At 63.5% G+C, this 57,671-nt stretch carries 52 protein-coding genes, 1 tRNA gene and 2 riboswitches (2 of these 55 cut by a window edge); of the genes, 35 read left to right on the forward strand and 18 right to left on the reverse strand.

Annotated features, from left to right (window positions below):
- Nucleotides 1-25, forward strand: the 3' end of a protein-coding gene (gene glyA, locus LD110_RS13380; protein ID WP_308012437.1) for a serine hydroxymethyltransferase. The gene continues 1,298 nt to the left of window position 1, outside the view; the window shows 25 of its 1,323 coding nt (coding positions 1,299-1,323); its start codon lies beyond the left edge, outside the window; its stop codon occupies nt 23-25.
- A 165-nt stretch (nt 26-190) separates the two neighbouring features.
- Nucleotides 191-1,645, forward strand: coding sequence for an L-serine ammonia-lyase (locus LD110_RS13385; protein WP_225499324.1), 1,455 nt, complete (start codon nt 191-193; stop codon nt 1,643-1,645).
- Between the two features lie 79 nt (nt 1,646-1,724).
- On the opposite strand, the gene LD110_RS13390 is transcribed toward LD110_RS13385, so the two are convergent.
- Nucleotides 1,725-2,546, reverse strand: coding sequence for a DNA/RNA non-specific endonuclease (locus LD110_RS13390; RefSeq protein WP_225499325.1), 822 nt, complete (start codon nt 2,544-2,546; stop codon nt 1,725-1,727).
- A 156-nt stretch (nt 2,547-2,702) separates the two neighbouring features.
- Here LD110_RS13390 and LD110_RS13395 point away from each other — a divergent pair, with 156 nt between their 5' ends.
- Both LD110_RS13395 and LD110_RS13400 read left to right on the forward strand, forming a co-directional pair.
- On the forward strand, nt 2,703-3,776 hold the full coding sequence (locus tag LD110_RS13395) for a peptidoglycan bridge formation glycyltransferase FemA/FemB family protein (protein WP_225499326.1): 1,074 nt from the start codon (nt 2,703-2,705) through the stop codon (nt 3,774-3,776).
- A gap of 28 nt (nt 3,777-3,804) precedes the next feature.
- Entirely contained in the window at nt 3,805-5,298 is a 1,494-nt protein-coding gene (locus tag LD110_RS13400; RefSeq protein WP_225499327.1) for a threonine/serine exporter ThrE family protein, read from the forward strand.
- A 22-nt stretch (nt 5,299-5,320) separates the two neighbouring features.
- Here LD110_RS13400 and LD110_RS13405 read toward each other — a convergent pair whose 3' ends face one another.
- Both LD110_RS13405 and LD110_RS13410 read right to left on the reverse strand, forming a co-directional pair.
- The gene (locus tag LD110_RS13405; RefSeq protein WP_225499328.1) at nt 5,321-6,160 is read right to left on the reverse strand and encodes a siderophore-interacting protein; all 840 of its coding nucleotides are present in this window, start codon (nt 6,158-6,160) and stop codon (nt 5,321-5,323) included.
- A gap of 14 nt (nt 6,161-6,174) precedes the next feature.
- The gene (locus tag LD110_RS13410; RefSeq protein ID WP_225499329.1) at nt 6,175-6,945 is read right to left on the reverse strand and encodes a uracil-DNA glycosylase; all 771 of its coding nucleotides are present in this window, start codon (nt 6,943-6,945) and stop codon (nt 6,175-6,177) included.
- A gap of 258 nt (nt 6,946-7,203) precedes the next feature.
- On the opposite strand from LD110_RS13410, the gene LD110_RS13415 reads away from it, so the two are divergent.
- The 6 genes from LD110_RS13415 (at nt 7,204) to LD110_RS13440 (ending at nt 13,104) form a co-directional block, all read left to right on the forward strand.
- Nucleotides 7,204-7,491, forward strand: a complete 288-nt coding sequence (locus tag LD110_RS13415; RefSeq protein WP_225499557.1) for a DUF3263 domain-containing protein — start codon at nt 7,204-7,206, stop codon at nt 7,489-7,491.
- A 49-nt stretch (nt 7,492-7,540) separates the two neighbouring features.
- Nucleotides 7,541-8,164, forward strand: a complete 624-nt coding sequence (locus LD110_RS13420; protein WP_225499330.1) for a LytR C-terminal domain-containing protein — start codon at nt 7,541-7,543, stop codon at nt 8,162-8,164.
- Nucleotides 8,165-8,324: 160 nt separating this feature from the next.
- Nucleotides 8,325-8,528: a cold-shock protein gene (locus LD110_RS13425; protein ID WP_225499558.1), complete on the forward strand. Its 204-nt coding sequence runs from the start codon at nt 8,325-8,327 to the stop codon at nt 8,526-8,528.
- A 176-nt stretch (nt 8,529-8,704) separates the two neighbouring features.
- Nucleotides 8,705-9,850, forward strand: a complete 1,146-nt coding sequence (locus LD110_RS13430; RefSeq protein WP_308012438.1) for an ABC transporter substrate-binding protein — start codon at nt 8,705-8,707, stop codon at nt 9,848-9,850.
- A 310-nt stretch (nt 9,851-10,160) separates the two neighbouring features.
- Nucleotides 10,161-11,789, forward strand: coding sequence for a chaperonin GroEL (gene groL, locus LD110_RS13435; RefSeq protein WP_225499332.1), 1,629 nt, complete (start codon nt 10,161-10,163; stop codon nt 11,787-11,789).
- 148 nt (nt 11,790-11,937) lie between these two features.
- Nucleotides 11,938-13,104, forward strand: coding sequence for a ribonuclease HI family protein (locus tag LD110_RS13440; protein ID WP_225499333.1), 1,167 nt, complete (start codon nt 11,938-11,940; stop codon nt 13,102-13,104).
- A 90-nt stretch (nt 13,105-13,194) separates the two neighbouring features.
- Here the strand turns inward: LD110_RS13440 and LD110_RS13445 are convergent, their stop codons facing one another.
- From LD110_RS13445 to LD110_RS13460, 4 genes are all read right to left on the reverse strand, one after another.
- Nucleotides 13,195-13,485: a WXG100 family type VII secretion target gene (locus tag LD110_RS13445; RefSeq protein ID WP_225499334.1), complete on the reverse strand. Its 291-nt coding sequence runs from the start codon at nt 13,483-13,485 to the stop codon at nt 13,195-13,197.
- A 182-nt stretch (nt 13,486-13,667) separates the two neighbouring features.
- On the reverse strand, nt 13,668-15,209 hold the full coding sequence (locus tag LD110_RS13450; RefSeq protein WP_225499335.1) for an ATP-binding protein: 1,542 nt from the start codon (nt 15,207-15,209) through the stop codon (nt 13,668-13,670).
- 2 nt (nt 15,210-15,211) lie between these two features.
- Nucleotides 15,212-15,922, reverse strand: a complete 711-nt coding sequence (locus LD110_RS13455) for a response regulator transcription factor (protein WP_225499336.1) — start codon at nt 15,920-15,922, stop codon at nt 15,212-15,214.
- Nucleotides 15,923-15,989: 67 nt separating this feature from the next.
- Nucleotides 15,990-16,745, reverse strand: coding sequence for a LysE/ArgO family amino acid transporter (locus LD110_RS13460; RefSeq protein ID WP_225499337.1), 756 nt, complete (start codon nt 16,743-16,745; stop codon nt 15,990-15,992).
- A gap of 69 nt (nt 16,746-16,814) precedes the next feature.
- On the opposite strand from LD110_RS13460, the gene LD110_RS13465 reads away from it, so the two are divergent.
- On the forward strand, nt 16,815-17,759 hold the full coding sequence (locus LD110_RS13465; protein ID WP_225499338.1) for a LysR family transcriptional regulator ArgP: 945 nt from the start codon (nt 16,815-16,817) through the stop codon (nt 17,757-17,759).
- Here LD110_RS13465 and LD110_RS13470 read toward each other — a convergent pair.
- The 3 genes from LD110_RS13470 to LD110_RS13480 form a co-directional block, all read right to left on the reverse strand.
- The gene (locus LD110_RS13470; protein ID WP_225499339.1) at nt 17,756-19,399 is read right to left on the reverse strand and encodes a DNA repair helicase XPB; all 1,644 of its coding nucleotides are present in this window, start codon (nt 19,397-19,399) and stop codon (nt 17,756-17,758) included. The two genes, LD110_RS13465 and LD110_RS13470, sit on opposite strands and share 4 nt — an antisense overlap.
- 1 nt (nt 19,400) lies before the next feature.
- Entirely contained in the window at nt 19,401-21,986 is a 2,586-nt protein-coding gene (locus LD110_RS13475) for a helicase-associated domain-containing protein (protein WP_225499340.1), read from the reverse strand.
- 72 nt (nt 21,987-22,058) lie between these two features.
- Nucleotides 22,059-22,274, reverse strand: a complete 216-nt coding sequence (locus LD110_RS13480; RefSeq protein ID WP_225499341.1) for a hypothetical protein — start codon at nt 22,272-22,274, stop codon at nt 22,059-22,061.
- Between the two features lie 263 nt (nt 22,275-22,537).
- Here LD110_RS13480 and LD110_RS13485 point away from each other — a divergent pair, with 263 nt between their 5' ends.
- Nucleotides 22,538-22,921, forward strand: a complete 384-nt coding sequence (locus LD110_RS13485) for a cold-shock protein (protein ID WP_225499342.1) — start codon at nt 22,538-22,540, stop codon at nt 22,919-22,921.
- Between the two features lie 8 nt (nt 22,922-22,929).
- Nucleotides 22,930-23,595: a DUF3027 domain-containing protein gene (locus tag LD110_RS13490; RefSeq protein ID WP_225499343.1), complete on the forward strand. Its 666-nt coding sequence runs from the start codon at nt 22,930-22,932 to the stop codon at nt 23,593-23,595.
- Nucleotides 23,596-23,736: 141 nt separating this feature from the next.
- Here the strand turns inward: LD110_RS13490 and serC are convergent, their stop codons facing one another.
- Nucleotides 23,737-24,867 carry a phosphoserine transaminase gene (gene serC, locus LD110_RS13495; RefSeq protein ID WP_225499344.1) on the reverse strand — a complete coding sequence of 377 codons (1,131 nt, stop codon included), beginning with the start codon at nt 24,865-24,867 and terminating at the stop codon, nt 23,737-23,739.
- 229 nt (nt 24,868-25,096) lie between these two features.
- Here serC and LD110_RS13500 point away from each other — a divergent pair, with 229 nt between their 5' ends.
- The 9 genes from LD110_RS13500 to LD110_RS13540 all read left to right on the forward strand — a co-directional run bounded on the left by LD110_RS13500 (nt 25,097) and on the right by LD110_RS13540 (nt 36,295).
- Nucleotides 25,097-25,792, forward strand: a complete 696-nt coding sequence (locus LD110_RS13500) for a metal-dependent transcriptional regulator (protein WP_225499345.1) — start codon at nt 25,097-25,099, stop codon at nt 25,790-25,792.
- Between the two features lie 108 nt (nt 25,793-25,900).
- A riboswitch (cyclic di-AMP (ydaO/yuaA leader) is annotated at nt 25,901-26,143 on the forward strand.
- Between the two features lie 2 nt (nt 26,144-26,145).
- Nucleotides 26,146-26,973, forward strand: a complete 828-nt coding sequence (locus LD110_RS13505) for a M23 family metallopeptidase (protein WP_225499346.1) — start codon at nt 26,146-26,148, stop codon at nt 26,971-26,973.
- A gap of 147 nt (nt 26,974-27,120) precedes the next feature.
- Nucleotides 27,121-27,283, forward strand: a riboswitch (cyclic di-AMP (ydaO/yuaA leader).
- A gap of 3 nt (nt 27,284-27,286) precedes the next feature.
- Entirely contained in the window at nt 27,287-27,982 is a 696-nt protein-coding gene (locus LD110_RS13510) for a C40 family peptidase (RefSeq protein ID WP_225499347.1), read from the forward strand.
- Between the two features lie 100 nt (nt 27,983-28,082).
- On the forward strand, nt 28,083-28,832 hold the full coding sequence (locus LD110_RS13515; RefSeq protein WP_225499348.1) for an NlpC/P60 family protein: 750 nt from the start codon (nt 28,083-28,085) through the stop codon (nt 28,830-28,832).
- 278 nt (nt 28,833-29,110) lie between these two features.
- Nucleotides 29,111-29,611, forward strand: a complete 501-nt coding sequence (locus LD110_RS13520; protein WP_225499349.1) for an HNH endonuclease — start codon at nt 29,111-29,113, stop codon at nt 29,609-29,611.
- A gap of 51 nt (nt 29,612-29,662) precedes the next feature.
- On the forward strand, nt 29,663-30,586 hold the full coding sequence (locus LD110_RS23910) for an NTP transferase domain-containing protein (protein WP_225499350.1): 924 nt from the start codon (nt 29,663-29,665) through the stop codon (nt 30,584-30,586).
- Nucleotides 30,583-32,085 (forward strand): molybdopterin molybdotransferase MoeA, encoded by a 1,503-nt coding sequence (locus tag LD110_RS13530; RefSeq protein ID WP_225499351.1) that lies wholly within the window; start codon nt 30,583-30,585, stop codon nt 32,083-32,085. Before LD110_RS23910 ends, LD110_RS13530 begins: the two co-directional genes overlap by 4 nt.
- Nucleotides 32,086-32,197: 112 nt before the next feature.
- A complete protein-coding gene (fdhD, locus tag LD110_RS13535; protein WP_225499352.1) occupies nt 32,198-33,085 on the forward strand; it encodes a formate dehydrogenase accessory sulfurtransferase FdhD in 888 nt (295 codons plus the stop codon).
- Nucleotides 33,086-33,268: 183 nt separating this feature from the next.
- Nucleotides 33,269-36,295 (forward strand): glycoside hydrolase family 38 C-terminal domain-containing protein, encoded by a 3,027-nt coding sequence (locus tag LD110_RS13540; protein ID WP_225499353.1) that lies wholly within the window; start codon nt 33,269-33,271, stop codon nt 36,293-36,295.
- A gap of 243 nt (nt 36,296-36,538) precedes the next feature.
- Here LD110_RS13540 and LD110_RS13545 read toward each other — a convergent pair whose 3' ends face one another.
- On the reverse strand, nt 36,539-37,282 hold the full coding sequence (locus tag LD110_RS13545; RefSeq protein WP_225499354.1) for a hypothetical protein: 744 nt from the start codon (nt 37,280-37,282) through the stop codon (nt 36,539-36,541).
- Nucleotides 37,279-38,001 (reverse strand): hypothetical protein, encoded by a 723-nt coding sequence (locus LD110_RS13550; RefSeq protein WP_225499355.1) that lies wholly within the window; start codon nt 37,999-38,001, stop codon nt 37,279-37,281. Before LD110_RS13550 ends, LD110_RS13545 begins: the two co-directional genes overlap by 4 nt.
- Before the next feature lie 200 nt (nt 38,002-38,201).
- On the opposite strand from LD110_RS13550, the gene LD110_RS13555 reads away from it, so the two are divergent.
- Together LD110_RS13555 and LD110_RS13560 are read left to right on the forward strand one after the other, a co-directional pair.
- Entirely contained in the window at nt 38,202-39,845 is a 1,644-nt protein-coding gene (locus tag LD110_RS13555) for an ABC-F family ATP-binding cassette domain-containing protein (RefSeq protein ID WP_225499356.1), read from the forward strand.
- Between the two features lie 34 nt (nt 39,846-39,879).
- Nucleotides 39,880-41,793, forward strand: coding sequence for an ABC transporter ATP-binding protein (locus LD110_RS13560; RefSeq protein ID WP_225499357.1), 1,914 nt, complete (start codon nt 39,880-39,882; stop codon nt 41,791-41,793).
- A 10-nt stretch (nt 41,794-41,803) separates the two neighbouring features.
- On the opposite strand, the gene LD110_RS23915 is transcribed toward LD110_RS13560, so the two are convergent.
- The 4 genes from LD110_RS23915 to LD110_RS13580 form a co-directional block, all read right to left on the reverse strand.
- Entirely contained in the window at nt 41,804-44,041 is a 2,238-nt protein-coding gene (locus LD110_RS23915) for a PKD domain-containing protein (RefSeq protein ID WP_308012439.1), read from the reverse strand.
- A 121-nt stretch (nt 44,042-44,162) separates the two neighbouring features.
- On the reverse strand, nt 44,163-44,573 hold the full coding sequence (locus tag LD110_RS13570) for an NUDIX domain-containing protein (RefSeq protein ID WP_225499358.1): 411 nt from the start codon (nt 44,571-44,573) through the stop codon (nt 44,163-44,165).
- Entirely contained in the window at nt 44,566-45,012 is a 447-nt protein-coding gene (locus LD110_RS13575) for a DUF6314 family protein (RefSeq protein WP_225499359.1), read from the reverse strand. The genes LD110_RS13570 and LD110_RS13575 overlap by 8 nt, the downstream gene beginning before the upstream one ends.
- Before the next feature lies 1 nt (nt 45,013).
- Nucleotides 45,014-45,086, reverse strand: a tRNA-Arg gene (locus LD110_RS13580).
- Nucleotides 45,087-45,211: 125 nt separating this feature from the next.
- Between LD110_RS13580 and LD110_RS13585 the strand changes: the two genes are divergently transcribed.
- Nucleotides 45,212-45,994, forward strand: a complete 783-nt coding sequence (locus LD110_RS13585) for a DUF998 domain-containing protein (protein ID WP_225499360.1) — start codon at nt 45,212-45,214, stop codon at nt 45,992-45,994.
- A gap of 147 nt (nt 45,995-46,141) precedes the next feature.
- On the forward strand, nt 46,142-47,023 hold the full coding sequence (locus LD110_RS13590; RefSeq protein ID WP_225499361.1) for a hypothetical protein: 882 nt from the start codon (nt 46,142-46,144) through the stop codon (nt 47,021-47,023).
- On the opposite strand, the gene LD110_RS13595 is transcribed toward LD110_RS13590, so the two are convergent.
- A complete protein-coding gene (locus LD110_RS13595; RefSeq protein WP_225499362.1) occupies nt 46,932-47,558 on the reverse strand; it encodes a hypothetical protein in 627 nt (208 codons plus the stop codon). The two genes, LD110_RS13590 and LD110_RS13595, sit on opposite strands and share 92 nt — an antisense overlap.
- Before the next feature lie 58 nt (nt 47,559-47,616).
- Here LD110_RS13595 and LD110_RS13600 point away from each other — a divergent pair, with 58 nt between their 5' ends.
- The 9 genes from LD110_RS13600 to iolD all read left to right on the forward strand — a co-directional run.
- Nucleotides 47,617-48,492 carry an inositol monophosphatase gene (locus LD110_RS13600; protein WP_225499363.1) on the forward strand — a complete coding sequence of 292 codons (876 nt, stop codon included), beginning with the start codon at nt 47,617-47,619 and terminating at the stop codon, nt 48,490-48,492.
- Between the two features lie 118 nt (nt 48,493-48,610).
- Nucleotides 48,611-51,115: a DNA helicase PcrA gene (pcrA, locus tag LD110_RS13605; protein WP_225499364.1), complete on the forward strand. Its 2,505-nt coding sequence runs from the start codon at nt 48,611-48,613 to the stop codon at nt 51,113-51,115.
- A 22-nt stretch (nt 51,116-51,137) separates the two neighbouring features.
- The gene (locus LD110_RS13610) at nt 51,138-51,863 is read left to right on the forward strand and encodes a hypothetical protein (protein ID WP_225499365.1); all 726 of its coding nucleotides are present in this window, start codon (nt 51,138-51,140) and stop codon (nt 51,861-51,863) included.
- A gap of 222 nt (nt 51,864-52,085) precedes the next feature.
- Nucleotides 52,086-53,255, forward strand: a complete 1,170-nt coding sequence (sucC, locus tag LD110_RS13615; protein WP_225499366.1) for an ADP-forming succinate--CoA ligase subunit beta — start codon at nt 52,086-52,088, stop codon at nt 53,253-53,255.
- 12 nt (nt 53,256-53,267) lie between these two features.
- Entirely contained in the window at nt 53,268-54,170 is a 903-nt protein-coding gene (sucD, locus tag LD110_RS13620) for a succinate--CoA ligase subunit alpha (RefSeq protein ID WP_225499367.1), read from the forward strand.
- 175 nt (nt 54,171-54,345) lie between these two features.
- A complete protein-coding gene (locus tag LD110_RS13625; RefSeq protein WP_225499368.1) occupies nt 54,346-54,750 on the forward strand; it encodes a tautomerase family protein in 405 nt (134 codons plus the stop codon).
- Nucleotides 54,751-54,927: 177 nt separating this feature from the next.
- The gene (gene iolC, locus LD110_RS13630; protein ID WP_225499560.1) at nt 54,928-55,956 is read left to right on the forward strand and encodes a 5-dehydro-2-deoxygluconokinase; all 1,029 of its coding nucleotides are present in this window, start codon (nt 54,928-54,930) and stop codon (nt 55,954-55,956) included.
- The gene (locus LD110_RS13635; protein ID WP_225499369.1) at nt 55,953-56,903 is read left to right on the forward strand and encodes a deoxyribose-phosphate aldolase; all 951 of its coding nucleotides are present in this window, start codon (nt 55,953-55,955) and stop codon (nt 56,901-56,903) included. Before iolC ends, LD110_RS13635 begins: the two co-directional genes overlap by 4 nt.
- 5 nt (nt 56,904-56,908) lie before the next feature.
- On the forward strand, nt 56,909-57,671 hold the 5' end (the start) of the coding sequence (iolD, locus tag LD110_RS13640) for a 3D-(3,5/4)-trihydroxycyclohexane-1,2-dione acylhydrolase (decyclizing) (RefSeq protein WP_225499370.1). Its footprint extends 1,208 nt past the window's final position; 763 of the gene's 1,971 nt are visible here — the first part of the coding sequence; its start codon is at nt 56,909-56,911; its stop codon lies off the right edge, out of view.

Raw genomic sequence — 57,671 nt, forward strand, 5'->3', positions numbered from 1 at the left:
CCCGCGCGTTGCCGGCCTGGCATAGCTAGGCTGGATTACAACGGCGCGAAAACTACGACGCCGGGCTGGCGCCACCAGCGCCAGCCCGGCGAACGAAGCCAAATCGCATGTGGTCCGCGACCCGCGGACCTTATGCCCACCGGCAGCATCCCTGTCGGCCCCAACAAATGCAGTAGTAAGGAAATCGTCAATGGCTGTTGGCGTTTTTGATCTTTTTTCGATTGGTATAGGTCCGTCGAGTTCACACACCGTGGGTCCGATGCGGGCTGCAGCGGTGTTCGCCAATGAACTCCGTGGTTCCGGCCTGCTCGAGGGCGTGGCGTCGCTGCGGGTGGATTTGTACGGGTCTTTGGCGGCGACAGGTCGGGGGCACGGGACAATGACGGCAGTGCTGCTGGGCCTGGAAGGCTACCACCCGGAGCTGATCCTCCCCGAAGAGGTGGAGGAGCGGCTTGCCGCGATCGCGGACACCGGAGTGCTTCACCTTGCCGGCGCGGTGATGTCCGACGGCGGTGCTATCGCTGGTTCCGAGGGCGGCAAACCGTTGCGGTACGGCGTGGAGGACATGGTCCTGCACCCGTTGACCGTGCTTCCGCGGCACACCAACGGCATGAAGTTCGCCGTGTCCGATGCCGAGGGCGAGGTGCTCCACCACGCCACGTTCTTCTCCGTCGGGGGCGGGTTCATCGTCCGGGAAGGCGAGGAGGATGCGGCGCAGCAGGAGCTGGACGAGTCCAAGAAGGAACTTCCGTTGCCGTTCCGTACCGCGGCGGAGCTGCTGGGACGCTGCGCTTCCAAGGGCCTGGGCATCAGCGACATTATGTTCATCAACGAACGCGCCTCACGATCTGAGGAGGAGATCCGCGATGGACTCCTGCACATCTGGTCAGTGATGGACAACTGCGTCAAGACGTCCCTGAAGCGTGAAGGCTTGCTGCCCGGCGGACTCAAGGTCCGCCGTCGGGCGCCGGACTGGTTCGACAGGCTCAAGAAGGAAAGCCCCAGCCAGGACGAGGACTACTACGACCCGGCGTACTGGCAGGAGTGGGTAAACCTGATCGCCCTGGCCGTGAACGAGGAGAACGCCTCCGGCGGAAGGGTGGTCACTGCCCCCACGAACGGGGCCGCGGGGATCATCCCGGCTGTCCTGTTCTACGCGCTGCACTTCGCGCCGGGCATGGACAAAGCCACCCAACAGGACCGCGACGACATTGTGGTGCGGTTCCTCCTCGCAGCGGCTGCGGTAGGGGTGCTGTACAAAGAGCAGGCTTCGATCTCCGGTGCCGAGGTCGGCTGCCAAGGCGAGGTGGGCTCCGCGTCCTCGATGGCCGCGGCCGGGCTGGCCGAGGTCATGGGCGGCACTCCCGCCCAGGTGGAAAACGCCGCCGAGATCGCGATGGAACACAACCTCGGCCTGACCTGCGACCCGATCGGCGGACTCGTGCAGATCCCCTGTATCGAACGCAACGCCATTGCTGCGGCAAAGGCAATCAACGCCGCGAAAATGGCGCTATGGGGCGACGGCAGCCACAGGGTGTCCCTGGACGAAGTCATCGTCACGATGCGCGAAACGGGCAAGGACATGAGCCACAAATATAAGGAAACAGCTCTGGGCGGCCTCGCCGTGAACGTCGTCGAATGCTAACCACAGCGTAATCGCTGGGTGCGGCCCCGCCTTCGATGGGTGGCGGGGCCGTCCTCATCGCTTCAATACACCGCAATGCCTACAGCCTGATTTGGGTAGCCCTTTCCAGGAGAATGGGGGCGGGTTCCTCTCCTAGCGCTCGCATGCCCCTTGCCAGGCGGTCGGCGTTTACCAGGCCGTTCATTTGGATGCCGGTGAGTTCCTGGAGTTGGCGGATCGGTACCTGGAACGTGCGAAATGGACCCAAGGGCGGTGGTTCGTCGGCTAGCAAGCGTTCCCTTTTGACCTTTTCAAGGTCCACTTTGCCCATGAGCGGCGTCTGGTCCACCAGGAAACCTGCGGCACCCAGGACGGCGTTATTGGTCCAAGCGGCGATTTTCCAGAACTTCAACGGAACCTTTACACCGCGGTATGGAGGATCGTCGTCGGTGAACACCGGGCCGGTGAACACGCTGATCTTGGCATCATGGGCATCAGCATGCTCCAGGACGTGGTTCTCCAACCCGACCCAGAGTTCCTTCCCCTGGTTGAAGTCGTCGATTTGTGGTGCCGCATTGGTGAAAGAGAATGTTTCCTGGTTGGCCTTCTTCGCGGTAGCTGAGTCACCCCACACGGGATCCAGCCTCCGGACCAGATGCCCCCGGTCAAAGGCGTTGTTCTTGTAAACCTCAGGGCCGGCCTGTTGCTCCTTGGGAATGCGCTCGTCGAAGTGCCACGTGCCCTCCCGCGCCAAGGGATCCAACTGGCTCCCGTTGATGTTCACGCCGACAATCGACGCAAGCTTCCGCGACGTGTTGAAGCGCACGGAGAAATGCGTGTAATCCAAAAGAACTGTTGCTTCGAATGGACTGGGCAACTCAAGGTCAGCCCGCAAAAAGTCATTACTGTAACCCCCGCTCATGCGTACAGCATGGCACTACGGTCCGACACTTTACATACCCGGCCGCGGGCCTCGATTCGGAGTCAGACCGTGGTGCGTGGATAAACTTGAGGCTGCACCCGGGCCACACCCGGGCAGTACCGAGCTTAGGCATGCGATCGATTGGACACGGCCCCCTTGCGACAATTCACCGCCCGTTTCGCCACTGTCGAAGAAATTGCCAACTGGGACGCGCACGTCACCGCCAACCCCAATGGCGGGAACCTGCTTCAGTCCGAGGCCTTCGCCGAGGTGAAGCAGCACTTCGGTTGGAAGCCTTTGCACCTCGTTTATGAGACCGCGGACTACTCCAGCTACAACCTCGTCCTGGAAAAGTCGTTTCCGGTCCTCGGCAAGTTCTGGTACCTCATCAAGGGTCCCGACGTCGCGGACGTAGCGGACATCGCGGGCATCGTTAGGGCCAACGCGGACTTTGTGGCGCGTGAAAAACTGGGTGTGTTCGCTATCAAGATCGAACCGGACATTATCCTCACGGAGGAAACAAGGGCGGCCATTGAAGCCACAGGCCTGGTCAAAACCCCCAACCTCCAACCCAACGACTCCACCGCTCTCCTGGATATCACTCCTGACGAAAACCAACTCCTTCGAAACCTCCACTCGCGGGGAAGGAACGCGGTGCGCCGAGCCATTCGTGAGGGCGTGGAGGTGCACAACGTGGACCCCACGGAGGAAAACTTCCGTTCCATGTATGGCCTCATGACCACCACAGTTGAGGCCAAATCGCAGGTACGGGTGCGGGAGTACGGTTACTACGAGCAGTTCTGGACCAACTTCATCAAGCGTGGCCAGGGAAGAATGCTCTTCGTTTATGAGAACGGTGTCCCCTCTGTCGGAGCGTTCGTGATTAACTATGGACGCAAAGGAACATACAAAGACGGCGGATCCCTCCAGAAACGCAGCCAGTACGGCGACTCGCACCTGGTCCAGTGGACCGCTATCAACCAGGTCAAGGAACTTGGGTGCACAGAGTACGATTTCTGCGGCACTCCGCCCAGCGACAAACTCAAGGACACCTCCAATCCGTTCCACGGCCTAGGCCTCTTCAAGACAAGCTTCAGCAAGACCGTGACGGACTTCGTGGGATGTTATGACCAGGTCTTGAGCCCACTCAAATACAAAGTGTGGACGCTGGCAGGCGAGCGTATCGCCCGCCAGCTGTACACTCGCCGGACTGGCCGGCAGTTCTACTGACACCACCACTCCAGGGAGTCTCGACGTCGTGACCGAACGACCCGACGCAGCAGGCGGGCGCCCGCAGACCGACGGGCTGCCCAAGACGCAGCCCCTCCGGCCATCCCAGGTCAGGCACAACGCCAGCGCCAAACGCATGCTTCGGCGGTTGGTACAGGGCGAGAATCCGCCCACTGCGCCCATGACCATCGTGGACAGGCTCGCCGGGAGTCCCTACGCCAATCCCATGATCCAAGTGGGCGGGAGCGTCGACGTTTCCGCACGGAAGACCATGGATTTTGCCCTGCACATGGCAGAAACCATGTTCCGCTACGGAGCCGGCGCCCTGGAGGTCGAGACCAGCATCATTGCCGTCACGGCCGCCCTGGGGCTCAAGCACATCGAGGTGGACATCACCAACCAGTCCGTCGCGATCAATTACGCGCCCAGGGGGGACCAGCCACCCATCACGCTCCTCCGCGTCGTAAGGTCCTGGACCAATAACTACGCGGGCCTGGCGAAGGTCCACCAACTCGTCACGGACATTGTGGCTGGGGGCGTCAGCCGCGCCGACGCGATCGGCCGCCTCGATGGCATCATTCGCAGTTCAAAGCCCTACCCGCGCTGGATGGTCACCTGTGCGTTCGGTGTCTTTGCGGCCGTGTTCGTTGGTGTGCTGGGCGGCGGGTTAATGGCGTCCGGGCTCGCTTTTGCCTCAAACATCCTGGTGAGCCTCTTAGCCCGGCAGATGGGCCGCTGGCGTGCCCCTGACTTCTTCGCGACGGCGTCCTGCGCCTTTATGGTGACATTCATCGCCTTGATGCTCCGCTGGGCTGGCGTCGACATCCCACCTTCAATCGTGGTTGCCGGCGGCATCCTGCTGCTCCTGCCAACCGGACGGCTCGTGTCGTCCGTCCAGGACGCAATCAACGGCTTCCCGGTGACGGCCGCAGGCCGGTTCCTGTCCACTTTCCTTTCCTTCGGCGCAATTGTGGCAGGCATCGGCGTCGCGTTTGTCCTTGGCGATCGGCTCGGCAGCCAGCCGATCGACGTCACGCAAACATTCCCCGACGCGTATCCACTGTGGGGCCAGGCCATCCTTATCGCCATTGCAGTGGTGGCCATTGGTGTCACGGAGCAAACCCATCTCAAACTCCTGATGCCCACCGCGGCCGTGGGGCTCGTTGGGTTCTTTGCCCTGTGGGCGGCCAGTGCGGTGGGTTTGGGAGATCGGCTGTCGCCCGCGGCATCGGCCGTGGTGATCGGCCTACTGGCGCGGGTGGTTGCCCTGAGGCTCGGGGCGCCGCAGTTGGTGGTGGCTGTTCCGGCGGCGCTGATTCTGCTGCCCGGTCTCAAAATATTCCGGTCCATGTATGTTTTGACGGTTGAGGAAACAGACATCCTCCTTGGCGCCGGAGGCATGCTCAACGCGGCCGCAATCGTGCTTGGTGTCGCGGCGGGGATCGTGCTGGGCGACAACCTGGCCCGGCCGCTTACGCGCAACTTGGCGAGCAACGAACGACGGCGGGTCCGCCGCCGCTAGCCGCACCAGATCCCGGACTGGTTTAGATCTGGCCGACCGGAAGCTTCTTCTCTGCCTGGAAGACGTCCTCGACGCGGCCTTGGGCCCAATATCCGGACAGGGATACCTGCGAACGTGCCAGTCCCCTCTCTTTGAAAAGAACGTCGCGGAGGCCTTTCATATACCCGCGCTCGCCGTGGGCAAACACATGGACGGTGCCCTCCGGCCAGTCGGCATCCCGCACGGCAGAGACCAGCAAATCGCTGGAACCAGCGCTTACTCCGCGCCGCATGAGCCACTTGAGTTCGACGCCGGCAGGAGACTTGATGTCCAGGATGTCCGCCTCGGTGTCCACCTCCAGGAATGCCAGCCCCTTGGAGTCCTCAGGCAGCGATTCAATGGCCGCAGCGATGGCCGGCAGGGCGGCGTCGTCTCCGGCGAAAAGGTGCCAGTCGGCGTCGGGGTCCGGGTTGTAGGCGCCGCCCGGTCCCGTGAAGATCAGTTGGTCGCCCGGCTGTGCGGAGGCGGCCCAGGGGCCGGCCAGGCCCTCATCGCCATGGACCACGAAGTCGATAGCCAATTCCCGCGCGGCCTCGTCCACCCAGCGCAGGGTGTAGGTCCGCGTGTAGGGCCACTGCTCGCGGGGCAGGACGTCCCTGACCTGCCAAACATCCAGCGGCTCCGGATAATCGACCCCGGGCTGCGGGAAGACGATCTTGACGTAGCGATCCACAAACTCGTTGTTCCTGAAATCGGCAAAACCCGGTCCGCCCGCCACAATGCGTATCAGGTGCCCTGAAAGCCACTCGCTCCGCAGTACCGTGAGCGTGGTCTGTGGTCGCGACGAGCGCGTGGATGAGGTTTCCGCAGGCAGTGAGGACATGAGGCAAGCCTAAGCTAAGCCACGGCCGGAAGCTCCCACATGACGGGCTCGGCTCCCTGCTCGACGAGCAACTGGTTGACCCTGCTGAAAGGTTTCGAGCCGAAGAACCCGCGGGCTGCGGACAAGGGGCTTGGATGGGCCGAGGTGATGACGGGCGTCCCATCCAAGAGCGGCAGCAATGACTCGGCTTCCTTGCCCCACAGCACGGCCACCAACGGCATCCGCCCGCCGTCGGCTGTCCGGCGCGCGGCTAGTGCCTTCACGGCAGCCGCTGTGACAGCTTCCCAGCCGCGCCCCTTGTGGGATCCAGCAGCTCCGGAACCGACGGTGAGGACCCTGTTCAACAGCAGGACGCCCTGGTCCGCCCACGCGGACAGGTCGCCGTGGACACGGGCTGGAAGTCCGACGTCGGACTCCAGTTCCCGGTAGATGTTAGCGAGGCTGCGCGGCAGTGGCCGCGTCCGTGCCGAGACAGCGAAGGACAGCCCGACGGCGTGTCCCGGCGTCGGATAGGGATCCTGGCCGATGATGAGGACCTTGACCTGGTGCAGGGGCTGCTGGAATGCGCGCAGGATGTTGGCTGGCTCGGGCAGCACCTGCACCCCGGCAAGTGCCTGATGGGACGCGAATTCGAGTGCCCGGCGCAAATCGCCCTCCACGGGGAGGAAGGCCTCGGCCCAGTCGTTCGCCACGAGGTCCGTCAGGGGAGCAGTCGCCATTGTGGCCAACGCCTGGGCATCGTCGCTGGTGGTGCTGATATCGAAAAGCGTTTCTTCCCTATGCACGTTTCCATTGTCCCCGAGTGTGGGGAGGGGAGTGAGGGAAGGACCGTCCAAAACTGGGCGCGGCCAAATGACATAGCTGTTATTCATCCGTAGCATAAAAGGACCGTCGGCTTTGAAGAAGCACAATCAATCGTTGAAGGAGTGCGTGCCGTGCCGCATGCAGCAGCAGACCAAATGGCACAGGATGTGGCCCCAAATAATGTGGCCGTGGATCGGTCTGGCCCCAACAAATCGGCGAATGACGGTGAGGACGGTGCTTTGGCGCTGGACTTGGGCGCCAGTGTTCGGTCCGATTCCCAGCTAGGGGAACGGGACCAGCGCATTTTGGCACTCGAACGGCAGTGGTGGAAATACGCGGGGGCAAAAGAACAGGCTATTCGGGAGCTTTTCGATCTTTCCGCGACGCACTACTACCAGATCCTCAATGCCTTGATCGACACCCCGGAAGCACTGGCGCACGATCCAATGCTTGTGAAGAGATTGCGTAGACTACGTACGTCACGCCAGCGGGCGCGCACCGCGCGACGGCTGGGCGCCGACGCCTGACAGCAGGGCCCTGCGGGCCGCATCACCATAGCAAGGACTTCGCTTCACTATGACCAGATATGCCCGGGATGAATTCGACCGTGTTCCGCAGAACTCGTCGCGCCAGGGCGTTCACCGTGCCCCCACGGATACACCGCGACGGTCGCTGGTTCCGATCCTTGCCACTGGCATCGTTGCGCTTGCGGTTGGGCTGGTGTGTTTCCTAGTGCTCCCGAAGCTCGGATTTACCCCGGTCGGCTCGGGCACGAGCGTCTCCACGCAGAGTGCGCAGAAGCAGGAAGGCGGCGAAGCGCCAGCGGCCACGACCTCTGCAACGCCAACTCCTTCCCAGCAGTCGGCAACCACCGATCCGACCGCAAGCCCCAGCGCAACACCCACGCCAACGCCAAGCTCCGCCGTCGATAAGACCGCCGTGGTTTCCGTCTACAACGGGACCACCACGGGCGGCTTGGCGGCAAAGGTGGCGACCCAGGTCCAGGGCGGGGGATGGCCCTTGGGAATCGTGGGTAACTGGGGCGGAGCGCCGCAGACGGCATCCGTGATTTTCTACCGCGGCACCGCACAGAAGGCCAATGCAGAGGCCCTGTCAAAACTCCTTGGAATTGCCACCCTGGTGGACTCCACGGACTTCCAGCAGCCCCTTGTTGTGCTCGTGGGCCCGGGCTACCGCTGAGCACTGGCCGGGCCTTCAGGGGTCCGGTTACGCCTGAATAACTATTGGCAGATGTTTCAGCGCCGAGCGGCGCCCGTCGGCGGTGAGTGTGGTTACAGTAATTGCATCCGGTCCGGAATAACCCGGGCGCCGGACTATGCAAGCTGAAAGTGTGGGCATTATGGCTTTGGGGACCGTCAAATGGTTCAACGCTGAGAAGGGCTACGGCTTTATCACGGTGGACGGCACGGGTGACGATGTCTTCGTTCACTGGTCGGCCATCCAAATGGACGGTTACCGTGCGCTGGAAGAAGGCCAGCGCGTCGAGTTCGAAATCGGCGAAGGACAAAAGGGCCAGCAGGCAGAAAGCGTCCGGATAGCGTAGTGCGCCTACCGGCCGGAAGGACGCGGGCCCTACCGTGCCGTGGGAAGGATGCGCACCTTCGTGGCACCGTAAACGCAGCGTGCCTTTTTCTTGCGTCAGCCCTTTTGTTATCTGCGTGCTCCGCGCCGTCCGGCAACGTCCGCGTTAACGGGGCGGGCGCCGAAGGGGACGCGACTTTGCGTGTCGGACTCATTCTGGACAACACAGGTTCCGGCACGTTCCTCAACGCCGCGCAAATTGCCGCCGCCCGGCTGGCCATACAGGAGGTCAATGCTGCGGGCGGACACAAGGGCCGGAACGTTGAGCTGCTGCCGTCCACGCTCAGCCAGGACACCGCCGCGCAGGCGAGAGCTCTGGTGGACGCCAAGGCGGACGTTGTGATCGGGCCAACCGACTCCAGCCGGGCGCCTGCCGCCGTCGACGTCCTGGCCCGGGCGAAAATAGCCGTCATTTCGCCCGCCAACACCGCCGCGGGGCTGAGCAGCTATAACAGCGCCGGCTTTTACTTCCGTACAGCAGCTTCTGATGTGGCGCAGGGAGGCGTGCTGGCCGCCCTCGCCGGTTCTTCGGGGGCCAAGCGGATCGCGATCCTCCGCGAGGGAGGAAGTTACGGCAAGGACGTTGGCGGAGCCACAAAGTCCGCGTTGGCCGGAGCCGGGGCTGAGACGGTTGCCGACGTCGAATTCACGCCGGGGAAGGCAACAGCTGCCGTGGACCGGGTCAAGGCCGCCACACCAGATGCCGTGGTGCTGGTGGCACGCCAAGGCGCCCAAGGTGCCCTGGCCGAGCTAAACAACGCAGGGCTGTCCGGCTCAAAGATCCTGCTGAGCGACGGTGCAGTCCGCCAGTACGGTGCCGAGTTGGGCTCCGGGGCGCTTAATGGCGCCCGGGGCGTGATGCCGGGCGTTTTCCCGTCGGCCGACTTCCAGAACCGGCTGGTGGCTATCGACCCGGGCCTCAAGGACATGACGTTCGCGGCGGAAACCTACGACGCCGTGAATCTTGCCGCGATTGCCGCTGCCGCCGCGCAGGACGACGCCGGTTCCTCCATCGCGGCGTGGCTCACCACGATTTCCGGCGGTTCGGTGAACCAAGCCGTAGCAGGCACCAGCCCACAGTCGCCGCGAACCGCGTGCGCCACCTACAAGGAGTGCCTGTCGGTCCTGTCTTCGGGCGGGACTCCTGACTACGAGGGACAATCCGGACCTATCAACTTCGATGATCATGGCGACATCACGTCCGCCAGCTACATGGTGTTTACCTACGCAGGCGACAACAAGGCCTCGCTAACGGGCACTCGATCGGTCGGCAAGAACGGCTAATTTGCCTGATCCCGCTTCGCTGGGAGCGAATCCCCCTGCGGCAGGGAATGGTGCATGAGCTTTCTGCTTGCACTCGACCCTAGTGAGTGCTAATTATTGACTTAGCACTCCCAAGGGTGGACTGCTAATCGACCGCCGGTGCTGCATCGGACTCCGGGCGATGTACAGCACTCCCGGGGGCAAGAACAACCTTGCCAAGGTGAGGTGCGGGGCTGCGGCATACAGAGGCCGTACGCTTCGAACCGTCCGTCGCGGGCACCAAGGCACCAGGAACCTTCTTATCGACTGTCCCGAAAGGACTACCGCCGTTATGGCCAAGATCATTGCATTTGATGAAGAGGCACGCCGCGGCCTCGAGCGGGGCCTGAACACCCTCGCTGACGCCGTCAAGGTCACCCTCGGCCCGCGTGGACGCAACGTCGTCCTCGAGAAGAAGTGGGGCGCCCCGACGATCACCAACGATGGTGTGTCCATCGCCAAGGAGATCGAGCTGGACGATCCTTACGAGAAGATCGGCGCCGAGCTGGTCAAGGAAGTTGCCAAGAAGACCGACGACGTCGCCGGTGACGGTACCACCACGGCAACCGTTCTGGCCCAGGCGCTGGTCAAGGAAGGCCTCCGCAACGTTGCTGCCGGCGCTGACCCGCTGTCCCTGAAGCGCGGCATCGAGAAGGCCGTTGACGCCGTTACCACCGAGCTGCTGGCTTCCGCCAAGGAAATCGAGACCAAGGAAGAGATCGCTGCCACGGCGTCCATCTCTGCCGGTGACACCCAGATCGGTGAACTGATCGCCGAAGCCCTCGACAAGGTGGGCAAGGAAGGCGTCATCACCGTCGAAGAGTCCAACACCTTTGGCCTCGAACTCGAGCTCACTGAAGGTATGCGCTTCGACAAGGGCTACATCTCCGCGTACTTCGTCACCGACGCAGAGCGCCAGGAGACGGTCCTCGAAGACCCGTACATCCTGATTGTCAACTCCAAGATCTCCAACGTGAAGGAACTCGTTGCGGTCCTGGAGAAGGTCATGCAGTCCAACAAGCCGCTGCTGATCATCGCCGAAGACATCGAGGGCGAGGCCCTGGCCACCCTGATCGTCAACAAGATCCGCGGCACGTTCAAGTCCGTCGCCGTCAAGGCTCCGGGCTTCGGTGACCGCCGCAAGGCCCAGCTCGCCGACATCGCCATCCTGACCGGTGGCCAGGTCATCGCCGAGGAAGTTGGCCTCAAGCTGGAAAACGCAACCCTCGAACTGCTGGGCAAGGCCCGCAAGGTTGTTGTGACCAAGGACGAGACCACCATCGTCGAAGGTGCCGGTGACCCGGACCAGATCGCCGGCCGCGTATCCCAGATCCGCGCCGAGATCGAGAACTCCGACTCCGACTACGACCGTGAGAAGCTGCAGGAGCGCCTGGCCAAGCTGGCTGGCGGTGTTGCGGTCATCAAGGCCGGCGCCGCTACCGAGGTTGAGCTCAAGGAGCGCAAGCACCGCATCGAGGACGCTGTCCGCAACGCTAAGGCTGCTGTTGAGGAAGGCATCGTCGCCGGTGGTGGCGTTGCCCTGATCCAGTCCGGTGCCAAGGCATTCGCCAACCTGAACCTGATCGGTGACGAAGCTACCGGTGCCAACATCGTCAAGGTTGCCATCGACGCCCCGCTGAAGCAGATCGCCTTCAACGCTGGCCTCGAGCCCGGCGTTGTTGTGGACAAGGTCCGTGGACTGCCTTCCGGCCACGGACTGAACGCCGCCACCGGTGTTTACGAGGACCTGCTGGCTGCAGGTGTCAACGACCCGGTCAAGGTGACCCGCTCTGCCCTGCAGAACGCCGCTTCCATCGCCGGTCTGTTCCTGACCACCGAGGCTGTTGTGGCTGACAAGCCGGAGAAGGCCGCTCCGGCCGGCCCGGGCGCCGAGGACATGGGCGGCATGGGCGGCTTCTAAGCCCCCCTCGCTGACCAACCAGCCATAAAGTTCGACGGCGGTCCCCGCCTCTTCGTTGAAGGGGCGGGGGCCGCCGTCGGCGTTAACAACGGTCGGACGGGCCATCCGAGCTGGCTTGAGTGTCGGTCGTGTCTGGCAGGATGGAATTATGACGATTGTTGCTGCTGCCGACGGTTCCGCCCTGGGCAATCCTGGTCCTGCGGGCTGGGCTTGGTATGTTGACGACTCCAATTGGCGCGCCGGGGGGTGGCCTCATGGAACCAACAACCAAGGCGAGCTGATGGCGGTGCTGGACCTGCTGCGGCAGACGGCGCATTTACCTCACGAAGACCTGCAGATTCTCTGCGACAGCCAATACGTCATCAACTGCATCACCAAATGGATGCCCGGGTGGAAGCGCAAGGGATGGCGCAAGGCCGACGGGAAGCCTGTGCTGAACGTTGAGCTCCTTAAAGACATTGACCGGGAGCTTGTTGGCCGCCGCTACGCCTTCACCTGGGTTAAGGGCCACGCCGGCCACGACTTGAACGAAGCCGCTGACGAGCGTGCGCGGGCCGTGGCCACGGCCTACCAGCAGGGGACAGCTGCGCCCACAGGGCCCGGCTTTATTGGGTCCACGGCGGCCACCAGGGCGGCAGCATCCTCGGCTGGTGCCGTCGCAGGACAGGAAATCAACCTGGCTGCCGCCAGCCCGGGCGCTAACGCAGGCACCGGCAACGCCGCCCGCGTGGGCCACGCCACGGTTACCGGGCAGGGCGCAGGTTACTCCGAAGGTGCCGGTTCAACCCTTGTAGCTACTACGGACACGCGCCGCTCCGCCAGGGACAATTTCGCCCTTGTGGAGGACGAGATGTCCGAGGTGGACCAGCTCGAGCTCTTTGGGCCGACCGGCACCGAATCCGAGCCACGCAACGACGAAGAGCCTGATCTGTTCAGCGTTCTTGAATCCGAGCAACCCGCCGTGCGCGAACGGCCAGCCGAGGACATTGTGGTCGAACTTGAGCGGGAACTCCTTCGGGCCGACGTCCGCGCCGACCCTGGCCGGACCGGTGTTCTCCTCCATCCGGATTTCACCGAAATCGGTGCGTCCGGACGGCTGTGGACTCGGGACGCCATGATGATGGCCCTCGTGGAGGATCCAGGCGAGACGCGGGACCTGGAACTGCTGGGAGCGGACCGGATAGGTGAGAACGCCATTCTCCTGAACTATCGGAGCTACTCCCGGTCCGGCACCAGCCTTCGAAGCTCCCTGTGGATCCTCGACGGCGGCCATTGGCGCCTGCGCTTCCACCAAGGAACCCCGGAAAAGCTGTAGGCCGTCCAGACCGGCACCGGCCTTGGCCTTTCCGTGGCCTCGGCCTTTCCGTGGCCCCGGCCCGGCCTGAAGCATACCGCTGTTGGTTCCTCAATATGTGAAGCGCTGGGTGTTCCCCTGCTCCGTCTGGAGGTAACTGGTAGCGGCGGAGTCGAGCGCGGCGTTAATCGACGCGAGGGACGCCTCCACCTTGTTCTGAGTTGCTGTCCATTCAGTAATCAGGGCCTGGAAGTTGGTTGCGGCAGAACCCTTCCACGTGGCCTGCAGTTCGTCCAGACCGTGCTTCATGGCCTGGACATCGGCGCCAATGCGCTCCACCGTTGAGCGGATTTGCGTGGATTTGAGCTGGAGCAGTTCTGTGTCGACGGAAATGATGCTCATGGTTTGCCTCTCCTGAGATTTGGCCGCGTTGCGCGGCGGGGCCGCTATGGCCACAGTTCGAGGCTAGGAGGGCACGCGAGGCAGGACACTGCTCCGTGTGCCGTATGTGGAGAAGCCGGACTAAGTGGAAAGCCTAGTGGCCCTTGTGGCTCAGTGGCTTAGTTGCCCTGTTGCTCAGTTGCTCAGTTGCGTCGTGCGGCGTCAGACTGGCGGTATTCAGTGCCTTCCGAAGAACCGGTGCCTCGGTCAGAGCTGTCCGCGGAGCGGCCCACGGAGTCCTCGGCCTCGGGGGCTGGCGGTTCGGGACGATAAGGCAGGCTGACCACCAAAGTCGCGCCGCCGCCGTCGGTGGCTTCAACCCGAACGTGTCCGTGGTGTGAACCGACAATGGCGGCCACAATGGCAAGGCCGAGTCCGCTGCCGCCCGTATCCCGTGTGCGGGAGGTGTCTGCACGGTAGAAACGCTCGAAGATCCGGGGGGCCTCATCAGCCGGGATGCCCTGTCCGTGGTCCCTGATCTCCATAACGGACATCGCGGCCGGCCCGGCACCGCGGACACCAACGGCGATCTCGATCGGCGTCCCTTCAGGCGTGTAGCGCAAGGCGTTGCCCACAAGGTTGCCCAAGACTTGCCTTAGCTTGGCCTCATCGCCGTGGACCGGCGCCGGTGACGCCTTGGGGCCGTCCAAGCCGCACAGCGTGATCCGACGCCCAGATGCCGTTGCCTGCGAGTCCACCACGGCGTCATGGGCAAGCAGTTGCAAGTCGACGGGCTTGAGCTGGAGCGGCCGCTGCTCATCGAGGCGGGCGAGCAACAACAAGTCTTCCACCATGGACCCCATGCGCTTGGCCTCGCTCTCGATCCGTCCCATGGCCGTCGCAACGTCCTCTTCGGTGGGCAGCGCGCCGTGCCGGTAGAGCTCGGAGAATCCCCGGATGGTCACCAGCGGAGTGCGCAATTCGTGCGAGGCGTCGGCGGCAAAGCGACGCATGCGGGCTTCGGAAGCGGCGCGGGCTGCGAAGGAGGCTTCGATATGGGCGAGCATCGCATTGAGCGAACTAGCTAGCCGTCCCACCTCAGTTGCCTCATTCTCGATTTCAACACGGCGGGACAGGTCGCCGGCGGCGATCGCGGCAGCGGTTTTCTCCACCCTGCCCAGCGGCCTAAAGGACCTGGCGACGGTCCAGGTGGCTATGAAGAACGCCAAGATCAGCGTCAGCAGGCCCACTCCCACCACAACAAACGTGGCGTGTTCCATGACCTTGTCCACGGGGGACAGGGGAAGCCCTACAAGCACCACGGCCTGGTTGTCATTGCTGTCCACCACGTTGACGGCAACAACACGCCAATTTGCGTTGTCGGTGCCCTTGACCTGGAATGGTTCAAGGTCCCGGATTCTGGCCTCGGAGGGGGAAACGCTGGTGAGGGCCGGCCTGTCGGTCTTGCTGCCGCCGAAAACATACGGGGCTTGGCCGGAGCGATACAGAATCAGCGAATAATCCGTGGGGACGGCCGGGTTTGGCTCCTGAAGCTTGTCAAAAGATTGCTGCCGCTGGGCGAGTTGGACCGCACCTCGGAGTTTGTCATCCACCTGGCCCTGGAGGAAGCTGCGAACCAGTGTGAGCGTTCCAGCTCCCGTCGCCGTGAGGGCAACCAAAAGCAGCCCCATCATGATGGCGACGAGCTGTGACCTCAGGGAGGCCGACTTCCAACGGTTTAGCAAGATTAACGCTTTTCGGCCGTTCGCAAGACGTAGCCAACGCCGCGCTTAGTTTGGATCAGCGGCGTGGAATCGGGATCGATCTCCACCTTGCGGCGGAGGTACGAAATGTAGGACTCCACAATAGACGCATCCCCGTTGAAGTCGTACTCCCACACATGGTCCAGGATCTGCGCCTTGGAAAGAACCCGGTTGGGGTTGAGCATGAGGTAGCGCAACAGCTTGAACTCTGTGGGGGAGAGGTCGATGACGGTGCCGCCGCGGCGAACCTCGTGTGCGTCGTCGTCAAGCTCCAGGTCGTCAACGCGGATGACCGCGTCGTCGTCCTCCAGAGGTTGCGTCCGACGCAGCACGGCGCGAATGCGGGCCACAACCTCGTCCAGGCTGAAGGGCTTGGTGACGTAGTCGTCTCCACCCACCGTGAGGCCGGTGACCTTGTCCTCCGTGTCGTCCTTGGCCGTTAGGAACAGGACCGGGAAGTGCTTCCCGGCGGCTCGGAGCCGCCGTGTCACGGTGAAGCCGTCCATGTCCGGCAGCATAACGTCCAGGACGGCCAGATCCGGCGAATGCTGGTCGGCTGCGGCAAGGGCATCGCGGCCATTCGCCGCCGCCACTACCTCAAAGCCTGCAAACCGGAGGGACGTGGAAAGCAACTCGCGGATGTTCGGTTCGTCATCAACCACAAGGAGCTTTGCTTCGGGGCCGTTCTTCTTCATGGCATCCATGATGCTCCCAGATACTGGGAGTTGTCTGGATGCTTGTTGGGAGTATCCTCACGCTGGGCTAGGATCCGAGGGCCATGCTAAGCGCGAGGGCTGTCATGGTCGCTGCTATGAGCACGTCCAGGATGCGCCAGGAGGCCGGGCGCGCAAAGACACCCCGCAGCAACCGGGCGCCGAAGCCCAGAGCCGAAAACCACAGTGAACTTGCCACCATGGCACCGGCACCGAAAGCCCACTGCATGCCCGGTCCCTGCTCAGCCGCCAAGGACCCCAGCAACACCACCGTGTCCAGGTAAACGTGCGGGTTAAGCCAGGTGAAGACCAGAGCGGTCGCGACGACGGCACACGCCTTAGTTGCTGCTGTACCAGCCGGGTGCTCGACGACGAGAGCGGCTTTTGCCACGACGGTTACCGTCGGGGACCCGCCGCCGGCTAGCGCGGAACGTTGGGCGCTGCCGCCGGTGGCGGTGGCGTGCTCGACGGCGGCAGGCACCTGATCGAGCTCAGTCACCAAGTGCCTGCTTGTGAACACCCGCCGTGCCGCCATAAATCCGTAGCAAAGGAGGAAAGCTGCGCCCAGATACCTGAGGACAACCACCACAATGGGCGCCGACTCGACCACCGCGCCCATGCCAACAACCCCGGCAGCAATCAGCAAGGCGTCCGAAAGTGCGCACACCAACACAATTGGCACAACGTGCTTGCCGAGGATTCCCTGACGCAGGACAAACGCGTTCTGGGCCCCGATCACAACAATGAGGGCGAGACCGGCCGCGAGCCCTGTGCCCGCGGCCTGGAGGAATTGAACAAACTGCATGTATTCGACGCTATGGTCAAGCGACGCAACAGACCAGCTAAATATTCTAAGGATGATTAAGCTGTTCTTATGCCTCGCTTCTCATCCGAACAACTGGAGACCTTCGCCGCAGTCTTGGGTGAGGGCACGCTAGAGGCGGCTGCCCGCCGGCTGCACGTCACGCCGTCGGCCGTTTCCCAGCGGCTCAAAGCGCTGGAGGAGCGGGCCGGCCAGGTGCTGCTGCAACGCAGCAACCCTACGGAGGCGACGCCAGCTGGACAGGTGATTTTGCGGCTCGCCCGGCAGTTGGCCTTGCTCGAGGATGACGCCGGACGGGAACTGGGGATTTCCGGACAGGGGTCCCAACATGTCGCCATGCCACTTGGAGTCAATGCCGACTCGCTGGCTGTCTGGTTCCTGCAGGCCCTGGCCCACGTTCCGCCGGACCTTCAGGTCACCTTCGAACTCCACCGTGACGACGAGCAGCATTCAACGGACATGTTGCGCTCCGGGACGGTCATGGCTGCGGTCACCGCCACTCCGGAGCCGGTGCAGGGATGCCGCGTGGAGCCGCTTGGCCAGATGCGGTATCGGGCAGTGGCGTCGCCGGCGTTCGTTGCCCGCTGGCTCCCGCAACTCGACGACGGCGGAACGGTCGCCGCAAAGGCGCTCAACGCGGCGCCCGCCGTCGACTTTGACCGGAAGGACTCGTATCAGTGGCGATTTGTTGAAACGTTGTTCGTGAAGGAGACAGCGCGGAAGAAGGCATCGCAGGACAGACCGCCGCTGGGCCCCCGGCACTACGTTCCTGCCGCGATGGACTTTGCCCAGGCCATCCGCCTGGGTCTTGGCTGGGGCCTGGTTCCGGAAGCACACTGCGGCCCCGACCTTGCGGAAGGCACCCTGGTGGAGTTGGCCCCAAACGACCCCTTCGACGTCGCGCTGTACTGGCAGCGCTGGAAGATCCAGTCACCGCTGCTGGACTTGGTGAGCGCAACTGTCAGGGAAACAGCTTCAAAGCATCTTCACGGTTAGCCCTTGGCCACGTCCTTGGCGTCCATGATCCTGTAGGCGTAGCCCTGTTCCGCCAGGAAGCGCTGCCGCTTGGCGGCGAACTCCTGGTCCAAGGTGTCCCTGGCAACCAGGGAGTAGAACCTCGCGGCGCGGCCATCCTGCTTCGGTCGCAGCAGTCGGCCTAGCCTTTGTGCCTCTTCCTGTCGGGAGCCGAATGAGCCGGACACCTGAATGGCCACCGAGGCCTCAGGAAGGTCAATGGAGAAATTTGCCACCTTGGAGACCACCAGCGTCTTGACCTCGCCCGCACGGAACTGGTTAAAGAGCTTTTGCCTAAGGCGGACTGAGGTGTCGCCCTTGATGACGGGGGCGTCCAGACGCTCGCCGATCTCGTCGAGTTGGTCGATGTATTGGCCGATCACCAGCAATTGCTCGCCGCGGTGAAGCGACACGATCTCCTCAACAAGCGCGGTTTTGGTTTCCGTGGTGGAGCACAGGCGATATTTGTCTGCGTCGTCAGCCATGGCGTAAGCCACGCGCTCGTCGTTCGGCAGGTCAACGCGCACCTCCACGCAATCCGCAGGTGCAATGTACCCCTGTGCCTCGATGTCCTTCCAAGGTGCGTCATACCGTTTGGGCCCGATCAGGCTGAACACCTCACCTTCGCGTCCGTCCTCGCGAACCAGCGTTGCGGTGAGCCCCAGTCGGCGGCGGGCCTGCAAGTCGGCCGTCATCCGGAAGATCGGGGCCGGCAGCAGATGGACTTCGTCGTAAATGATGAGTCCCCAGTCGTGCCCGTCTACGAGTTCCAGGTGGGGGTAGAGCCCACCCCGCTTGGTGGTGAGCACCTGGTACGTGGCGATCGTGACGGGCCGGACCTCCTTGACCTGCCCGGAGTACTCGCCGATCTCCTGCTCTGTGAGGGACGTCCGCTTGAGCAGTTCGTCCTTCCATTGCCGGGCGGCGACCGTATTGGTCACCAGGATCAGCGTGGTGGTGGAGCTCGTCGCCATCGCCGCCGCGCCCACCAACGTCTTGCCGGCACCACATGGGAGAACGACGACGCCGCTGCCGCCGGCCCAGAAGTTTTCCGCGGCCAGCTTTTGGTAGGGGCGCAGATGCCACCCTTCTTCGTGGAGCATGATCGGATGCGGCGTCCCATCCACGTAACCGGCCAGGTCCTCTGCCGGCCAGCCCAGCTTGAGCAGCAACTGCTTCAACTGGCCCCGTTGGGAAGAATGGACAACTACGGTCTCGCCGTCGATGCGTGGACCAAGGAGCGGCTCGATTTTCTTGGCGTGGATGACCTCTTCCAACACGGGGTAGTCGTCCGTTCTCATCACCAGGCCGTGCCGGGGGTCTTTCTCCAGCCGCAGCCGGCCGTAGCGGGACATTGTTTCTTCAATGTCGATGAGCAAGGAATGCGGTACGGGAAAGCGCGAGTAGCGGAGCAGTGTGTCCAGGACCCGCTCCGCATCCAGCCCGGCCGCCCGTGCGTTCCATAGGCCCAGGGGCGTCAAACGGTAGGTGTGAACATGTTCCGGGGCGCGCTCCAGTTCCGCGAAGGCGGCGATCGCGTGCCTAGCCTCTGTGGCCAGCTTGTGCTCGACCTCCAGGAGGATGGTCTTGTCGCTTTGAACGATTAAAGGACCGTCGGTCACTCTATTCTCCCCGTGTAGTCAAAGGTTGATCGGGTTCCGGTGCGCGGTCCGCCGACCTGATGACATTTGCCGGTCCGACGTCGATGATCCTGTGCAGGGAAAGAACCCGTTCGGTGTCCCGGCGGGGATCGAAGACGCGCACCCGTCCGCCGGAGACTGATACGGGAACCACCGTCTCTTCCACGGCATTCCCTTCACCGTCCACTACGTTGATGGAAACTGCCTGCCGCAGCCGGATAGCGCGGTGCAGCGCCTCCAGCCCAAGCTGCGTAACAGTCTCGGCCCCGGAAAACCCCGAACTCCCTGCGACACGGTGATGCTGGCGCAGCGTCGCCAGCTGCGCGTCGACGTCGTCCTCCGAAGGCGCCGCGCGCGGTGCCGTGTAGACCGGGCGTGCCGCGGCGACGGCAAGCGAGCGCTTGAGCCGCACGCCCGAGTCCTTTTCGTCCAGCGTGGGCGTGAGGCCCAACTCCCGCAGTACCCTGGCTGTTTCCCGGGGGCTGGCTGCAGATGTAAGCACGGTTGGCGCCAGCTTCACAAGCCCCAGGGAGCTGGCGCCGGGCTCGGCCAGCAAATCCGTGATGGCCGCTTCGTCGTCGCTCTGGATGAAAGCTGCCGCCGTGGCTACGCGGAGCCTGCCATGGCGCGACGCCGTATCCGCCACCATGTATTCCAAAGGCTGCGGCACCGCCGTCGCGCTGTGTTCCCGGAGGAAAGCCAGCAAGGAGGCCGCGTCGAATCCGGAATCAAGCGCCCTGCGGATCGACTCCTGGGAGAAGCGGTAGATCGTGGCGGGGCCTTGCCCCTCTGCATCGGCCATCCCCTGCAGCCGTCTGCTTAGCTCGGGGGAGAGGTATCCGGGTGCTACGGCAGTAAGGTCCGCCTGCAGCAGAAAGTGGTTCAGTGCCGCGGGCAGGTGCTCACCGAGGATTTCCAACGCCTCGTCAGGGCGGTCCGCGGCGATTGCCGAACCAAGCTGGGTCAGCGCGCCGGAACCCATGAGGCCAAGCAGTTCAGCCTCGTGCAGGATCCCATCCACCAGCGTATTGAATCGCCGCGTCATCCGCGGCTGCGCCCAGTCGGCCCGTTCAAGGACGACGGCGGCATCGAGCACAGGCGCCCGGCCGTCCGGCGCGCCCGCCTCGGTGGTCAGCTCGGCGAGGATTTCCAAGACCCGACGGCGGACCAACGGGGCATCGGGGCGCTGGGCTTCGCCGGACAGCGCGTTGATGGCGGTCGATCCTTGTCCGCGGTGGCCTGTTGATGCCGGCTGCACTGGACTGCGGTTGCGCGAGTTGACCGACTGCGTGGCGGCTGCAGCTGGTCCCGGAACGCCCATCTGGCCGGGAGACGGCTGCCCGACCATGGACGGGACACGCTCGCTGGACAGCCATGCGTTTACCAGCCACAGCCATTGTTCCTTCCGGGGCAGTTCCAGCCATTCCAGCGGCGACGGCTGGACCCAGGTGGAACTGTCAACATCCAGGCGCAGCAGCCCGGACAGTGCGCAGAGTTCCAGTAACAGGGCCGTCTCGCCCACTTCCAAGCGGATCGCATCGGCAAGGCGACGGAGTTCGCGGACTCCCACGCCCCCGGTCCTGAGCGTCGTCAGCGGCTGGGCACGGACGGCGGCCACCAGTTCGCTGCAGAGGCGCAGGGTTTCCGCGATGGCTCCCAACGCGGCATTCCGCCGTAGCAGTGCACTGGTCTCGCCCAGGGTGGGCACCGGTGGCTTGCGGAGGAAGTTGGGGATGATCGCGCCGCCGCGCAGGGCAAGGCCGACACTGTGCGGCAGTTCTACGTGGGCCGCGTCCAGGGGCACCAGCAGGCCGCGGGCAAGCAGCCAATCGACAGGTCCGACGTCGGGCGCCTCCTTGGCGAGCGACAAGCGGCGCTGCGCCTGCGGCACCGCCCCCATGGCCCACGTGCCGAATCGATCCAGCAGCGTCCTCGTTCGTTCCGGCGCCTTGGAGAGGATGGTCTCGAGCCGCTCAGGTGAGGAAGTCCAGTGCTGCAAGGCAAGGGCAGCTTCGAATGGACTTCCGGCCTCTTTGATGTCAGCACCCGCCGTGCGCAGTTCGGAGACGATCTGGACAACCCGCTGGGCGAACGCAGGCAGCAGGCGCACCAGTTCGGTATAGCTGCGTCCTAGTCCGGCAGGGTAGATGCCGATGACCTCCTTGAGGCTGCCAACGGGAAGGTAGTACCTGTGCCGTGAAGGGGAATCCGAAAAGCCCGATGGCGGGTCCACGCGCTGCAGGAGGGCCAGGTCTTGGAGACCATGGAGGATGGGCTCGAGCCCGGCGATGGTGGCCCCCGCAATCACCTTCTTAAGCTCTACCGCCGAAACACTGTGTCCCGTGTCTGTGTTGGTGGTGAGGTGGACGGCCTCGATCACCTGGAGTTGGGGCTTGGTGAGGCGCTCCAAAGCACGCTGTACGCTGACCCGGGAACTTGCGCGGGCAGCGAGGGCAGCGAAGTCCGGGACCGGGGGAGACATGAGGTCGGGACGCGCGGCAAAGAGCGAACGCAGCGAGTCGTCGTCGCGTGCTTCAAGTTCGTTGCTGAGAGCGCGAATGAGGGACATCACCTCAACGTTACCGCTTGGCCGAGGGACCGTTTCCCGGAGAACCTCGGCAGGAATGTAGTGCTCCGGAGATTACTGCTGCCGGCGGCGGAGGACGCTGTCTACCACCAAGTAGACCAGCAGGATAAACGCTATCGGAAGTCCATACAGGGCCGTGGCCGTCACCCAAGCCGGAGCGATGCCTCCACCTGCGGCAATGGCCATGACGACGCCGACGGCCGCCAAGGACAGGACGGCCAGGACAGCGGCAACAACCGTCAATGGCCGGCGGAAGCGGTTCGGAATCATATGAGCAACGCTAACAGCAGCGGAAGTCCGGTTTTGCCTAGTATCGCGTGCCTACTGTGACGCGACGTGTGTGACGGGGGCCGCCAAGGCGCGTTTCGTGGCCCGGGCACGATAACCTTGAATGAGAGTAGACCAGCACAGACCGGACCCAGCCACATCAATGAAGAGCGATGTCACAGCGAGCGTCCTGTGGACCCCGCGGGTGCCCGTGGTTTTGTGCTGGGCGGATATGCCCCATGCGATACATGAAGAAGGTTGATTAAGTGCCCACCGGCAAGGTCAAGTGGTATGACAAGGACAAAGGCTTCGGATTCCTCGCGGCCGAAGACGGTCAGGAAGTGTTCCTGCCCAAGTCGGCGCTGCCGGCTGGCTTGAGCGATCTCAAAGCTGGAACACGCGTTGAGTTCGGTGTCGCTGACGGCCGCCGCGGCGCCCAAGCCCTCGGTCTGCGCGTCCTGGAGAAGACCCCCTCCATTGCCCGGGCCAAGCGCATGAACGCAAAGGAACTTGCACCGCTGGTCCAGGACCTCGTATCAGTGCTGGACAACCTTTCCGGCACGCTTTCCTCCGGCAAGTACCCGGACAGCAACAAGGGCAAGGCCATCGCGGCTGCCCTGCGCAAGGTCGCCGAAGAGCTGGACGCCTAGGGCCGCGCATGGCTTCGGAATTCGCTCGGGCTGACGTGACAGCCGCTGCGCCTGACGGTGCAGCGGCCTCAGTAGATCCTGCCTCGGACCCGTCCGGGAAGCGTCAGCCTGCCGCGAGGCGCCGGGCGGGCGTTCCGGTCTGGCGTGCTGGAAAGCCCGACGCCGTCCTGGCCGCTGCCATCGATGTCGCCCGGGAAGCGATCACCACGATTGCCCGCCCGGATGAAATTGGTGCCCACGTAGCTGCGCGCACCGAGGGCGACAGGTTGGTAACCCACCTGTTCGAATCCCGGCTGCCTGGTTACGTTGGCTGGCACTGGTTCGCCGTGGTGACCCGGAACTCCCGTTCCAAGGTGGTCACGGTCAGCGAACTCGGCCTTCTCCCGTCGGAGGACTCGGTCCTGGCTCCCGAATGGGTGCCTTGGGCTGAGCGGGTGCGCCCTGAGGACACCGTGCATGAGGACTCAGCGGATGAGGACTCACCGGATGAAGACCCAGCGGATGAAGATCCAGCGGATGAAGAAGAAGCCGGCGAGGGGGATTCAGATAGCGACGCCGGGGCCCGCGACGACCACGAGGCAGAAGGTCTTGAGGCGGCGGACACCGCCGCTGACGGCGATGTAGAGCCCGACGACGAAATTGACGGTGCTTCTGAGGCGGTGGAAGGGCACTAGGCCAGCCTTAAGGCCTCCAACGTGACGGGCCGACCGGACATCATCGTGATGAGCCGACCGGACATCATCGAAGACAAAAAAGGCGGCACCACCCCGGATTCCCTCCAGGATGGTGCCGCCTAGCTGTCTTGGCCGGGCGCCCTATTTCCGGAGCTCGCCCACTACGTAGTCAATGCTGGCCAGCAGAGCGGAAACGTCATCCGGTTCAATGGCAACGAACGTGGCGATGCGCAGCTGGTTGCGGCCAAGCTTCCGGTAGGGCTCCGTGTCAACGATGCCGTTAGAGCGAAGGATCTTGGCGATGGCGGCCGCGTCGATGGAGTCGTCGAAATCGATGGTGGCAATCACGTTGGAGCGGTCTTCGGCCTTAACAACAAACGGCGTCGCGAAGTCGGAGGCCTCTGCCCAGGAGTACACACGCCCTGCGGACTCGGCTGTGCGCTTCGCTGCGAAGTCCAGGCCACCGTTGTTGTTGAGCCACTGGACCTGGGCGTCAAGGGTCACCAGGGTGCTCAGGGACGGAGTGTTGTAAGTCTGGTTCAGCTTGGAGTTGTCGATTGCGGTCTGGAGGTCCAGGAAATCCGGGATCCAGCGGCCGCTGGCCTTGATTTTCGCGGCGCGTTCCAAAGCAGCGGGAGAAAACAGGCCAAGCCACAGGCCGCCGTCGGACGCGAAGTTCTTCTGCGGTGCGAAGTAGTAGACATCCGACTCCGCGACGTCAACGTCCAGGCCGCCGGCGGCGGACGTTGCGTCGATCAGCACCAGCGCGCCCTCGTCAGCCCCCGCCACGCGCTTCACAGGAGCGGCGACGCCGGTGGACGTCTCGTTCTGCGGCCAGGCATAGACGTCCACGCCGGCTTCGGCCAGTGGCTCTGGACGGCTGCCGGGCTCCGACTTGATGATGGAGGACGCTTGGAGGAAGGGAGCCTTGTTGGTAGCAGCGGCAAACTTGGAGCCGAACTCGCCGAAGGACAGGTGTTGGGCCTTCTCCTCCACGAGGCCGAAGCTGGCAACGTCCCAGAACGCTGTTGAACCGCCGACGCCGAGGATTACTTCGTAACCGTCAGGAGCCTTGAAAAACGTGCTAAGACCATCCCGGACCGATCCCACGAGGTTCTTCACAGGTGCCTGGCGGTGGGAAGTGCCCAGGATGGACGTGGATGCGGCGGACAACGCTTCAATCTGCTCTGGGCGGACCTTGGAGGGTCCGGCGCCAAAGCGTCCGTCCTTGGGCAGCAGATCGGCGGGGATGGTGATGCTGTTGTCGCTCACAGTGGCTCCAATGGTCAATGTTCCGTCGAGGGGGTCGTGGCAGGCGGCATCGGCTGCACCTTTTCGACTCCTGCCCATTCTGCCCGAAGCTGCAGCGGCGGGGTGAACCGGGGTGTCAAAGTCCGCAAAGTGAGATGCTGCGCCAAGTTCGCGAATTATCCGGACTAATTCCAAATAAGCTAGGATGGTCCTTGGCGTAGCGGGGATTTCTTCTGAGGAGCTGAGCGGGATGACCGATCTGATTGATACAACCGAGATGTATCTTCGGACCATTTTGGAGCTCGAAGAAGAGAATATTGTGGCCCTGCGTGCCCGCATTGCTGAGCGTCTGCGCCACTCCGGTCCCACGGTCTCGCAGACTATCGGTCGCATGGAACGGGATGGCCTTGTGGTCGTTTCCGGGGACAGGCACTTGGAGCTGACCGAAACAGGGCGGAAACGCGCTACGGAAGTTATGCGAAAGCACCGGCTGGCTGAGCGGCTGCTGGCGGATGTGATCGGCCTGGACTGGGCCTACGTACACGATGAAGCCTGCCGCTGGGAGCACGTCATGAGCGAGCGGGTGGAGAAGCGGCTGTACGACCTGCTCAACCACCCCACCGAATCGCCCTACGGAAACCCGATCCCCGGTCTTGAAGCACTGGGCGGCAGCCCTGCCAAGCCGTTCTCAGACGGTGTGATCAACCTCCTGGATGCCATGGCCGACTATTCCTCGGGTTCGACTGTCGTAGTGAGCCGGCTGGCCGAGCCTATCCAGGTTGAGCCCGAGCTCCTTCTGCAGCTCGAGGAAGGCGGAATTCGGCCGGGTGCCCGGATCTCGCTTGAGCGGGTGGGGGAGTACATCTCAGTCCGCGTTGCTGATATCGAGGGCGCGCTGGAACTGCCTCCTGAAGTTGCTGCCCACGTGTTTGTCACCATCGCCTAACCGCGCTTCCGGTCACATCTGGAGACTGGCGTGGCGCAGATAACGGAATTGTTACTGCAGGGCTTTAATCGCCTATAGTTGGCTACTAGCGCCGATACCAAAGCGTTACCTGAACCGGAGCCGAGCTCTGCCAACGGTCCAGGTGTTCTACACATTTATTGGCAGAGGCGGGGGAACCACAAGCGGCCGTTTCGGACGGCCTTGGGGTGAAGCCCGCTGCGGATGCGTGAAACCGACGGAGGTCCTCTAGGGGATACCTCTGTGCCTTGAGCGTGTCTGCTGTGGGCCGGGTCTTGGAACTCTCTGACCCGAATCCGACAGCTAACTTCGTAGGCTTCAGAGAGGAAACATAGTTGACCACGCAGAACGTCAGGGGTAGACGCCGGGCGGCGGCCCCCGCTGAGGTGCAACGCTCTGCCGGCGTCACCTCCGTGCAGGAACCGGCGCAGGACCGGCCCAGGTCCTACCGACGCCGTCGCGGTCCGCTCGGCCAGGTAGCCGACTTCGCTGCCGCCAGCGGCGTGGGACAAAAGGCCGGTATTGCCCTCGCGGCCACCGGCCTGGCCCTCACCGTTACTTTCCCTGGCACGAGTGCCGTAGTGGCAACGTCCGAACCCGGAAAAGCCCCTTCAGCATTGGCGCAGGGTGCCCAGCCCGAGGTTTCGGCCGCATCGTCGGCAAAGATCGACTTCAGCCGGGCCGCGGTGGCGACCAAGGCTGATCCGGACGGCCGACTTAAGTCGTTACTCAGCGCACAGTCTGTGGGTTCGATCACCAGGGCAGCCTCCACAGGTACCCTTGGGGCTCCGCTGGACCAGCTGATCCCGTCGTCGCCCTTTGGCTACCGCGTGAGCCCCATCACAGGTGGCTTCGGCGAGTTCCACCGTGGCCAGGATTACGTGGCGCAATGCGGAACTCCGGTCTATGCCGCTGCAAGCGGCAAGGTAACGTTTGCGTCCTGGCATCCTTTTGGTGGTGGCAATCGCGTAGTGATCGACCATGGCAATGGCCTTGAGACCACTTACAACCATCTATCCTCCTTCAACGTCCAGGTGGGTCAGGTTGTCAGCCGCGGCCAGACTGTTGCCATGAGTGGCACAACGGGTGCTTCCACCGGCTGCCACCTGCACTTCGAAGTGATGGTCAACGGCGAAGTCGTTGACCCCCTCGGCTGGCTATAACCCTTCTTGATTGTCGTCTATCGCATACGAGTTATCGTTCGTGACCTGAATGTGACATTCGAACCAAACTCCTGTACCGTCGTATTCGCACCGGCTTTTTAGGGAGCTGGTGTTTCCGGATGGATTGCCTAGCTCTGCCACCATCTGGAACTCCGTTCGCAAAACATCGTCTGGCAGAGGCGGGGGAACCAATTTTGGCCTTCTTGGAAGGCCTTGGGGTTAAGTCGCGGAAGCTTCTTCGGAAGCCAAGCGGCCGGGTGCCTCCCACCCGAATCCGACAGCTCACCTCGTAGGCATTGGGAGAGGCTACCTCGTGTCTTCACGCAGCAACCTTGCGCGCCATCGCGCAGACGCGGTTTCCCTGAATCCGCTTAACACCCTTACCAAGGCTGTTGCCACCAATGCCGGCACCGTAGGTCGCCAGGCCGCCGCTGTAGCGGCCGCATCGGGACTCTTGTTGACCGCTGGTCTTCCTGCGCACGCAGACTCCAATGTCAACGTCTCCGCTTCGGAATCCGGCTCCACGCAATTGGTTGTGACTGCGGAACCAACGGCCACCGTGTCGTTTGAGCGCCCCGCGATCGCCACCAAAGCGGCTCCCAAGATCGAGGCACCCAAGGTAGAGGCCCGCTCCATCACGGCCGCAGCCGACGAAGCTGCGGACGCAGCGTCTTCCGCTGCCACGGCCGGCCTCGCCGCGATCGCCTACACCGGGATCGGCAGCCCGTACCTCTGGGGTGGCACCACTCCCGCCGGTTGGGACTGCTCTGGCTTCACTCAGTGGGTTTACGCACAGGCCGGGATCAAGATCCCGCGGACCAACGCGTGGACCATCATGAAGCCCACCTCCACGCCGGCCCCCGGCGATCTAGTCATGCAAAACGGCGGTGCCCACGTGGGTATCTACGTCGGTAACGGCATGATGATCAGCGCGCTCAACCCCTCGCAGGGCACCATCCTGCACGCAGTGTCCGCAACGGGCACGTCCTCGTTCTACACCCTCCGCTAAAGGAATCCGTTCGGGGCGATCCGGCATGCCCCCAAGATGCCGGCGCGTCCAAAGACCGCAAGCTGCCACCCCGGCTTGAGGAATACGAAAGAGAGAAATGATGAGTACTCGTGCAAATACCGTTGCACGGCACCGCGCCGAGGTGACCAAGACCAACTCGATCGCCGTCATTGCCAAGGCTGTGGGCGACAACGCTGGCGGCATGGGCCGCCAGGCTGCCGTTATTGCTGCCGCCTCCGGCCTGGTGTTGACCAGCGGTGTCGCAGCCAACGCTGCGGAAACCAACGTTCAGCGCGAGTCCACGGTGACCTCCAGCCTGGACGTCCAGGCTGTCACGCAGGCCAGCATCTCTGCTGAGTCCAGCGTGTCCATCTCCTACGAGAAGCCGGCCGTCAGCACCGTGGCCGCTCCCGTCGTCGAGGCTCCCAAGCCTGTTGAGGTTCAGGAAGCAGCCCCGGCCCCTACGCTGAAGGTCAGCTCCACCGTTCAGGCGTCCGCGCCCACCAAGACCCCGGCTAGCGGTCTGGGGGCCTCCATTGCCGCCGCTGCCTACGCCCAGCTTGGCGTGGCCCAGGACTGCACCATGCTGGTGACTAACTCCCTGGCGGCCGTCGGCATCAACTACCACGGTTGGCCGGCCGGCTACCTCTCCCTCGGCCGCACAGTGAGCGCCGCTGAGGCACAGCCAGGCGACTTGGCCTACTACCAGAACGGCGGCATGGGCATGGCGCACATCGCTGTCTACGTTGGTAACGGTATGGCCGTCCACGGCGGCTGGAATGGCGGCACCACCGCCCTCTACAGCGTCAACGTGGGCTCCGGTCCCGTTTTCATCCGCGTCGGCGGCTAACGCATAGAGCACAGAAACACCCCCGCTTGCCTTGGGGCAGGCGGGGGTGTTTTTTGCTTCCGTGGACGCATTCCCGGCCCTTTTCGGTATCTGACTTTTGATGTTCCGCGAGGTGGCCTGCACATGAACTCTCATCGACACTGAGCCGATTTGCCGCGCGCGATTCGTTGAACCGGGCCTGCACTGTTTACTCTTGTCTTGTCGATCCATAGCCCGCACATGCAGAGGGCAGCCGGCCCTCGTGCCCCTGGCGGGTGCGGCCGTGAAGAGGTATGTGCATGCGCACACTCGTTCTGAATGCTGGATATGAACCGCTGGCGGTAGTTTCCTTCCGCCGGGCGTTGGTTCTTGTGCTGACTGGAAAAGCTAGCGTGGTGGCCGAAGGCGACGAGCCTGTCGTTGGGCCGCAGGAGATTTTCGGACGCCCTTCCGTAATTCTTCTCAACCGCTACATCCGGCCACGGTACAACAGAATCACAGCCGTTAGCCGTCGGGGCGTACTGCGCCGTGACGGACACCGCTGCGCCTATTGCGGTAAAGCTGCACACACCATTGACCACGTCCACCCAAAATCCCGCGGCGGCGCCGATACCTGGGAGAACCTGGTGGCGGCGTGCCTTCGGTGCAATAACGCCAAGAGCGACCACACGCTCGCGGAGATGGGCTGGAAGCTGAAATTCACTCCAGCGGCTCCAACGGGCACAATGTGGCAAATCAAGGAACTAGAGAAGCCGGCACCGGACTGGGACCCTTTCCTGTTGCCGGAATCGGCTGCCTGAGTTCCTAGGAGGAATAGCGCGTCCGGCCTTCAACACAGCTAGGCTGGACGCGTGTTTTTCGATGCCGTGATTCTTGCTGGGGGCAGGTCCGCCCGGCTTGGAGGCGTGCCCAAGTCCAGCTTGGTGGTTGAGGGCGAATCGCTGCTGGACCGTGCCCTTAGAGCCGCCTCCAAGGCACAACATACGGTGGTCGTTGGGCCTGATCCCGGACGTCCGTTGCCTTGGGGAACGCTTCTCACGCGGGAAGACCCACCCTTCACAGGGCCCGCGTCCGGCATAGCCGCCGGCCTCGCTGCGCTGGCTTCGGCGACGGGGAAACCGTCCCCGTGGACATTGGTCCTGGCCTGCGACATGCCCAACGTACGGAATGCCGTTGGAGCCCTCCTCGATGCCCTCACGTCCGGCACGGACCGAGATGGCGTAATGGCTGTTTCGCCCTCCGGAAGGAAACAGCCCTTGGCGGGAATCTACCGCAGTGAGGCGCTCAGGCAGGAAGCGGCGTCGGCTGCTCAATCGGGAACCCTAACCGACGGTTCTGTGTTCGCTCTCCTTGCTAGGCTGGACCTGCTGCCGGTGACCGTCCCCGAGCACTCCACCGCTGATGTGGACACTTGGGACGACGCCGCGGCACTGGGGGTGGCGCAGCCATCTCCCGCAATCCAGGACAGCGGCACAGGGAGGCAAATCGTGAAGAGCCAGGAAGAAACGCTCGAGGAATGGTGCCGGACCCTGCTGCGGGCTTTTGAGTTGGAAGACGTCGACGTTGATGTCAATCGCGTACTCTCACTCGCTGGCGTCGCCGCCCACTCGGTTGTCCGGCCAGCCGCACCCCTGACCACCTTCATTGCGGGCTTTGCCGCCGGCATGGCCACGGGCTCGGGACAGGCTCCGGACACAGCGTCTATGGATGCTGCCCTGGCACTGGCCCGCAAACTTTCCGAGGAGTACTCCGCGCCGGAGACCGTCCAGGAATGACCGACGCCGCTGAACCGCGCGCCGTCGAGACCGAAACGGTACAAGACACTTACACCGCAGAGTCTGACACCGCTGAACCCGGACCGGACTCCGCACAGCCTCGAAATCTAGCGCACACATGGGTTGAGGCGCGTGAGTTGGCTTTTGGCTGCGCGTCGCCGATTCCTGCGGGGCCTGTTGCGTTGTCCGCGGCCATTGGCCGGGTTCTGGCGGCTGACGTGGTGGCTGTGCGTGATGTGCCGCATTATGCGTCGTCCGCGATGGATGGTTGGGCGGTGAATGGTTCCGGGCCGTGGGTTGTGGTGGAGCCTGGGGTTTTGGCGGGGCAGGGCGGTGTTTTGGCGCCGCATCAGGCTTCTGTGATTGTGACCGGTGGGTTGGTTCCCGCGGGGGCGAAGGCTGTGCTGCGTGCTGAGAGCGGGCGGATGGATGTTGACGGCGAGGGTCTTCCGGTGTTGGTGCTTGGTGAGGGCGCCAGGCCGGGTGAGCCGGGCAACGGTCAGCACATTCGTCCGGCTGGTGAGGAGGCGTCTGCCGGTGAGGTGTTGATCAGGGCGGGAACGGTGCTGAATCCTGCGCATGTTGCCATAGCTGCTGTGGCTGGGCTGGATGAACTGCTGGTGTTGGGGAAACCGGTGGTGAGGCTTGTGCTGACGGGTTCGGAGGTGGTGACTTCCGGGGTTCCGGAGCCGGGTCGCGTGCGGGATACGTTTGGGCCGCAGCTTGGAGCGGTGGTTGGGATGCTGGGCGGGATTCCGGCCGGGCAGGTCAGGGTGGGTGACTCGTATGACGAGTGGCTGGCCGCATTGCAGGACACCCCGACGCCGGAAGACACTGCGGGGGAAGGCACCGCGGCGTCCCGGGACGAGGTGTCGGAGGGTGGCCCGGCCTGGCAGGCAGGGCCCGGTGGGCAGCTTGCCGACGTCGTAATCACCACAGGTGGTACGGGCAGGTCCGGAACGGACCATTTCCGTGCGGCGATCGCTGCGCTGGGCGGGCGGTTGCTGATCGACGGGATCGCGATGCGGCCGGGGCACCCTGCGGTGCTGGCGGAGCTGCCGGATGGCAGATTTGTGGTGGGGCTGCCGGGGAATCCGTTGGCGGCGATGATGGCATTATTCACTATCGCCGGACCGCTGCTGGCCGCCCTGGGCCACGGGAACATGCCCGACGTCGGGGAGGTGCCGTGCGGGGTGACGATCGACCCGGACCCGGGACGGACCCGGTTGATGCCATTCCGTCTGGTGTATGGGCTCGCGTCCCCGGCCCAGCACTCCGCTGCGGGGATGATGCGCGGTCTGGCCTCCGCCGATGGCGTGATGGTGGTCCCACCGCACGGCGTCCAACTGGGGGAGCCGATAACGGCCTTTCCCCTTCCCTGGGGACCGCCGCTGCCTGAGCCAAAGACGACAGAGAAGCCTCGAAAGCCGCCTACCAAGGCTCAACGGCGCAAGAGTCCCTCCGAGCCAGTCGACTGGAGCGCCCTTGATGATGAGTGAAATCGCCTTCCGAGTGAACTGCGCCCTGTAGCCCCGCTACTGGCGCTATCCCTGATGCAGCGCTGCCGCCTGCTTGTTGGCGCCCCTGCGCGGGCACAGTCATGATGGTCTTATGGGACGTGTGATTCAGCGGCGGAAGGTTCATCGGTTTTTGTTGGATGGTTCGGATGCTGCGTTGGAGTTTCCGGTGCGGTTCCGGGAGGATGTGCTGGCGGTGGAGGAGCCGCTGGAGATCCGGGTTGGTGGGTTGTCGTTTGCGGTGACGATGCGCACGCCGGGTGATGATTTTGATCTGGTGGCCGGTTTCCTGGTCTCGGAGGGCGTGATCCGTGAGGCGACTGAGCTGGTGTCGTTGCGGTTCTGTGCCGGGGAGGATGAGGACGGGCGGCAGACGTTCAATGTGGTGGAGGCGCAGCTGCGTCCGGGGGTGCCGGTGCCGGAGACGGGCCGGAAGGTGTACACGTCCAGTTCGTGCGGGATTTGCGGTACGGATTCGATCGAGGCGGTGCGCAAGACGCTGGCCTTTGACCTGCGTCGGGACCCGCTGAGGGTGCCGGTGGATGTGCTGGCCGGGTTGCCCGGCAGGCTGCGGGAGGCGCAGGCGGTGTTTGACAAGACCGGCGGTGTGCATGCCGCGGGGCTGTTCCGGATCGGCGGGCGCGGGGAGCCGGAGCTGGTCTGCCTGCGGGAGGATGTGGGCCGGCACAATGCGGTGGACAAGGTGGTTGGCTGGGCGTTGCGCCAGGGCGGGCTGCCGTTGTCCGGGACGGTGCTGCAGGTTTCCGGGCGGGCCTCGTTTGAGCTGGTGCAGAAGGCTGCCCTGGCCGGGATTCCGGTGCTGGCCGCGGTGAGCGCCCCGTCCAGCCTGGCCGTGGAGCTGGCCGAGGAAACGGGCCTGACCCTGGTGGGTTTCAGCCGCGGCAGCAGCCTGAATGTCTACGCCGGCAAGGACCGCATCAGCCCCGCCCACAACACGGCCCCACAACAGAGGAGTTCGTGACGAAAGCTTCCGAACCCGCCGAAGCTACCGCTTGGTAATTTAGCCCTAAGGCAGTAGATTTTATCCATCGATTGGAAGCGGTTTCTTATGAACGGGGTTGTGATCCGCTATGCCCCGGCCCCAGGTTGCCCCCAACATCACCACGCCTGGCCGCCCACCCGCAGCTAGCTAAGGGGATTTGAATTGCACGACGACCGCCGTCTTACGGAAGTCCGTCTTGAGCGCTTCGTCAGGGAGCGGCTCAATCCAGCCGTCTACACGCGGAGTATGCCGCTAAACCTAGGCTGTTGGGAGGCCCCGGGGGAGCCAGTACCAGTTGCCGAGGCATTACGCCAAGACTTCGCCCCTCAGGAGCATGGAGCGCCGTGGGGGCTGCCCTGGGGGACAACGTGGTTTCGACTCCGCGGCGAGGTTCCGGAGGGCTGGGGTGTTCGGCCCGGCACCACTGTGGAAGTAGTGGTGGACCTCGGCTTCAACGGGACAGCTCCAGGCTTCCAGTGCGAGGGGATCGCTTGGCGCCCGGATGGCACCATCATCAAAGCCATCTCTCCCCGCAACCAACAGGTGCCGCTGAAGCTCCTGGGCGGGGGACTGTCCATCGATTTTTATGTCGAGGCCGCCGCGAACCCGGATGTTGCCAACAACTGGACGTTCGCCCCCACGCCACTGGGTGACAAAGCCACCGCAGGTACGGATCCGGTATACAGGCTGGGTCGGATCGCCGTGGCCGAACTGGATGAGGCCGTCTGGGAGTTGCAACAGGATGTCTGGACGCTGAGCGGCCTGATGCACGAGCTGCCAGTGGAGCTTCCTCGCAGGCACGAAATCCTCCGTGCCCTGGAACGCATGATGGACGTCATGGACCCCGACGACATCGCCGGAACGGCAGCCGCAGGCCGGGAGGCCCTGGCTGATGTGATGCATCGGCCGGCGTACGCTTCCTCACATCGTCTCGTGGCTACGGGGCACGCCCACATCGATTCGGCGTGGCTCTGGCCGGTTCGTGAAACCATCCGCAAGTGTGCCCGCACGTTCTCCAATGTGGTGGCACTGATGGACGATCATCCGGACTTTGTGTTTTCCTGCTCGTCGGCGCAGCAATACGCCTGGATCAAGGAGTTTTATCCGGAGCTTTTTGTCCGTATCCGGGAGAAAGTGAAGTCCGGCCAGTTCGTTCCTGTCGGCGGCATGTGGGTGGAGTCAGACACCAACATGCCTGGCGGTGAGGCCATGGCCCGGCAGTTTGTGGAAGGCAAGAGCTTCTTCCTGGAGGAGTTCGGCGTGGAGTGCGAAGAGGCTTGGTTGCCGGACTCGTTCGGTTACTCGGCAGCACTCCCGCAGATCGTCCGGGCGGCGGGCTCACACTGGTTCCTCACTCAGAAGATTTCCTGGAACCAAGTCAACCGGATGCCGCACCACACCTTCAGCTGGGAAGGGATTGACGGCAGCCGCCTTTTCACCCACTTCCCGCCCGTGGACACCTACAACGCCGAACTCAGCGCCCGGGAACTAGCCCACGCCGAGCGGAACTATCGTGACCACGGCCGCGGCAGCATTTCACTGGTCCCGTTTGGTTACGGCGACGGAGGTGGCGGCCCCACCAGGGAGATGATCGCCGCGGCCCATCGGACCGAAGACCTGGAGGGGTCGCCCAGGGTCCGGCTGGGGTCCGCCCGGGACTTCTTCGTCGAGGCCGAAGCTGAGTACTCCGGCCTGCCTGTTTGGGTGGGTGAAATGTACTTGGAGCTGCATCGTGGCACCTACACCAGCCAGGCCCGGACAAAGGCCGGGAACCGGCGGTGCGAACACCTCCTGCGGGAGGCGGAGCTTTGGTGCTCGACGGCGGCGGTCCGCTCCGGTGGGACGCACCAGTATCCAGCCGCCGACCTTAAGAGACTGTGGCGTCTTGTGCTGCTGCAGCAATTCCACGACATCCTTCCGGGAAGTTCGATCGCGTGGGTCCATCAAGATGCCGAACGTAACTACGCCGCGGTGGCACGGGACCTTGAGCAGATCATCGCCGGCGCCACAGCCGCATTGGTGGGCGAAGGGAATGGCGAATTCCTGCTCAACGCTGCTCCCCACGAACGGAGCGGGGTGCCCGCCCTTGCTGTTGCGCCACTGGTGGCCGCCGACAATCCGGTAGACGTTACTGAAGCGGATGGCGGTTACATCCTGGACAACGGCATCATCCGGGCCGTCATTGACTCCAACGGTTTGATCACCTCGCTGCTGGACCACGCAAGCGGCAGGGAGGCCATCGCGCCAGGGCAGTTCGGCAACCATCTGGAACTCCACCGTGATACGCCCAATGAATGGGACGCCTGGGATGTGGATGAGTTCTATCGGCGAAACGTCACCTCGGTGACCGAAGCCCGCTCCGTGACGCTGGAGCGCGGCGGCTGGGACGCCGTCGTTGTGGTGGAGCGGCTGGTAGGTTCCTCTGCCGTCACCCAACGCATTCAAATGGCGGCTGGCGGTGAGTCCCTGGCCATTTCCACCGCGGTGGACTGGCAAGAGAGTGAGAAGCTGCTCAAGATCGGCTTCCCCTTCGATGTCAGGGCAGAGCGCTCCGCGTCGGAGACGCAGTTCGGCCATGTCTTCCGGCCAACTCACGTGAACACGTCGTGGGAAGCCGCGAAATTCGAAATCTGCGCCCATCGGTGGATTCACGTGGGCGAGCCGGGGTACGGAGTCGCAGTCTCCAACGCCGCCAGCTACGGACACGATGTAACCCGCTCAGTGCGCTCGGACGGCGGCACAACCACCACGGTGCGCGTCTCCCTGTTGCGTGCCCCCAAGTTCCCGGACCCCGGTGCGGACAGGGGACGGCACGTCTTGGACATCACAGTCCGGCCTGGTGCGACGATTGCGGACGCCGTAGAGGAGGGATACCGCACCAACCTGCGGCCGCGCGTGGTGAAGGGCGGGCACGGCGTCGATCCGCTGTTCACGGTCTACAACCAGGCCATAGCCGTAGAGTCCGTGAAGCTGGCCGAGGATGGTTCCGGCGACGTCGTCGTGAGGTTGTATGAGTCCCTGGGCGAACGGTCTTCGGGGAAGGTAACGGCCAACTTTGCGACGTCGGGTGTGCAAGCCGTGGACCTCCTGGAACGGCCCACCGACACCGCTGGAGTCTCGACGGGGAAGGACGCCGCTGAGCTGACGCTGCGCCCATTCCAGCTGGTGACCCTACGGTTCCGCCGCTAGCCAAAACGCCACGGACTGGAACGAGTTCTGAATGCACAACAGGGACCGGCCAGTTGGCCGGTCCCTGTTGCCTACATAGGCTGAGTGGGGGCGGTCCCCAACAGCCCGCCACCACTCATCCCCCCAATAGTGCTTCTGCAGGCGCCACAGGTACTGAAACCCGTTCTCCGCTCCCGCACCTAGGCAGCAGCTGCTTTCACACATTCATGATTGTTGCACGTTCTAATGATTTTGTGAAAGCCGTTACGAAGCTTTGCCGCGAACTCTGTCTGTCCGCACCCCTGGAACTGGGCCGTTTTGGCGGCGGGAGACTACCTTGGATAGGCCAATTCCGCCCAGGCCCAGCGCAATCGACAGGGCGGCCGAGTAGTTGATCAAGGGTCGAAGCCATGCCAGGGCGGGCGGAATCAACGGGAAAGTCTGCGAAATCACCAGCAGAACCAGGCCCAGCATGAACAGGGCGGAGGCCACGCGAAGCAGTAGCGGGCCGTGGCCCACTACCGTCCGCCAGATTCCGGGAAGCAGGCAGGCTGAGACGTAGCCGGGGTAGAGGCGACCCAGTGCGGCGTAGGCTTCGAGGCTGTGGCTGAAGGGCAGGCCGGTGAGGCCCACTGAGGAACCCCGGGTGTCAGTCAACAGGAAGAAAAACACCGTCAACCCAGCCACGACCGCCAGGACCGCCAAACCTATTGGCCCTCGGATAGCGCGTACGCCATTGGGGGAGCCAAAACCCTTCGCGGCCTTGACGCCCACCAACAGGAAGGTGGCGTAGAGGATAAAGCGGAGCAGGAGGTTGGTCAGGTTGATCCCGCCCAGAAGCGCATCGATGGTCAGATAGGGTCCCTCGATGCTGAGCAGGATGGCGAACGTGATGAGGGCGAAGATCCAGAACAACGAGCGGTTGTGGCCCCGCAGGGCCCCCGGTAAGCGAATCATCGTAATGGCCAGGCAAACAATCAAAGTGGCCCAGGGCAGGACGCCTGTCATCCGAGGTTCTCCCAAATTCTTTCTGTGTTTTCTTGGTCTTGTTCGTGGCGCCGGAGCGTCTTCCCCCAGGCCTGGAGCCGGTCTCCGGCCAACAGGGCGAGTTCGCCGTCCGTGAGTGCGTTGAGTGCGGTCCGCCGGGCATCGGGCGGCCATCCCGCTTCGGCCTCGGTGATGAGTCCGATGGCGACCAGTCCCGCCGTCGGGCCGACTCCCGCGGCCCGGGCTGTGGCGAGGGCCAATTCTGGCGGCATCCGGTTGGCGGTGAGGTGGGCGGAAAAGTTTTGGGGGGCAATCCCGGTGATGTCGCTGACGCGTGTGCGCAGTTCGCCATCGTCAATGGCGTCCACCCAGTTCTTGACCGACGTGGGGTGCATGGGATCGTCAAGGTCGGCTGCGGCTTTGTTTTCCGGTCGGGTTCGCTCGATGAGGGCCTGCAGCATGTCCAAGGTTGAGACGAGGCTAATCAATTCACCGGGGGAGGGTGCAGGCAGCGGCCCATGAAGCTCCGAATACGCCTCAAAGGAAGCGAGCGAATCCAGCGGGTTTATGCCGTAGGCCCTGCTGATGCTCACAACCGTGGTTTCGGCTACCTTGCCGCGGACCATCTGCTGCGCCAGGGTGGTTCGCTTCACACCGGAGATCCGGCTGATGTCTGCCATGCTTTCCTGGGGCGCAACACCGTTCAGCCAGTGCTGGAACGCCTTGGACGGGAGAGGCATGGAGGACTTTCTGCGCAAGCCGCCAGACGGCGGGGCCCGCCTGCGCTATCCGCGGGCAGGTTTTGAACTGTTTCTGCGTTAATTTTACGGGGACGGACGCGTGAACTATGCTTGATGGTCGAGCCCGTCGGTCCGTACACCCCCCAAGTCCGGACCGGCGGGTTCTTCTATGGCCGGACCCGGCTGAGAGGATAACAACATTGACTGCAACCTTAGTTGCCAGGGACCTCAGCGGTGGTCACGGTCACCGGACCCTTTTCTCCAATCTGTCGTTTACCGTCGCCCCGGGTGACGTGATCGGCGTCGTCGGCGCCAATGGTGCCGGAAAGTCGACACTGCTGCGGATTCTTGCCGGCGTCGACAATCCCCAAGCGGGGGCGGTGAGCCTGGCGCCGTCGGACGCTTTCGTCGGCTGGCTCCCGCAGGAACACGAGCGGAAGTCCGGCGAGACCATTGCCGCGTACATCGCCCGCCGCACGGGCTGCGCCGCCGCAACACAGGACATGGAAGAGGCCGCGGAGGCGCTCGCCTCCGGTGCGGCAGGCGTGGAAGAAGCGTACTCGCGCGCGTTTGATCGTTGGATGGCTTCAGGGGCCGCCGATCTCGACGAGCGGATCCCCGTTGTCCTTGCCGACTTGGGATTGGAACAGGGCACCGATGCCCAGATGACAGGCCTCTCGGGAGGCCAGGCTGCACGCGTGGCCCTGGCGGCGCTCCTCCTGAGCCGTTTCGACGTCGTGCTCCTGGACGAGCCAAGCAATGACCTTGACCTGGACGGACTGGCCAGGCTGGAGTCCTTCGTCCAGGGACTGCGTGGTGGGGTGGTCCTGGTGTCCCACGACCGGGAGTTCCTGGCCCGTTGCGTGACTGCCGTCGTCGAACTGGATCTGGCCCAGAATTCGGTGGCGGTGTACGACGGCGGTTACGAGGCCTTCCTGGAAGAGCGCGCCGTTGCCCGCCGCCACGCCCGGGAGCGCTACGAGGACTTCGCCGCCACCAAGGCGGATCTGGTGGCGCGTGCCAGGACCCAGCGCGAGTGGAGCTCACAGGGTGTCCGCAACGCGATGCGCAAGAATCCGGACAATGACAAGATTCGCCGCTCCGCCAACACCGAGTCCTCGGAGAAGCAGGCCCAGAAAGTCCGGCAAATGGAGTCCCGGATTGCGCGGCTCGAGGAAGTTGCAGAGCCACGGAAGGAGTGGCAGTTGCAGTTCAGCATCGGCCAGGCCCCGCGTTCCAGTTCAGTGGTGGCGACGCTCCGTGGTGCCGTGGCCCGGCAGGGTGACTTCACTTTGGGCCCTGTGGACCTGCAGCTGAACGCCGGCGAGCGGATCGGCATCACTGGTCCCAACGGGGCCGGCAAATCCACGCTCCTGCGGCTTATGCTCGGTACCCAACAGCCCGACGACGGCGACGCCTCCATGGGTGCGTCCGTTGCCGTCGGCGAAATTGACCAGGCTCGAAGACTGCTCGACGGCGGGCTGCCGCTGGCCGCCGCCGTCGAAGGCGTGCTGTCGGATTGGCCAACAGCCGAAGTTCGCACGCTGCTGGCCAAGTTCGGCCTCAAGGCCGACCACACAGCACGCATAGTTGAGTCACTGTCACCAGGGGAACGCACAAGGGCCGCGCTTGCCTTGTTGCAGGCACGGGGCGTTAACCTCCTGGTCCTGGATGAACCGACCAACCACCTGGACCTGCCGGCCATAGAGCAACTTGAGCAGGCGCTGGAGAGCTACGACGGGGCCCTCTTGTTGGTCACCCACGACAGACGCTTGCTGGACAATGTCCGGCTGGATGCCCGTTGGCACGTCGACAACGGGAAAGTCAGGGAGCTGGCTTCATGAGCCGAGCCAGCTGTTTGAGGAAGGAAGCTTCGGCATGAGCATGGATCGCGTGGCGTGGAGTTCGCTATACAACATCACTCGTGCCAAAACCGGTTCGCAGCCGTTCTCGAAGGCCACGCTCAAGCGGGTTCTCGCCTTCGCCAGGCCGCACCGGTCGAGGTTGGTGGCGTTCGTTCTGGCGTCGATTGTGACCGCCATCCTTGCGGTGGCGACGCCGGTGCTCGCCGGGCAGGTGGTGGATGCCATTATTGCGGGTGCAGGCGCCAATGTCGTGATTGGCCTCGCGTTGCTGATCGCCGGGGTGGCCATTGCGGAAGCTGGATTGGGACTGCTGACTAGGTGGCTGTCCGCAACCATTGGCGAAGGTGTGATTGTGGACCTTCGCACCCGGGTGTTCGACCATGTGCAGCGCATGCCCATCGCATTCTTTACGCGTACCCGCACCGGCGCCCTGGTGAGTCGCCTCAACAACGACGTCATTGGCGCCCAATCAGCGTTCGCGGGAACGTTGTCCGGGGTGGTGAGCAACGTCGTCGCACTGGCCCTGACGTTGGGCGTTATGCTCAACAAGTCCTGGCTGGTCACGGTGCTTGCCATGGTCCTGCTGCCCATCTTCCTCATCCCTGCCCGTCGCATGGGTGGCCGCCTGGCCGACCTGCGGCGCGAGTCCGCGGGGCACAATGCCGCGATGAGCACCCAGATGACGGAGCGGTTCTCCGCCCCTGGTGCCACGCTGGTGAAGCTCTTTGGACGGCCGGAGGACGAGTCACGGGAATTTGCCCTGCGGGCTGGTCGAGTGCGCGATATTGGCGTGCGGACGGCCATGCTCCAGTTCACTTTCATCACCGCCCTGACCCTGGTGTCCGCCCTGGCGCTGGCCCTTGTGTACGGGCTGGGCGGTTGGCTGGCCATCTCCGGGCAGCTGGCCGCGGGCGACGTCGTGGTGCTGGCCTTGCTGCTCACCCGCCTCTATGCGCCACTCACTGCACTGTCCAACGCCCGAGTGGAAGTCATGAGTGCCCTGGTCAGTTTTGAGCGTGTCTTCGAAATCCTTGACCTGGAGCCGCTGATCAAGGAAAAGCCGGATGCTGTGGCAATCCCGCCTGGCGCCGTGGCGGTGGAGTTCGACAACGTCAGATTTGCTTACCCTTCCGCGGACAAGGTGTCCCTGGCCTCGCTTGAAGAAGTGGCCACACTGGATACACGCGGTGGAGAGGAAGTCCTGCACGGGATCAGCTTCCGTGTGGAACCCGGGCAGACCGTTGCCCTGGTGGGTTCCTCGGGTGCTGGAAAATCGACCGTCGCCCAGTTGCTCTCCCGGTTGTACGACGTCGACTCCGGCGCCGTCCGCTTAGGCGGCTCTGATGCCCGGACCGGGTTGGACGTCAGGGACGCAACGTTCAGTTCCCTCCGCGACACCCTCGGGATGGTGACCCAGGACGGTCATCTCTTCCACGAGAGCATTGCCTCCAACCTTCGGCTCGCAAAGCCGGACGCTACGGAGGACGAGATGTGGGATGTGCTGCGCCGGGCCCGCCTGGAAGCAATGATCCGCTCGCTACCGGACGGGCTGGAGACAGTGGTGGGGGAGCGTGGCTACCGGCTCTCCGGGGGCGAGCGCCAGCGGCTCACCATCGCGCGCCTGCTCATTGCCCAGCCACGCGTCGTCATCCTGGACGAGGCGACCGCCGCGTTGGATTCCACCAATGAAGCCGCGGTTCAGGCTGCCCTTGGGGAAGCGCTGGAAGGCCGTACCGCCGTCGTTATTGCCCACCGCTTGTCCACTATCAGGGCCGCTGACGAGATCCTGGTGGTTGAAGACGGCAACATAGTGGAACGCGGCACCCACATCGGGCTTCTTGCGGCCGACGGCCGTTACGCAGAGCTGTACCGTACCCAGTTTGAAGAGGCGACGGCCGTTGCGCGGGAGGCCGTGCCTGAAGCGTAGCTGCGATTCCTTATGCGGGTTTCAGTGCAGTTCGCCAGGCGCCAACTGCCTTGGCTACGGCAAAGGACCAGGTGGCGCTGCTGCTAGTGCCCGCCGTGGGCTGTGGCACGTCAGCCTCTTCGGCAACCTGGCCACCGGCGGCTTCCCACTGTTCGGTCCACCCGCTGGGCGGGGTGGTTCCCGGAGATGCGGCGTCGAAGCCCAGACCGCCTATGAGCATGGCGCCATTGCTGGCTGTGGTGATGCCCGGCAGGGTGATGCTCGTTGCGGAATAGGTGGTGTCCACGGACGTCGTAACGGTGGCGTCAAGGGGCGAACTTTGGTTTACCCCGCGGTAGGCCGTGATGCCTCCGCCCCATTTGACTGCGCTGCTGAGGGTCCAGGTGAAGCTGCCGGGGTCTCCTGATGCAACCACGTGGTAATACACAGAGACCCGAGCCCCGGACGACGACGAGCTGTTGATGGACAGGGCGTTCACGATCGGCGTCCATCCACTTGGTGCTGTGGGCGTCGGGTTGAGGTCGGTGGTGAAAGCGGCAATCAGGAGGTCGCCGGCTGTGATTCCCGCGGGTGCGGGGAGCGTTAGGGCCGTGGTGGCTGTTGCCGAATAGACGGTGGCGGAGCCAACAGCGGACACTGAGCCCGTTGGGCCAGGGCTGGGTGCTGTCGCCGTGATAGTGCCGCTGCTGGAGCTTGAGCCACTGCTGTTGGTGACTGCCAGGGCAACGGGGTAGCTGCCGGCGTTGTTATAAACGTGTGAGGGGTTCTGGGCAGCGGATGTGCCGCCGTCACCGAAAGTCCACGACCACGACGTCGGCGCTCCGGTGGACGTGTCTGTGAAGTTCACAGTCAGGGGTGCTGTTCCTGTGGTTGGCGATGCTGTGAAGGAGGCGATGGGCGCCGCCGGTGGGGGCGGTGGCGGTGGCGTGCCAAGGCTCCTGTCCGAATACCAGTAACGTTTGGTCACATTGTTGCTGGCCATCACAACGATGCCGGTGGTGGCATCTACGCCTTGCTTAGTGGTGGTTACGTCGTTCAGGTTGGCCGAGGATCCATCCTGGATCACCGGAGTGCCGCGACCGGATCCAAAGACGGGATTGTCCATGGAAGCCGTTTTTTCGTAGATGCTCCCGGCGACGCCGGAGAATGCGCACCCGCTAACGGACGTGGAAGGTGCCGTGTGGAAGGCATGGACCAGGTTGTTTTGCGTATCCAGGAGGATCTGCGGTCGCGTAACGCAGTCACCCGCGGTCGCGATCGTGGATTTAGTAAAGGAGCCGGTACCGGGCCTGAACACCAGCAGTTGCAATTCCGGCAGCGTGGGATCCGAAGAGAAGTCGTTGAAGCTTGTCTTAATGGCGGCGAAGACCCGTCCAGACGTATCCGCTTGCAACGATTTGACGTTCATATGGTCATCGGCTTGTCCCTTGGCCTTGACAGCCGGCTGAACGTTCCATGACGAGGCCGCGGTGGGGGCCGTTCCGTCGGTGCGGGTCGCCCACCACATGGTTCCGGTGAGATGGTCGCTCCACATAACGCCCATCTTGTTGTTCCGGTAGGCCACGATCGCGGAAATGTCATCCGGCGCCGGAGTCGGGTCTGGAACTGGCAACACAAACGGGGTCGACCAGCTGGTCCCTCCCGGGGCGGAATTGTTCACGTAGACCGTGTTGGTGTATCCGGAAGTGGAATTCCCGGATACCTGCGTCCACGTGGCCCAGATCGCTCCGGTGGAGTCCTTATCGATGGTCATGGACTCGCTGCTGTTGTTGTTGATGGTGGTTGGGAAGCCAGCATCAAGGCTGTATATGCCTGCGGAATAGCTATAGCGGTACAGCTTGGCGGGCTGGCCGGCCACCGAAGGCTTAGGGGTCCCGTCGCCAGTGATCGTCACCGCGTGGGAGGCGATATACAGCCGCGAACCATCCCACAAAGCGTCGGCCAGGGTATTGCTCCGCGAGTCATTCCGGACGCCCGTGTCCACCCACGTCTTAGTAGGGCGATCCAGGCGGTAGATGCTCCAGCCGCTGCCCGTGGTCCACATGTCGGCCCACCATGATCCGTCATTCCACCAGAGCTTGCTCTGGGGTTTGTCCGAGGTTGGGGGATTAACGACGCCCGAATAACTGATGCTCTGAGTGCCGTAGTCTGCGGCGGCCTGGGCGGGGCTTGCTAACCCTGCAAGTCCGGCGATCGCCAGGCAAAACGCCAGAAGCTCGCTTACATAGCGACGCTGGTAGGATCTCATCGCGGCCCTCCGTACAGCGGGACGAACGCATGGACGCCTGAGACCCTGGTGCCAAACATGGTCTATTGAGAGCTTACGCCTCTCTGAAAGTGGCGCAATACATCGCCGACAGCGATTTTCCCTACGATTCGGAAGCCGACAAGAGCGGCAGGATATGGTCCGTCAGCAGGGGTGCCAGATCGTCGGGATGCTCGTCCTCCATGTCCAGCCAGCGGATCTCTGCGATCTCAGCCGAGGGGTGTGCCTCCCAGTGACCGGGGGCCGTGAACACCGTAGCCTCGATGTCGGTGGCCGCTTCATTGGCCGCCGCAGCGAGCCAAACACCCAACGGCTTGAGTTCATGCGGTGCAACGTTGATGCCTACTTCTTCGGCGAGCTCGCGGGAGGCAGCCTCGGCGGCGGTTTCGCCTGGCTCGGGTTTTCCGCCCGGATGCATGAACTTGTCCGTGCCGCGTTTCCGGACAGTAAGAAGCCTTCCCGCGGCGTCGAAAACGCACACCGCGCTGACCACAATCACGGACGTCTCAGGCATGATTCCTCCTCAGCCGGGATTCGAGCAGCAGGTCCTTCGCCGGCCCGCGAACGTCCCAAACGTAGCTGAACTCGTCCGGCCCGAGCCATTCATAATGCACCACATAGGTGTCCGGGTCGCACCAGTGCTGGTCGCTGCTCTGCGTTGCGGCAAACCCCATGCGGTGGAAGGGACGCCCATCCGGGAAGAACATGTCCATGGCCGCAGCATCTTCCGTGGGCCGCAGGACATACTCGCGGTAGGCGGATCCCGCGTGGTCGCCCCATTCCATGGTTCCGTCTTCGCGGTAGTCCAGGCCGCCGTCGTGGTTGGGTTTGTAAAGGGCGACGCCGGTAAAGGTGCCGGCGCGGCCCGAGCCGCGGTCCCGCATGGTCCGCTCCACGGACCATGCTCCTGACAGGTAAGCGCGCAGGTCCTGGGTGGGCTCCTGGTCTTTCAAGTGCCCTCGATTGGATTCGAACCAACGACACCGGCTTTAGGAGAGCCGTGCTCTATCCACTGAGCTACGAGGGCCTGCGCCTTTAGAGCCTGTACAGGCCGCGGGCACGCATACAAGCATACAAGCTGCACGTGTCCGCGACACACCACCCAAAGCCCGGCATCCAGGGGCTCAAACTCTGACGGCTAGGCTGGCGGTCATGAGTGACCGCAGCGCAGCACCCCAGGCCAGCCTGGAACGGGCAGGCCTGATTCCGGATGGGCTTCCTGACTCTGCTTCCACAAGGGCCTACATCGGTGGCTGGGCGCAGCTGAGCGTGGTGCAATACTTCGTCGCTGAGTCTGCGGTCATTGAGGCGTGGGCAGGTCCCGTTCCGTACAGCCGAAGGACGGGTTTCATCAGCGACCTCGGGGCAATCAACTGCGGAGACTATGAGGGCCGTGCCGTGTGCTCGCCGCTGCACCTGCTGATGAATGCCTCGTTTGTGGTTCAGGGGCTTGGCCTCTTTCTTGGGGCGCTGCTGGTGAGCACAGCGTTGCTCTGTATCGCCGCGAGGCCCGGTGTGCGGCCGGATCCACAACGGCGCAAACCGTGGCTCGGTGCGGCCGCAGTGCGAATTTTGACTGCATTTGCCGGGGCCGGGACAGTGATCGTGGGATTGGTACCGGAAGACCTGCTGTCGCCGTGGCATCTGTTGGGCGCCGTGACGTTCTTCGTGGGTGGCGGTACTGCCCTCCTGGTGCTGGGGATTCTTTGGCTGCGCCACACTGGCATGAGCTGGTTCATTGGGGTCTGCGGCGTAGTGACCCTTGTGGCGCTCGCGGTGGGCGGCCTGACGGCCATGCATGTGCCGGAGCCCGGGACCCTCGAGCGGCTTATGGCCTATCCGGTGACCATCGGCTATAGCGCGGCGGGACTGGTCATCGCCCAGCGGGTCAGGAGTCGAAGAGCGGAGCTTAGACACGCACGGGCATCGGGCTGATTTCTGCCAGGCCGAGTCCCGCCGAACTGGGTCTATTCGGCGTCCCGACGGCGGGTCTATCCTGTGCCGTATGACGACGGGGGACAGTCAATGATCGCGGCGGCGGGCCGATGACGGCGGACGGCTCATGACGACGGCGGGTGGGTCATGACGACGGCGGGTGCGGCGGCCGCGCGCGATCGCGCTTTGTTTCCTGACGTCGCAGGCCGTCGTGAGTTGGTGGGCGGTTGGGCCTCCCTGACCCTGATTCACTACTTTGTGGTGGAAGCCATCGCGTTGTCCGCTTGGCGCGGCACGCCGGATTACGACCGGCGGGCCCACGTGATCAGTGACCTTGGCGCGGCGCACTGTGGACCCTTCAATGGCTACGTCGTCTGTTCGCCGCTCAACTGGCTGATGAATGGTTCGTTTGTCCTGCAGTCGCTTGCCATGGTGCTGGGCGCGTTGATGCTGAGTACCGCGGTGTTGTCCGTCGCGGCCCAACCTGGCAGCCGGGCGGTCCGGCCTACTAAGGCGGCCCTGCTCTCCAAGGGTTCGCTCTTGCCCCGGAACGCCAGCCTTAGCGGCGTACCGTGGCTTGCCGCCGGAGCTGTGCGGTTGCTCATCCTGATTGCGGGCGTGGGACAGGGCATTGTGGGCGTGGTTCCCGAAGATACAAACCTCACGCTCCACTTGACTGGAGCCGGGATGTACTTCATTGCCGGCCCTCTATCCCTGCTGGTCCTCGGTGTCGTGTGGGTAAAGTACACGGCGATGGGCTGGATGGTGATTCTCTTCGGCGTAGTTTCCTCGTCGGCAACCGCGTACGTCCTGGCGGCAGGCCTCCGCGTGGCCGAACCAGGCGCCATCGAGCGCACCATGGCGTATCCAATCATCCTTGGCCTGTCCCTGGTGGGCCTCATAGTGGCCCAACGCGTTCATCGCCAGCGGAAGCTTGTCAGGACCGCCGCGCGGTCCGCCGGCCAAGCAGCACAGCAGCGCCACCCGCAAGCAGGCTCAGCAGGAACAGCACCCACCCCGCGACCGTAAGGATCGAGGCCAAAGCCACGCTCCCGGCGTCGGGCGTTGAAGCCTGGAGCGCACTATCAATGGCGACGTTGCCCCAGAGCCGAACCACGGCAAAGAGAATCGGCAGCGCCCACAGCGCCCAGCGTAGCGCTTTGCGGGCCACGTTGACACCGATCAGCAGCAGCCAGCTGAAGCCGAAAATCAGCGGGAACAGCATGCCTGCGGTTTTGTGGACGTAGTTCAACTGGCCGCGGGCTTCGTCGTCCATCACGTTGCGCAGCTGGGCCACGTAATCGGTCGAAAAGCCTCCGAACATTGAGTCCGGCATCGCGAGGCCGTTGGATAGCTGGGTCATTTGGTTCAGGACGAGCAGATGCAGGTACCAGAAGAGGAAGACGCTAGCTACGACGCCCGCGATCACGATCAGGTTCGCATTGCTTTGCGCTTTTTGCGGGGTGCGCTGCGTGGTCGGATTGACCACAGGCGGCACGTGACGTTCCGGTATAACGGCCTTCGCGCCGTGCTTTTTGATGCGCTGGGCGGGAGTTTTGGCCATGTGTTCATTATCCCGTACGCCTTCTGACTCAGGTGGCGCTGCCCCTTAAGCTGGAGCCATGACCACGGGCAGGCACACCGCATTGGAACTCGATCCTTCACTCAGCGACATCCAGTTGGCTTCGGCGCTTGTACGGGAAGCCGGCCAATTGGCCCTGCTGATGCGGATGGGCGGGTTGCAAAGGGAACGGAAGACCTCCGTGTCGGACATCGTCACCGCCGCAGATCGCGCCGCCGAGGCTTATGTCCTTGAGCAGCTTCGCCGATGCCGCCCCGAGGACGGCATCCTGGGCGAAGAAGGTTCCTCGGTTGCCGGCACAAGCGGCCGGACCTGGGTAATTGATCCCGTGGACGGGACCTACAACTTTGTGCACGGTTCCACATATTGGTGCTCGGCGATTGCGTTGAAGTACGACGGCGATTCCCGGGCAGATCACGCCTCTCACCCGGGCGGCGGCTCCGTCGACCGGAACCCGGATCCCGAGGTCGTTCTGGGCGCGATTTACCAGCCTGAGCTGGACAAGCTCTGGGTGGGAGGCACGGAACACCCTTCTACGCTGAATGGCGATCGGATCCTTGCCCCGGCCGATCTGCCCCTGGCGGAGCTTGGTGCTGCGACCTACATCCACCCCATGTGGCTGGCGAATCCGATCTGCGCGATGCCCTGGCATGCGGCTGCGATCTCGGCCGCGTCCCTGCGCATGCTGGGTTCGGGCTCCTGCGATCTCGGCAGGGTGGCCGATGGCGAGATCGGCTGCTGGTTCCAGCACAGCTGCCCGGAATGGGACTGGCTGCCGGGCAAGGCGATCGTCCGCGCGGCCGGCGGGGACACCGGCGTCGTACGCGTTAACGGACTGGACTGGTTCCTCGCGGGAGGCCCGACGGCGGTCCGCGAGCTCCGCGCGGCCCTCACCTCGGGGCCGGACTTGAGTTAAAGGGCCCTCCCAAGCTGGACCGATGGTAGGTTCACGGGCCGGTTTCTTCCGGCACTTGTCCCCATAGCGGGGCGCCGGAACATGAGTGTCAGAGGGACCGCCTAGACTTGTAAACACCATGGATATGTTGTTTGACCCGTACGCAGACGGTCCCTTCAAGGCGGCAACAAAGGCGGCTCCGGCCTTTATGTCGGCCATAGACAGCGGGCTGCCGGCCACCGGATCTGGCCGAACAGGCGGGTCATCGGGCAGCGATGAGGCGGGCTCCCAACACGGTCATTCCGCCCGTGCGGAGTCGCTGTTGCAGGGACTCAACCCGCAGCAGGAGGAAGCTGTCAAGCATTCCGGAAGTCCGCTGCTGATTGTTGCTGGTGCCGGTTCTGGAAAGACACGCGTGCTTAGTAACCGCATTGCGTATTTGATTGCTACGCGCCGGGCACACCCAGGCGAGATTCTGGCAATTACGTTCACCAACAAGGCCGCAGCGGAAATGCGCGAGCGAATCGAAGCGTTGGTCGGTGGCCGAGCAAAGATCATGTGGATTTCCACGTTCCACTCGTCCTGCGTGCGCATTCTGCGGCGTGAGGCCACCAATGTTGGATTGCGCTCCAATTTCTCCATTTACGACTCCACTGACTCCCTGCGCCTGATCACGCTTGTCGCCAAGAATTTGGACCTGGACCCCAAACGCTTTGCACCCAAGTCCATCCAGCACAAAATCTCGGCCCTCAAGAATGAGCTCATCGACGACGATTCGTACGCCGCCTCTGCCAATTACGGTGATCCGTTCGAGCAGGCTGTGGCGGAGGTCTACAAGGGCTACACACAGCGGCTTCGCCAGGCTAACGCCATGGATTTCGATGACCTCATTGCCCAGACGGTGTTCATGTTCCGTGCTTTCCCTGCGCTCGCCGAATCGTACCGCCAGCGCTTCCGCCACGTCCTCGTCGACGAATATCAGGACACCAACCATGCCCAGTACGCTTTGGTTCGCGAAATCGTCGGTGAGGGGCCGGGCGCCAGCGAGCTGACCGTCGTCGGCGACTCAGACCAGTCCATTTACGCGTTCCGCGGTGCGGACATCCGCAACATTGTTGAGTTCGAGAAGGACTACCCGGACGCCCGCACCATCAAGTTGGAGCAGAACTACCGCTCCACTCAGAACATTCTTTCCGCCGCCAACTCGGTGATTTCCCGCAACCCGAACCGGCCGGAGAAGCGGCTGTGGACGGCTGAGGGCGACGGTGAAAAAATCATCGGCTACGTCGCGGAGAATGAGCACGACGAGGCCCAGTTCATCGCCAAGGAGATCGACAGGCTCCAGGACGAATACGGGCTGCGCCCTGGAGACGTCGCTATTTTCTATCGCACCAACGCGCAGAGCCGCTCCATAGAAGACGTGCTGGTACGTGTCGGCCTGCCGTACAAAGTGGTGGGCGGTACGCGGTTCTACGAGCGCAAAGAAATCAAGGACGCGCTGGCGTACCTCCGCGTGCTGGTTAACCCGGACGACGACGTCAACCTCCGCCGCGTCCTCAACGAGCCCAAGCGTGGCATTGGGGACCGGGCCGAGGGTGCTATTGCTGCATTGGCGGAACGTGACCGAATTTCGTTCATAGCGGCCGCGCGTCGTGCCGACGAGGCCCCGGCTATGGCAACACGCTCGGTGAATGCCGTTGCAAGCTTCGTGAAGCTGCTCGATGACCTGGCCGAAGTGGCAGAGGGCTCCGGTGCGGCTGCTGCGCTTGAGGCAGTGCTGGAACAGACGGGCTATCTGGCCACACTGCGGGCAAGCTCCGATCCGCAGGATGAGTCGCGGGTGGAAAACCTTGCCGAACTGGTGGCCGTGGTTCGCGAGTACGAACGCGACAACCCCGAGGGGTCCCTTGGTGACTTCCTGGAACAAGTTGCCCTTGTTGCCGACGCTGACCAGATCCCGGATGCGCCGGCCGGAACCCCGGACGAAGCTGCGGCAGCAGTAGCCGAAGCGAAGCGATTGGGCGTTGTCACTCTGATGACCCTGCACACTGCCAAGGGCCTGGAGTTCCCGGTGGTTTTCCTCACAGGTATGGAGCACGGGATTTTCCCGCACCAGCGTTCCGCTACTGATCCCAAGGAGCTCGCCGAGGAACGGCGCCTAGCCTACGTGGGCCTGACCCGGGCGCGGAAGCGGCTGTATGTGACGCGGTCCGAGGTCCGGAGCCTGTGGGGCCAGAGCCAGTACTATGCCGCCAGCCAGTTCATCCAGGAAATCCCGCCGGAGCTCGTGGAATGGAAGCGTGAAGGCAACACCCGCCAAGCCGCATGGAGCGGCTCGTCCGGTGGGTCGGGCCGCTACGGCGGATCTTATTGGGGGGCTGGCACCTCGCGCGGTGCCGGGGCCAGCGCCACGGCAGGGTTCGACGCCGATGTGCCAGCTTCCGTTGTCCGCAACCGTGTGCAGCCCCAAAAGGAAGTCATTTCCCTGGTTGTTGGGGACAAGGTCAATCACACCAGCTTCGGCAACGGAACCGTGATCGGACTCGAGGGCGCGGGGGACAAGACCGTGGCCAAGGTGACCTTTGACGTGGGGGAGAAGCGATTGCTCCTGCGGTATGCCCCGCTGACCAAGGTGGATTCGTAGGCGCTGCTTAGAACCCGACATAATGGAAGCCATGCGACGGACTGTTCTGGGGATTCTGGCTGGCCTTCTGCTCGTAACAGCAACCTCCTGCACCGTCACCACGAAGGACCCCGACTACGTCACCCCCGCGGCCCTACCGCCTTTGGAACAGCTCAAGCAGGCACCGGTCTCGCAACCTACTGCGCTCGCCGCTACTGGTGACGTGCTGGCCTTCGTGACCGAGGATCGCAACATCGTCTGCGCGCTGACTTCGGCCAAGGGCGACAATCTCAACCTGCCCTATGAAACTAACTCCTTCGCCGATCCTGCGAACACCAAGCTGGCCACTGTTCCCATTGCCCACTGCGAGCTCGCCCACTACCCGAAGCCGGACTCGAAAGACATCAAGGACGACTGCGCAGGTACCGGCCTGGGCTACCTGGGCGGAGCCGCCCTTGTCAGGCCAGACAAGGCGGTCTATGGCGAATGCCGCTCCGGCGTCACCCAGATGGAAGCTGAATTCGGGCCCAAGGGAACCAAGAACGGCCCCATCTCACAACTTCCGGTCCTCGAAGATGGCCAAAACATCGAGCGGAATGGACTCCGGTGCTCCGCCTACAACGGGGGAGTTGCGTGCGGAAATGTTTCGGCCGGCGTCGCATTCTTCGTGAGCCGCTCCACCTACCAACTCGTGGAGCCCCCGGAACCCACGCAAAGTCCCGGTACCCAAGCGCCCACGCCTGCCACAACAGCCCCAAAATCCGCGTAATATAGCGCTTTTTCTACGTTCGATAGAACTGTGTGGTTACTCACATAAAAGGTACTGTTGATCAGGCGGGACCTCTCCAAGGGCTAAAGTTCCCTGTGGAACTTACGTTATGTGACCGGCGTTTACGCCGCTTCTCAGCGCGTACCCTCCGCAGCTGGCCATCGCGGTCACCCGTGGTGTCCGGCTGTCAAGAAACTACTTCGACGTAGAAGGACACAAACCGTGGACCTGTTTGAATATCAGGCGCGCGATATGTTCGAAAAGTACGGTGTCCCCGTACTCGCCGGCATCGTGGCGCAGACCCCTGAAGAAGCAAAGGCTGCTGCTGAGAAAATCGGCGGCGTCACCGTCGTCAAGGCACAGGTAAAGATCGGCGGCCGCGGTAAGGCCGGCGGTGTCAAGGTTGCAAAGTCCGCTGACGAAGCTCTTGAGCACGCCACGAACATCCTCGGTATGGACATCAAGGGCCACACCGTCAACAAGGTCATGATCGCCCAGGGCGCTGACATTGCTGAGGAATACTACTTCTCCATCCTTCTGGACCGTGCAAACCGCAACTACCTGGCCATGTGCTCGGTGGAAGGCGGCATGGAGATTGAGCAGCTGGCCGTGGAGCGCCCCGAAGCTCTGGCCAAGGTTGCCATCGACCCCGCTGTTGGCGTCGACCAGGCCAAGGCTGACGAGATCGTCGAAGCTGCAGGCTTCGCTGAGGAACTGCGTGGCAAAGTGGCCAGCGTCATCCTCAAGCTCTGGGATGTGTTCAAGAAGGAAGACGCCACCCTGGTGGAGGTCAACCCGCTGGTCAAGACCGGCTCCGGCGACATCCTCGCCATCGACGGCAAGGTCTCCCTGGACGAGAACGCTGACTTCCGTCACGTGCACCACTCCGAGTTGGAGGACAAAGCAGCGGCCAACCCGCTGGAGTCCAAGGCCAAGGAACTGGACCTGAACTACGTTAAGCTCGATGGCGAGGTTGGCGTGATCGGCAATGGCGCCGGTTTGGTTATGTCCACCCTGGATGTTGTGGCCTACGCAGGCGAGAACCACGGCAACGTGAAGCCCGCCAACTTCCTGGACATCGGTGGCGGTGCCTCGGCTGAGGTGATGGCCAACGGCCTGTCCATCATCCTGGGCGACGAGCAGGTCAAGAGCGTGTTCGTGAACGTCTTCGGTGGCATCACCGCCTGTGACGCCGTCGCTAAGGGCATCGTCGGTGCCCTCGCGGAACTCGGCAAGGACGCCAACAAGCCCCTGGTTGTCCGCCTCGACGGCAACAACGTTGAGGAGGGCCGCCGCATCCTGACCGACGCCAACCACCCGCTGGTCACCCTGGCCGCAACCATGGACGAGGGCGCCGACAAGGCTGCCGAGCTCGCCTTCGCCGCTAAGTAAAGGGACGCGACAATGTCTATCTACCTCAACAAGGACTCCAAGGTCATCGTTCAGGGCATCACGGGTGGCGAAGGTACCAAGCACACCGCCCTGATGCTCAAGGCCGGCACCAACATTGTTGGCGGCGTGAACGCCCGTAAGGCCGGCACCACGGTCCTGCACGGCGACAAGGAAATCACCGTTTTCGGCACCGTCAAGGAAGCCATGGCGGAGACTGGCGCAGACGTTTCCATCGTCTTCGTTCCGCCGGCATTCACCAAGTCCGCCGTCGTTGAAGCAATCGAAGCCGGCATTGGCCTGGTTGTTGTCATCACCGAAGGCGTCCCGGTCCAGGACACCGCAGAATTCTGGGCCCTGGCCCAGTCCAAGGTGGACGCCGACGGCAAGCAGATCACCCGCATCATCGGCCCGAACTGCCCCGGCATCATCACCCCGGGTGAGTCCCTGGTGGGCATCACCCCGGCAACCATCACGGGCAAGGGCCCCATCGGCTTGGTCTCCAAGTCCGGCACGCTGACCTACCAGATGATGTACGAACTGCGCGACCTCGGCTTCTCCACTGCCATCGGCATCGGCGGTGACCCGGTCATCGGCACCACGCACATCGACGCTCTGGCCGCCTTCGAGGCAGACCCGGAGACCAAGGCCATCGTCATGATTGGTGAAATCGGTGGCGACGCTGAAGAGCGCGCAGCCGACTTCATCAAGGCCAACGTCACCAAGCCGGTTGTCGGCTACGTGGCTGGCTTCACCGCGCCTGAAGGCAAGACCATGGGCCACGCAGGCGCCATCGTCTCCGGTTCCGCCGGTACCGCCCAGGCCAAGAAGGAAGCCCTCGAGGCAGCAGGCGTCAAGGTCGGCAAGACTCCGTCCGAGACCGCCCAGCTCCTCCGCGAAGTCTACGCAGCCCTCTAGGACTGCGACCCGTGAGGGTCCCCTGAGGCCCTGAAGGGTCAACATACAAGTACGACGGCGTCCGTCACCTTTTCGTCGAAAGGTGACGGACGCCGTCGTTGTTGTTTAACCCGCCCTTCCTTCGATAGTCCAGATTTGTTAGTATGTCAGGACAAACTATCAAAGGAGAGGAAACATGCCCCTCGTGAGGATCGACGTCAATCAAGGGCGCAGCCCCGAACAGCTCAAGGAACTCAGCCAGGCGATCCATGATGCAATCCTGGCCGAGTATGGCATCCCGGAGCGCGACTACTTCCACATCGTGACCGAACACCCTGCGGGTCAGATCTTTGCCCAGGACGCGGGATTGGGATTTGAACGCACATCCGGCGTGGTCATGATCCAGATTTTCACCCAGGGTGGTCGAAGCCAGGAGGCCAAGGAGTCCCTGTTCGCGGCGATCGCAGGCCGGCTCTCCGAGTTGGGTGTCGCGGGTGAAGACGTGTTCCTTGGGTATGTCGAAAACACCCCCGGAGACTGGTCTTTCGGCTTTGGCCGCGCACAGTATGTAACCGGGGAGTTGGCTGTGCCGCGCAAATGATGTTGGCGCTAAAATAGCGCAGTATGCCATGTTGTAAATATGTCAGTACAAACCTTTGACAGGACATAAAAACTGGTGCAGAGTAGTGGTTGTGGCCCGCCTCACGGAGGGCCCGCCGGCACCGGAGACGCCTCCTGAAGGGTGCAACATCCACAAAGAGAAAGGTCATTGAACATCGTGACCCACGAGCTGCTTACGATCGGGCGCATCAGCGTTGATATTTACCCGAACGACATCGGGGTGGGACTGGAGGATGTGCAGACCTTCAGCAAGTACTTGGGTGGTTCGCCGTCTAACGTGGCGGTGGCCGCAGCGCGGCACGGTCGCCGCACCGGCGTCATCACGCGGACCGGTGACGATCCCTTTGGCAACTACCTGCACGGCGAACTGAAGAAGTTCAAGGTGGATGACAGCTTTGTCACCCCGGTACCGGGACTGCAGACGCCAGCCACTTTCTGTGCCATCCAGCCCCCGCACGACTTCCCGCTGTACTTCTACGGCCGTTTCCCCACCGCCCCAGACCTGCAGATCAAGGCTGAGGAACTGGACCTGGATGCCATCCGCGACGCCAAGATTTTCTGGTCCACCGTGACTGGCCTGTGCCAGGAACCGAGCCGCGGCGCACACATCGCCGCGCACGAGGCCCGCCCACGGGCTGGCTTGAAGGAACGCCAGCACACCATCCTTGACCTGGACTACCGGCCGATGTTCTGGGCCTCCGAGGAAGAGGCCCGCGCTGAGGTCGCCAAGATCCTCCCGCAGGTCACTGTCGCGATCGGCAACGACAAGGAATGCGCCGTAGCCGTCGGCGAGGGCACGCCGGACGAGCAGGCCGACCGCCTGCTGGCGGCCGGCGTCGAGATCGCCGTCGTCAAGCTTGGCCACGAAGGCGTCATGGCGAAGACCCGCACTGAGCGTGTTGTTTCCGCTCCCGTGCCGGTGGACACCCTCAACGGCCTTGGGGCCGGCGACTCTTTCGGTGGGGCTTTTGTTCACGGCCTGTTGTCCGGCTGGCCACTGGAACAGGTCCTGGACTACGCCAACGCGGCAGGTGCCATTGTTGCCTCGCGTCTGTCCTGCGCTGACGCGATGCCGACGCCGGCGGAAGTCACCTCGCTGCTGTCCGAACGGGGCCGCCTGGTTCCTGATTCTGCTGCCGCTGTCTCCTCCGCCGGCGAGACCGTTCCCGAAGGAGCAAGCCGATGAGCCTGAAAACTGTCCCTGGTATCGCAGGAATTAGCGGCGATCCGCGGCGCTACGAGCACCTGAGCCGTATCCGTCTAGAGGACCCGGACGCCGTGGCCCGCGCTGCCGCCTCGCGCCGTCGTCATCCGGGCCTGAAGTACGGCCAGCAGAACTTCATTGTTGCCGCCGACCACCCGGCCCGCGGTGCGCTGGCAGTGGGCAGCGACCCGACGGCGATGGCGGACCGGCGGGACCTGCTGGATCGCCTGCAGATCGCCCTGGCCAACCCGGCGGTTGATGGCGTCCTTGCTTCGCCGGACATCATGGACGACCTGCTCTTGCTTGGCGCCTTGGAAGGCAAGCTGGTGTTCGGTTCGATGAACCGAGGCGGCCTGGCCGGTCTGGTGAACGAGTTCGATGACCGCTTCACCGGCCACACCGCGGCTGCCCTGCAGGCATTGGGCGCCGACGGCGGCAAGATGCTGACGAGGATCTGCCTTGAGGACCCCGACACGGTATCCGCCCTGGAAGCGACCGCCAAAGCCGTCGATTCCCTGGCCGAGCGGAAGCTCATCGCGATGGTGGAGCCCTTCCTGTCCATTCGTGACACCAGCGGCAAGGTCCGTAACAACCTTTCAACAGACGCGGTGATCAAGTCCATCGCGATCGCCGAGGGCCTAGGTTCCACAAGTGCCTACACCTGGATGAAGCTGCCCGTGGTCGCGGACATGGAACGCGTCATGGCCGCCACCACGCTGCCTACGGTGCTGTTGGGCGGTGACCCGGATTCCAGCCCGGACGAGGTCTTCGCCAGCTGGGGCGCCGCCCTGGCACTGCCGGGCGTTCAGGGCCTGACAGTGGGCCGGACCCTGCTGTACCCCAAGGACGGCGATGTGGCCGGTGCGGTGGCTACCGCCGCGTCGCTGCTGCAGACGTCCCCCCGCATTCCAGTGAACGTATCGGAGTGACCCGAATGACATCCTCTACCCGCAGAATGACCGTGGCCCAGGCCGTGGTCGAGTTCCTGTCCAAGCAGTACACCGTGGATTCGGTGGGTGGCACCGAGTATCGGGAGCGGCTGATCCCGGGGACGTTCGGTATTTTCGGGCACGGCAATGTTGCCGGCGTCGGCCAAGCGTTGAAGCAGTACCAGCAGCTGGATCCGTCCGTGATGCCTTATTACCAGGGCCGCAACGAGCAGGCCCAAGTGCATCAGGCCGTGGGTTATGCCCGGCACACCCGCCGCCGGCAGACTTTCGCCATCAGCACCTCGATCGGCCCGGGGTCCAGCAACCTGCTGACCGGTGCCGCTTTGGCGACCACCAACCGGCTGCCGGTGCTGCTGTTGCCGTCCGACACGTTCGCGACACGCGCGGCGGACCCGGTGCTGCAGCAGCTCGAGCTGCCGTACGCTTACGACATCACCGTCAATGACGCGTTCCGGCCGTTGTCCAAGTTCTTCGACCGGGTGACCCGCCCGGAGCAGCTCTTTTCGGCGTTCCACCATGGCCTGCGGGTCCTGACGGACCCTGCAGAGACCGGTGCGGTGACGATTTCGCTGCCGCAGGACGTGCAGGCCGAAGCGCTGGATGTTCCGGGGGAGTTCCTGGCCGAGCGTGAATGGCGGATCCGCCGCCCGGAGGCCGAGGATGAGGACATCCGCCGCGCCGCGGAGGCCATCCGGGCCGCCAAGCGGCCGCTGATCGTCGCCGGCGGCGGCGTGCTCTACGCCTTTG

This window comes from Arthrobacter sp. M4 (assembly GCF_020251205.1).
GTDB lineage: Bacteria > Actinomycetota > Actinomycetes > Actinomycetales > Micrococcaceae > Arthrobacter.

Bases quoted from the DNA above. Each gene is read 5' to 3' on its own strand.
- LD110_RS13385 (WP_225499324.1), top strand. From the start codon at position 191: ATGGCTGTTGGCGTTTTTGATCTTTTTTCGATTGGTATAGGTCCGTCG.
- LD110_RS13390 (WP_225499325.1), bottom strand. From the start codon at position 2,546: ATGAGCGGGGGTTACAGTAATGACTTTTTGCGGGCTGACCTTGAGTTG.
- LD110_RS13405 (WP_225499328.1), bottom strand. From the start codon at position 6,160: ATGTCCTCACTGCCTGCGGAAACCTCATCCACGCGCTCGTCGCGACCA.
- LD110_RS13420 (WP_225499330.1), top strand. From the start codon at position 7,541: ATGACCAGATATGCCCGGGATGAATTCGACCGTGTTCCGCAGAACTCG.
- LD110_RS13425 (WP_225499558.1), top strand. From the start codon at position 8,325: ATGGCTTTGGGGACCGTCAAATGGTTCAACGCTGAGAAGGGCTACGGC.
- groL (WP_225499332.1), top strand. From the start codon at position 10,161: ATGGCCAAGATCATTGCATTTGATGAAGAGGCACGCCGCGGCCTCGAG.
- LD110_RS13440 (WP_225499333.1), top strand. From the start codon at position 11,938: ATGACGATTGTTGCTGCTGCCGACGGTTCCGCCCTGGGCAATCCTGGT.
- LD110_RS13445 (WP_225499334.1), bottom strand. From the start codon at position 13,485: ATGAGCATCATTTCCGTCGACACAGAACTGCTCCAGCTCAAATCCACG.
- LD110_RS13455 (WP_225499336.1), bottom strand. From the start codon at position 15,922: ATGAAGAAGAACGGCCCCGAAGCAAAGCTCCTTGTGGTTGATGACGAA.
- LD110_RS13460 (WP_225499337.1), bottom strand. From the start codon at position 16,745: ATGCAGTTTGTTCAATTCCTCCAGGCCGCGGGCACAGGGCTCGCGGCC.
- LD110_RS13465 (WP_225499338.1), top strand. From the start codon at position 16,815: ATGCCTCGCTTCTCATCCGAACAACTGGAGACCTTCGCCGCAGTCTTG.
- LD110_RS13475 (WP_225499340.1), bottom strand. From the start codon at position 21,986: ATGTCCCTCATTCGCGCTCTCAGCAACGAACTTGAAGCACGCGACGAC.
- LD110_RS13480 (WP_225499341.1), bottom strand. From the start codon at position 22,274: ATGATTCCGAACCGCTTCCGCCGGCCATTGACGGTTGTTGCCGCTGTC.
- LD110_RS13490 (WP_225499343.1), top strand. From the start codon at position 22,930: ATGGCTTCGGAATTCGCTCGGGCTGACGTGACAGCCGCTGCGCCTGAC.
- LD110_RS13500 (WP_225499345.1), top strand. From the start codon at position 25,097: ATGACCGATCTGATTGATACAACCGAGATGTATCTTCGGACCATTTTG.
- LD110_RS13515 (WP_225499348.1), top strand. From the start codon at position 28,083: ATGAGTACTCGTGCAAATACCGTTGCACGGCACCGCGCCGAGGTGACC.
- LD110_RS13520 (WP_225499349.1), top strand. From the start codon at position 29,111: ATGCGCACACTCGTTCTGAATGCTGGATATGAACCGCTGGCGGTAGTT.
- LD110_RS13530 (WP_225499351.1), top strand. From the start codon at position 30,583: ATGACCGACGCCGCTGAACCGCGCGCCGTCGAGACCGAAACGGTACAA.
- fdhD (WP_225499352.1), top strand. From the start codon at position 32,198: ATGGGACGTGTGATTCAGCGGCGGAAGGTTCATCGGTTTTTGTTGGAT.
- LD110_RS13545 (WP_225499354.1), bottom strand. From the start codon at position 37,282: ATGACAGGCGTCCTGCCCTGGGCCACTTTGATTGTTTGCCTGGCCATT.
- LD110_RS13550 (WP_225499355.1), bottom strand. From the start codon at position 38,001: ATGCCTCTCCCGTCCAAGGCGTTCCAGCACTGGCTGAACGGTGTTGCG.
- LD110_RS13560 (WP_225499357.1), top strand. From the start codon at position 39,880: ATGAGCATGGATCGCGTGGCGTGGAGTTCGCTATACAACATCACTCGT.
- LD110_RS23915 (WP_308012439.1), bottom strand. From the start codon at position 44,041: ATGAGATCCTACCAGCGTCGCTATGTAAGCGAGCTTCTGGCGTTTTGC.
- LD110_RS13570 (WP_225499358.1), bottom strand. From the start codon at position 44,573: ATGCCTGAGACGTCCGTGATTGTGGTCAGCGCGGTGTGCGTTTTCGAC.
- LD110_RS13585 (WP_225499360.1), top strand. From the start codon at position 45,212: ATGAGTGACCGCAGCGCAGCACCCCAGGCCAGCCTGGAACGGGCAGGC.
- LD110_RS13590 (WP_225499361.1), top strand. From the start codon at position 46,142: ATGACGACGGCGGGTGCGGCGGCCGCGCGCGATCGCGCTTTGTTTCCT.
- LD110_RS13595 (WP_225499362.1), bottom strand. From the start codon at position 47,558: ATGGCCAAAACTCCCGCCCAGCGCATCAAAAAGCACGGCGCGAAGGCC.
- LD110_RS13600 (WP_225499363.1), top strand. From the start codon at position 47,617: ATGACCACGGGCAGGCACACCGCATTGGAACTCGATCCTTCACTCAGC.
- pcrA (WP_225499364.1), top strand. From the start codon at position 48,611: ATGGATATGTTGTTTGACCCGTACGCAGACGGTCCCTTCAAGGCGGCA.
- LD110_RS13610 (WP_225499365.1), top strand. From the start codon at position 51,138: ATGGAAGCCATGCGACGGACTGTTCTGGGGATTCTGGCTGGCCTTCTG.
- sucD (WP_225499367.1), top strand. From the start codon at position 53,268: ATGTCTATCTACCTCAACAAGGACTCCAAGGTCATCGTTCAGGGCATC.
- LD110_RS13625 (WP_225499368.1), top strand. From the start codon at position 54,346: ATGCCCCTCGTGAGGATCGACGTCAATCAAGGGCGCAGCCCCGAACAG.
- LD110_RS13635 (WP_225499369.1), top strand. From the start codon at position 55,953: ATGAGCCTGAAAACTGTCCCTGGTATCGCAGGAATTAGCGGCGATCCG.